Annotated in this window: 65 protein-coding genes, 2 tRNA genes, 2 pseudogenes and 1 other annotated feature (2 of these 70 cut by a window edge); of the genes and pseudogenes, 18 read left to right on the top strand and 51 right to left on the bottom strand. The window is 34.4% G+C overall.

The genetic code is table 11. The features are described from left to right. The 6 genes from tig to SH601_RS11425 all read right to left on the bottom strand — a co-directional run. Nucleotides 1-1,111, bottom strand: partial view of a trigger factor gene (tig, locus tag SH601_RS11400; protein ID WP_319958436.1) — the 5' portion only. It extends 176 nt beyond the left edge of the window; 1,111 of the gene's 1,287 nt are visible here — the first part of the coding sequence; its start codon is at nucleotides 1,109-1,111; the stop codon falls past the left edge of the window. A gap of 163 nt (nucleotides 1,112-1,274) precedes the next feature. After that, nucleotides 1,275-2,261, bottom strand: coding sequence for a hypothetical protein (locus SH601_RS11405; RefSeq protein WP_319958437.1), 987 nt, complete (start codon nucleotides 2,259-2,261; stop codon nucleotides 1,275-1,277). An 80-nt stretch (nucleotides 2,262-2,341) separates the two neighbouring features. Then, nucleotides 2,342-3,010, bottom strand: a complete 669-nt coding sequence (locus SH601_RS11410) for an HAD family hydrolase (protein ID WP_319958438.1) — start codon at nucleotides 3,008-3,010, stop codon at nucleotides 2,342-2,344. Nucleotides 3,011-3,220: 210 nt separating this feature from the next. Next, nucleotides 3,221-3,376 (bottom strand): hypothetical protein, encoded by a 156-nt coding sequence (locus tag SH601_RS11415; protein ID WP_319958439.1) that lies wholly within the window; start codon nucleotides 3,374-3,376, stop codon nucleotides 3,221-3,223. A gap of 200 nt (nucleotides 3,377-3,576) precedes the next feature. Further along, nucleotides 3,577-4,773, bottom strand: coding sequence for a serine hydrolase domain-containing protein (locus SH601_RS11420; protein WP_319958440.1), 1,197 nt, complete (start codon nucleotides 4,771-4,773; stop codon nucleotides 3,577-3,579). 53 nt (nucleotides 4,774-4,826) lie between these two features. Continuing rightward, on the bottom strand, nucleotides 4,827-5,261 hold the full coding sequence (locus SH601_RS11425) for a MarR family winged helix-turn-helix transcriptional regulator (protein WP_319958441.1): 435 nt from the start codon (nucleotides 5,259-5,261) through the stop codon (nucleotides 4,827-4,829). Between the two features lie 257 nt (nucleotides 5,262-5,518). Here SH601_RS11425 and SH601_RS11430 point away from each other — a divergent pair, with 257 nt between their 5' ends. Then, nucleotides 5,519-5,725 (top strand): tyrosine-type recombinase/integrase, encoded by a 207-nt coding sequence (locus SH601_RS11430; protein ID WP_319958442.1) that lies wholly within the window; start codon nucleotides 5,519-5,521, stop codon nucleotides 5,723-5,725. A 157-nt stretch (nucleotides 5,726-5,882) separates the two neighbouring features. Further along, the gene (locus SH601_RS11435) at nucleotides 5,883-6,485 is read left to right on the top strand and encodes a site-specific integrase (protein ID WP_319958580.1); all 603 of its coding nucleotides are present in this window, start codon (nucleotides 5,883-5,885) and stop codon (nucleotides 6,483-6,485) included. A gap of 136 nt (nucleotides 6,486-6,621) precedes the next feature. Here the strand turns inward: SH601_RS11435 and SH601_RS11440 are convergent. From SH601_RS11440 to SH601_RS11490, 11 genes are all read right to left on the bottom strand, one after another. After that, nucleotides 6,622-6,695: transfer RNA gene (locus tag SH601_RS11440), tRNA-Arg, on the bottom strand. A gap of 1 nt (nucleotide 6,696) precedes the next feature. Further along, nucleotides 6,697-6,770, bottom strand: a tRNA-Gly gene (locus SH601_RS11445). A 176-nt stretch (nucleotides 6,771-6,946) separates the two neighbouring features. After that, nucleotides 6,947-7,471 (bottom strand): isochorismatase family protein, encoded by a 525-nt coding sequence (locus SH601_RS11450; RefSeq protein ID WP_319958443.1) that lies wholly within the window; start codon nucleotides 7,469-7,471, stop codon nucleotides 6,947-6,949. A gap of 216 nt (nucleotides 7,472-7,687) precedes the next feature. Next, a complete protein-coding gene (locus SH601_RS11455; RefSeq protein WP_319958444.1) occupies nucleotides 7,688-8,209 on the bottom strand; it encodes a metallophosphoesterase family protein in 522 nt (173 codons plus the stop codon). Nucleotides 8,210-8,224: 15 nt separating this feature from the next. Continuing rightward, the gene (locus SH601_RS11460) at nucleotides 8,225-8,818 is read right to left on the bottom strand and encodes an XTP/dITP diphosphatase (protein WP_319958445.1); all 594 of its coding nucleotides are present in this window, start codon (nucleotides 8,816-8,818) and stop codon (nucleotides 8,225-8,227) included. A 14-nt stretch (nucleotides 8,819-8,832) separates the two neighbouring features. After that, nucleotides 8,833-9,576, bottom strand: coding sequence for a ribonuclease PH (gene rph / locus SH601_RS11465; protein ID WP_319958446.1), 744 nt, complete (start codon nucleotides 9,574-9,576; stop codon nucleotides 8,833-8,835). A 233-nt stretch (nucleotides 9,577-9,809) separates the two neighbouring features. Then, the gene (locus SH601_RS11470; protein ID WP_319958447.1) at nucleotides 9,810-10,952 is read right to left on the bottom strand and encodes a GerMN domain-containing protein; all 1,143 of its coding nucleotides are present in this window, start codon (nucleotides 10,950-10,952) and stop codon (nucleotides 9,810-9,812) included. 117 nt (nucleotides 10,953-11,069) lie between these two features. Continuing rightward, a complete protein-coding gene (locus SH601_RS11475) occupies nucleotides 11,070-11,552 on the bottom strand; it encodes a DUF2798 domain-containing protein (RefSeq protein ID WP_319958448.1) in 483 nt (160 codons plus the stop codon). Between the two features lie 101 nt (nucleotides 11,553-11,653). Further along, a complete protein-coding gene (racE, locus tag SH601_RS11480; protein ID WP_319958449.1) occupies nucleotides 11,654-12,457 on the bottom strand; it encodes a glutamate racemase in 804 nt (267 codons plus the stop codon). A gap of 18 nt (nucleotides 12,458-12,475) precedes the next feature. Beyond that, nucleotides 12,476-12,931 (bottom strand): MarR family winged helix-turn-helix transcriptional regulator, encoded by a 456-nt coding sequence (locus tag SH601_RS11485; protein WP_319958450.1) that lies wholly within the window; start codon nucleotides 12,929-12,931, stop codon nucleotides 12,476-12,478. 450 nt (nucleotides 12,932-13,381) lie between these two features. Continuing rightward, nucleotides 13,382-13,753, bottom strand: coding sequence for a hypothetical protein (locus tag SH601_RS11490; protein WP_319958451.1), 372 nt, complete (start codon nucleotides 13,751-13,753; stop codon nucleotides 13,382-13,384). Between the two features lie 49 nt (nucleotides 13,754-13,802). Here SH601_RS11490 and SH601_RS11495 point away from each other — a divergent pair, with 49 nt between their 5' ends. Continuing rightward, the gene (locus tag SH601_RS11495; RefSeq protein ID WP_319958453.1) at nucleotides 13,803-14,570 is read left to right on the top strand and encodes an alpha/beta fold hydrolase; all 768 of its coding nucleotides are present in this window, start codon (nucleotides 13,803-13,805) and stop codon (nucleotides 14,568-14,570) included. A 398-nt stretch (nucleotides 14,571-14,968) separates the two neighbouring features. Here the strand turns inward: SH601_RS11495 and SH601_RS11500 are convergent, their stop codons facing one another. Both SH601_RS11500 and SH601_RS11505 read right to left on the bottom strand, forming a co-directional pair. After that, entirely contained in the window at nucleotides 14,969-15,442 is a 474-nt protein-coding gene (locus tag SH601_RS11500; protein WP_319958454.1) for an 8-oxo-dGTP diphosphatase, read from the bottom strand. Nucleotides 15,443-16,132: 690 nt separating this feature from the next. Further along, entirely contained in the window at nucleotides 16,133-16,936 is an 804-nt protein-coding gene (locus tag SH601_RS11505) for a BMQ_0737 family morphogenetic spore coat protein (RefSeq protein WP_319958455.1), read from the bottom strand. A 139-nt stretch (nucleotides 16,937-17,075) separates the two neighbouring features. Between SH601_RS11505 and SH601_RS11510 the strand changes: the two genes are divergently transcribed. Further along, nucleotides 17,076-17,204 carry a hypothetical protein gene (locus SH601_RS11510; RefSeq protein ID WP_319958456.1) on the top strand — a complete coding sequence of 43 codons (129 nt, stop codon included), beginning with the start codon at nucleotides 17,076-17,078 and terminating at the stop codon, nucleotides 17,202-17,204. A gap of 399 nt (nucleotides 17,205-17,603) precedes the next feature. On the opposite strand, the gene SH601_RS11515 is transcribed toward SH601_RS11510, so the two are convergent. From SH601_RS11515 to SH601_RS11525, 3 genes are all read right to left on the bottom strand, one after another. Next, nucleotides 17,604-17,927: a hypothetical protein gene (locus tag SH601_RS11515; RefSeq protein ID WP_319958457.1), complete on the bottom strand. Its 324-nt coding sequence runs from the start codon at nucleotides 17,925-17,927 to the stop codon at nucleotides 17,604-17,606. Then, nucleotides 17,914-18,501, bottom strand: a complete 588-nt coding sequence (locus tag SH601_RS11520; protein WP_319958458.1) for a hypothetical protein — start codon at nucleotides 18,499-18,501, stop codon at nucleotides 17,914-17,916. Before SH601_RS11520 ends, SH601_RS11515 begins: the two co-directional genes overlap by 14 nt. An 89-nt stretch (nucleotides 18,502-18,590) precedes the next feature. Continuing rightward, a complete protein-coding gene (locus SH601_RS11525; protein ID WP_319958459.1) occupies nucleotides 18,591-19,265 on the bottom strand; it encodes a BMQ_0737 family morphogenetic spore coat protein in 675 nt (224 codons plus the stop codon). 358 nt (nucleotides 19,266-19,623) lie between these two features. Between SH601_RS11525 and SH601_RS11530 the strand changes: the two genes are divergently transcribed. Both SH601_RS11530 and SH601_RS11535 read left to right on the top strand, forming a co-directional pair. After that, nucleotides 19,624-20,679, top strand: coding sequence for a hypothetical protein (locus SH601_RS11530; RefSeq protein WP_319958460.1), 1,056 nt, complete (start codon nucleotides 19,624-19,626; stop codon nucleotides 20,677-20,679). Continuing rightward, nucleotides 20,667-21,071 carry a M67 family metallopeptidase gene (locus tag SH601_RS11535; protein ID WP_319958461.1) on the top strand — a complete coding sequence of 135 codons (405 nt, stop codon included), beginning with the start codon at nucleotides 20,667-20,669 and terminating at the stop codon, nucleotides 21,069-21,071. Before SH601_RS11530 ends, SH601_RS11535 begins: the two co-directional genes overlap by 13 nt. A gap of 1 nt (nucleotide 21,072) precedes the next feature. On the opposite strand, the gene SH601_RS11540 is transcribed toward SH601_RS11535, so the two are convergent. The 3 genes from SH601_RS11540 to SH601_RS11550 are packed head-to-tail and all read right to left on the bottom strand — an operon-like array spanning nucleotide 21,073 to nucleotide 22,136. Further along, nucleotides 21,073-21,240 (bottom strand): hypothetical protein, encoded by a 168-nt coding sequence (locus SH601_RS11540; protein ID WP_319958462.1) that lies wholly within the window; start codon nucleotides 21,238-21,240, stop codon nucleotides 21,073-21,075. A 21-nt stretch (nucleotides 21,241-21,261) separates the two neighbouring features. Then, nucleotides 21,262-21,681, bottom strand: a complete 420-nt coding sequence (fosB, locus tag SH601_RS11545) for a metallothiol transferase FosB (protein ID WP_319958463.1) — start codon at nucleotides 21,679-21,681, stop codon at nucleotides 21,262-21,264. 26 nt (nucleotides 21,682-21,707) lie between these two features. Beyond that, entirely contained in the window at nucleotides 21,708-22,136 is a 429-nt protein-coding gene (locus tag SH601_RS11550) for a hypothetical protein (protein WP_319958464.1), read from the bottom strand. Between the two features lie 157 nt (nucleotides 22,137-22,293). On the opposite strand from SH601_RS11550, the gene SH601_RS11555 reads away from it, so the two are divergent. Then, nucleotides 22,294-23,358 (top strand): C45 family peptidase, encoded by a 1,065-nt coding sequence (locus SH601_RS11555; protein ID WP_319958465.1) that lies wholly within the window; start codon nucleotides 22,294-22,296, stop codon nucleotides 23,356-23,358. A 47-nt stretch (nucleotides 23,359-23,405) separates the two neighbouring features. Here the strand turns inward: SH601_RS11555 and SH601_RS17645 are convergent, their stop codons facing one another. Continuing rightward, nucleotides 23,406-23,594, bottom strand: a complete 189-nt coding sequence (locus SH601_RS17645) for a superinfection immunity protein (RefSeq protein WP_413775121.1) — start codon at nucleotides 23,592-23,594, stop codon at nucleotides 23,406-23,408. A 299-nt stretch (nucleotides 23,595-23,893) separates the two neighbouring features. On the opposite strand from SH601_RS17645, the gene SH601_RS11560 reads away from it, so the two are divergent. Both SH601_RS11560 and SH601_RS11565 read left to right on the top strand, forming a co-directional pair. Further along, on the top strand, nucleotides 23,894-24,268 hold the full coding sequence (locus SH601_RS11560) for a hypothetical protein (protein WP_319958467.1): 375 nt from the start codon (nucleotides 23,894-23,896) through the stop codon (nucleotides 24,266-24,268). Between the two features lie 60 nt (nucleotides 24,269-24,328). Further along, complete coding sequence (locus SH601_RS11565) at nucleotides 24,329-24,823, top strand: hypothetical protein (RefSeq protein WP_319958468.1); 495 nt, start codon at nucleotides 24,329-24,331, stop codon at nucleotides 24,821-24,823. 95 nt (nucleotides 24,824-24,918) lie between these two features. Here SH601_RS11565 and gerE read toward each other — a convergent pair. The 11 genes and pseudogenes from gerE to SH601_RS11620 form a co-directional block, all read right to left on the bottom strand. After that, nucleotides 24,919-25,008: pseudogene (gene gerE, locus SH601_RS11570) on the bottom strand (spore germination transcription factor GerE); the annotation flags it as partial. A gap of 36 nt (nucleotides 25,009-25,044) precedes the next feature. Next, nucleotides 25,045-25,884: an HNH endonuclease gene (locus SH601_RS11575; RefSeq protein ID WP_319958469.1), complete on the bottom strand. Its 840-nt coding sequence runs from the start codon at nucleotides 25,882-25,884 to the stop codon at nucleotides 25,045-25,047. Further along, nucleotides 25,885-27,456 carry an AAA family ATPase gene (locus tag SH601_RS11580; protein WP_319958470.1) on the bottom strand — a complete coding sequence of 524 codons (1,572 nt, stop codon included), beginning with the start codon at nucleotides 27,454-27,456 and terminating at the stop codon, nucleotides 25,885-25,887. Nucleotides 27,457-27,736: 280 nt separating this feature from the next. Next, nucleotides 27,737-29,251: a recombinase family protein gene (locus tag SH601_RS11585; protein ID WP_319958471.1), complete on the bottom strand. Its 1,515-nt coding sequence runs from the start codon at nucleotides 29,249-29,251 to the stop codon at nucleotides 27,737-27,739. Between the two features lie 124 nt (nucleotides 29,252-29,375). Further along, nucleotides 29,376-29,903 carry a hypothetical protein gene (locus SH601_RS11590; protein WP_319958472.1) on the bottom strand — a complete coding sequence of 176 codons (528 nt, stop codon included), beginning with the start codon at nucleotides 29,901-29,903 and terminating at the stop codon, nucleotides 29,376-29,378. Nucleotides 29,904-29,918: 15 nt separating this feature from the next. Continuing rightward, nucleotides 29,919-30,776, bottom strand: coding sequence for a DUF4747 family protein (locus SH601_RS11595; protein ID WP_319958473.1), 858 nt, complete (start codon nucleotides 30,774-30,776; stop codon nucleotides 29,919-29,921). Nucleotides 30,777-30,922: 146 nt separating this feature from the next. Continuing rightward, nucleotides 30,923-31,411: pseudogene (locus SH601_RS11600) on the bottom strand (recombinase family protein). Between the two features lie 746 nt (nucleotides 31,412-32,157). Further along, nucleotides 32,158-32,289 carry a hypothetical protein gene (locus SH601_RS11605; RefSeq protein WP_319958474.1) on the bottom strand — a complete coding sequence of 44 codons (132 nt, stop codon included), beginning with the start codon at nucleotides 32,287-32,289 and terminating at the stop codon, nucleotides 32,158-32,160. Between the two features lie 476 nt (nucleotides 32,290-32,765). Further along, complete coding sequence (locus SH601_RS11610; RefSeq protein ID WP_319958475.1) at nucleotides 32,766-32,939, bottom strand: hypothetical protein; 174 nt, start codon at nucleotides 32,937-32,939, stop codon at nucleotides 32,766-32,768. Next, entirely contained in the window at nucleotides 32,933-33,097 is a 165-nt protein-coding gene (locus tag SH601_RS11615; RefSeq protein WP_319958476.1) for a hypothetical protein, read from the bottom strand. The genes SH601_RS11610 and SH601_RS11615 overlap by 7 nt, the downstream gene beginning before the upstream one ends. A 129-nt stretch (nucleotides 33,098-33,226) precedes the next feature. Continuing rightward, complete coding sequence (locus SH601_RS11620) at nucleotides 33,227-33,373, bottom strand: helix-turn-helix transcriptional regulator (protein ID WP_319958477.1); 147 nt, start codon at nucleotides 33,371-33,373, stop codon at nucleotides 33,227-33,229. A gap of 201 nt (nucleotides 33,374-33,574) precedes the next feature. On the opposite strand from SH601_RS11620, the gene SH601_RS11625 reads away from it, so the two are divergent. The 6 genes from SH601_RS11625 to SH601_RS11650 all read left to right on the top strand — a co-directional run bounded on the left by SH601_RS11625 (nucleotide 33,575) and on the right by SH601_RS11650 (nucleotide 38,155). Continuing rightward, complete coding sequence (locus SH601_RS11625) at nucleotides 33,575-33,931, top strand: helix-turn-helix domain-containing protein (protein WP_319958478.1); 357 nt, start codon at nucleotides 33,575-33,577, stop codon at nucleotides 33,929-33,931. 2 nt (nucleotides 33,932-33,933) lie between these two features. Further along, the gene (locus SH601_RS11630; protein ID WP_319958479.1) at nucleotides 33,934-34,605 is read left to right on the top strand and encodes a restriction endonuclease; all 672 of its coding nucleotides are present in this window, start codon (nucleotides 33,934-33,936) and stop codon (nucleotides 34,603-34,605) included. A gap of 118 nt (nucleotides 34,606-34,723) precedes the next feature. Further along, nucleotides 34,724-35,212: an ImmA/IrrE family metallo-endopeptidase gene (locus SH601_RS11635; RefSeq protein ID WP_319958480.1), complete on the top strand. Its 489-nt coding sequence runs from the start codon at nucleotides 34,724-34,726 to the stop codon at nucleotides 35,210-35,212. Between the two features lie 75 nt (nucleotides 35,213-35,287). Further along, entirely contained in the window at nucleotides 35,288-36,133 is an 846-nt protein-coding gene (locus SH601_RS11640) for a sce7726 family protein (RefSeq protein WP_319958481.1), read from the top strand. Between the two features lies 1 nt (nucleotide 36,134). Then, nucleotides 36,135-37,061, top strand: coding sequence for a sce7725 family protein (locus SH601_RS11645; RefSeq protein WP_319958482.1), 927 nt, complete (start codon nucleotides 36,135-36,137; stop codon nucleotides 37,059-37,061). Further along, complete coding sequence (locus SH601_RS11650; RefSeq protein WP_319958483.1) at nucleotides 37,058-38,155, top strand: RES family NAD+ phosphorylase; 1,098 nt, start codon at nucleotides 37,058-37,060, stop codon at nucleotides 38,153-38,155. Before SH601_RS11645 ends, SH601_RS11650 begins: the two co-directional genes overlap by 4 nt. Nucleotides 38,156-38,183: 28 nt before the next feature. On the opposite strand, the gene SH601_RS11655 is transcribed toward SH601_RS11650, so the two are convergent. Continuing rightward, the gene (locus tag SH601_RS11655; RefSeq protein WP_319958484.1) at nucleotides 38,184-38,354 is read right to left on the bottom strand and encodes a helix-turn-helix domain-containing protein; all 171 of its coding nucleotides are present in this window, start codon (nucleotides 38,352-38,354) and stop codon (nucleotides 38,184-38,186) included. A 293-nt stretch (nucleotides 38,355-38,647) separates the two neighbouring features. On the opposite strand from SH601_RS11655, the gene SH601_RS11660 reads away from it, so the two are divergent. Then, entirely contained in the window at nucleotides 38,648-39,883 is a 1,236-nt protein-coding gene (locus SH601_RS11660) for an MFS transporter (protein WP_319958485.1), read from the top strand. A gap of 289 nt (nucleotides 39,884-40,172) precedes the next feature. Here SH601_RS11660 and sdhB read toward each other — a convergent pair whose 3' ends face one another. The 3 genes from sdhB to SH601_RS11675 are packed head-to-tail and all read right to left on the bottom strand — an operon-like array spanning nucleotide 40,173 to nucleotide 43,344. Further along, on the bottom strand, nucleotides 40,173-40,934 hold the full coding sequence (sdhB, locus tag SH601_RS11665; protein WP_319958486.1) for a succinate dehydrogenase iron-sulfur subunit: 762 nt from the start codon (nucleotides 40,932-40,934) through the stop codon (nucleotides 40,173-40,175). A 17-nt stretch (nucleotides 40,935-40,951) separates the two neighbouring features. Continuing rightward, a complete protein-coding gene (gene sdhA / locus SH601_RS11670) occupies nucleotides 40,952-42,703 on the bottom strand; it encodes a succinate dehydrogenase flavoprotein subunit (RefSeq protein ID WP_319958487.1) in 1,752 nt (583 codons plus the stop codon). A 32-nt stretch (nucleotides 42,704-42,735) separates the two neighbouring features. Next, entirely contained in the window at nucleotides 42,736-43,344 is a 609-nt protein-coding gene (locus tag SH601_RS11675; RefSeq protein WP_319958488.1) for a succinate dehydrogenase cytochrome b558 subunit, read from the bottom strand. 383 nt (nucleotides 43,345-43,727) lie between these two features. On the opposite strand from SH601_RS11675, the gene SH601_RS11680 reads away from it, so the two are divergent. Continuing rightward, a complete protein-coding gene (locus SH601_RS11680) occupies nucleotides 43,728-44,153 on the top strand; it encodes a YslB family protein (protein ID WP_319958489.1) in 426 nt (141 codons plus the stop codon). A gap of 43 nt (nucleotides 44,154-44,196) precedes the next feature. Here the strand turns inward: SH601_RS11680 and uvrC are convergent, their stop codons facing one another. The 7 genes from uvrC to zapA all read right to left on the bottom strand — a co-directional run bounded on the left by uvrC (nucleotide 44,197) and on the right by zapA (nucleotide 52,312). Beyond that, nucleotides 44,197-45,978, bottom strand: coding sequence for an excinuclease ABC subunit UvrC (gene uvrC, locus SH601_RS11685; RefSeq protein WP_319958490.1), 1,782 nt, complete (start codon nucleotides 45,976-45,978; stop codon nucleotides 44,197-44,199). Nucleotides 45,979-46,085: 107 nt separating this feature from the next. Continuing rightward, nucleotides 46,086-46,400: a thioredoxin gene (trxA, locus tag SH601_RS11690; RefSeq protein ID WP_319958491.1), complete on the bottom strand. Its 315-nt coding sequence runs from the start codon at nucleotides 46,398-46,400 to the stop codon at nucleotides 46,086-46,088. A 493-nt stretch (nucleotides 46,401-46,893) separates the two neighbouring features. After that, the gene (locus SH601_RS11695; RefSeq protein WP_319958492.1) at nucleotides 46,894-47,307 is read right to left on the bottom strand and encodes a DUF350 domain-containing protein; all 414 of its coding nucleotides are present in this window, start codon (nucleotides 47,305-47,307) and stop codon (nucleotides 46,894-46,896) included. A gap of 15 nt (nucleotides 47,308-47,322) precedes the next feature. Further along, nucleotides 47,323-49,671: an endonuclease MutS2 gene (locus SH601_RS11700; protein WP_319958493.1), complete on the bottom strand. Its 2,349-nt coding sequence runs from the start codon at nucleotides 49,669-49,671 to the stop codon at nucleotides 47,323-47,325. 19 nt (nucleotides 49,672-49,690) lie between these two features. Further along, entirely contained in the window at nucleotides 49,691-51,403 is a 1,713-nt protein-coding gene (gene polX, locus SH601_RS11705; protein WP_319958494.1) for a DNA polymerase/3'-5' exonuclease PolX, read from the bottom strand. 89 nt (nucleotides 51,404-51,492) lie between these two features. Then, nucleotides 51,493-52,044 carry a CvpA family protein gene (locus SH601_RS11710; protein ID WP_319958495.1) on the bottom strand — a complete coding sequence of 184 codons (552 nt, stop codon included), beginning with the start codon at nucleotides 52,042-52,044 and terminating at the stop codon, nucleotides 51,493-51,495. 7 nt (nucleotides 52,045-52,051) lie between these two features. Next, nucleotides 52,052-52,312 (bottom strand): cell division protein ZapA, encoded by a 261-nt coding sequence (zapA, locus tag SH601_RS11715; RefSeq protein WP_319958496.1) that lies wholly within the window; start codon nucleotides 52,310-52,312, stop codon nucleotides 52,052-52,054. A gap of 175 nt (nucleotides 52,313-52,487) precedes the next feature. Between zapA and rnhC the strand changes: the two genes are divergently transcribed. Further along, nucleotides 52,488-53,426: a ribonuclease HIII gene (rnhC, locus tag SH601_RS11720; protein ID WP_319958497.1), complete on the top strand. Its 939-nt coding sequence runs from the start codon at nucleotides 52,488-52,490 to the stop codon at nucleotides 53,424-53,426. Nucleotides 53,427-53,607: 181 nt separating this feature from the next. Here rnhC and pheT read toward each other — a convergent pair whose 3' ends face one another. From pheT to SH601_RS11735, 3 genes are all read right to left on the bottom strand, one after another. Then, nucleotides 53,608-56,034, bottom strand: coding sequence for a phenylalanine--tRNA ligase subunit beta (gene pheT / locus SH601_RS11725; protein WP_319958498.1), 2,427 nt, complete (start codon nucleotides 56,032-56,034; stop codon nucleotides 53,608-53,610). Between the two features lie 15 nt (nucleotides 56,035-56,049). Then, on the bottom strand, nucleotides 56,050-57,084 hold the full coding sequence (gene pheS / locus SH601_RS11730) for a phenylalanine--tRNA ligase subunit alpha (protein WP_319958499.1): 1,035 nt from the start codon (nucleotides 57,082-57,084) through the stop codon (nucleotides 56,050-56,052). A gap of 54 nt (nucleotides 57,085-57,138) precedes the next feature. Further along, nucleotides 57,139-57,381: a binding site (T-box leader), on the bottom strand. 58 nt (nucleotides 57,382-57,439) lie between these two features. Further along, nucleotides 57,440-57,671, bottom strand: the 3' portion of a protein-coding gene (locus tag SH601_RS11735; protein ID WP_319958500.1) for a TrmH family RNA methyltransferase. 524 nt of this gene lie beyond the right edge of the window; 232 of the gene's 756 nt are visible here — the last part of the coding sequence; its start codon lies off the right edge, out of view — the gene reads right to left on this strand; it ends in the stop codon at nucleotides 57,440-57,442.

Below are 57,671 nucleotides of genomic sequence, written 5' to 3' on the forward strand. Positions count from 1 at the left end.
TTTCAGCATTAGCAATAGCTTCTAAAGTCAAGTTTGTTTTCACACGTTTAGCCGCATCTTCTTTCATTTGCTCTTTTAACGCGTCTTCGTCTTGACCAGAGAATTGTGTGTACATTTCTAAAGTCATACCTTGCATTTGTAATCTTTGTTCAAATTCTTGAACCATGCGGTCTAATTCAGATTGTACCATTGCTTCTGGAATATCTACTTCTGCATTATCAGATGCTTGTTGAATTAGGTCTTCACGTTTTGTAGCATCTGCTTCATTTTCTTTTTGGTCTTTCAAACGTTTCATTGTTTTTTCTTTTAATTCAGCAAGTGTTTCCACTTCTTCATCTACATCTTTAGCAAATTCATCATCTAATTCAGGTAATTCTTTTGCTTTGATTTCATGAATTTTCACTTTGAATGTAGCTTCTTTACCAGCTAATTCTTCTGCGTGATATTCTTCAGGGAATGTAACGCCAACTTCTACATCTTCTCCTGCTTTCTTACCAACTAATTGCTCTTCGAAACCAGGAATGAATGAACCAGAACCGATTTCTAATGAATGATTTTCTGCTTTTCCACCATCGAAAGCTTCTCCATCTACGAAACCTTCGAAGTCGATAACAGCAGTATCACCATTTTCGATTTCGCCTTCTTCTTTTACAACTAGTTCAGCTTGTTGTTCTTGTTGTTTTTTAATTTCTTCTTCTACATCTTCATCCGTTACTTCTGTAGAGATTTCTTCTACTTCAAGTCCTTTGTATTCACCAAGTGTAACTTCTGGTTTTACCGTTACTTTAGCAGTGAAGATAAGTGTTTTACCTTTTTCGATTTGTTCGATATCTACTTCAGGCTGGTCTACTGGCTCAATACCAGTTTCATTAATAGCATTAGAGTATGCTTCTGGAAGAATAATATCTACTGCATCTTGGTATAATGATTCTACACCAAAACGTTTTTCGAACATTCCTCGTGGCATTTTCCCTTTACGGAAACCAGGTACTTGTACATCTTTAACAACCTTAGTAAACGCTTGGTCTAATGCACTATCAAATTTGTCTGCATCTACTTCTATAGTTAAGACACCAACATTGCCTTCTTGCTTTTCCCATTTTGCTGTCATAATTATTTCCCTCCAACATAAATAAATCTGTATATTTGACGTTCATTCAATATACCATCCTATACTATTCCGAACGCAAATTGCAACCATTTTATTATAACATAATTGCACTTGCTTTCAATAATAATATGTATATGTAGCATTATTTTTCAATCGATTGAAGCTAAACATCTAAAATTGTGCCATATAATGTTTCCGAAACATCGATCATTTTAATGTAATGTTCTTTCATAATAGATGATTGACGATCATCTTCTTCGTTTATATATTGAAGACTTTGGTTCACGTAATACATTAACGACTGTGCTAATAATGGATAATTTTCCTCTTGCGGTAAAAAAGGAGTATATACATATGCAAATCGTTCTAAAATGAATTGCATCATTTGAAACTTAGTTGGATCTTGCTGTTGCACCTCATCTAAGCAACTTGTTACACCGCGAATAAAAGCTGTAGACAGTACTTCCGTTAACTCTTCTGCTTCTATTTTATCTTTCAATTGGAATTTCTCAATATGTATCGGTCGTTCAAGTTCAAGTTTCTGGTAATATTCCAATAATGCAGTCTTTACGACAGGATGAATTTCCGGATTTTCTAACATACTTCTATACAATTCAGTGTCTTCGTATATCTCCAGATTCAAAAGACGCTTGATCATATACCACTGTTTTCGATCATTTCCCTGTTCAATTGCTTCTTCTAACTGTTTCTTCACTTCTATGTAAGATTGCTTATCTTCCTGTTCCTTTAATTCTTCGCTTAACTGGTACATATGTCGTAATTGCTCATTAATATGGGAGGGTATGGTCGTTTCGGTTAAGGCTTCTTCTATGAGCAACATAACCTCATTATACTTACTTGATTGAAATAACAAGGTGGCATAGATATGTACATAAGAAGTAAAGTAAGAATCTCTTTTGGCAATTAGCTCCTCACATAGCTCTTCTGCCTCTTCTTCCATATTGAGTTCCATCATACAGATTAATTTACCTGTCATTACTTCATGTGACTTTACACCATTTTCGGTTAATTGATGAAAATATTCATAGGCTTCACTGAAATGATTTTCTTGCATAGCTGTTTTCGCTTTTTCCTCAAGATTATCTTTCCACTTTGGAAAAATAATAAGGTTTTCCCGCTCTTCTTCCATTTTTTCACCTGCCTTTATACTACGCTTGTACATACTATTATAAAGTTATTTACAATATTACTCAAGCAGCACCCAAAAACTCAGCTACTATATTCATATGCTCGAACAATAGAAGGAATTTCACTCAGACTATCTACAACATGGTTAGCATTTTCACACTTTTCCCCTTCTACTTTCTTCCAAATCGTCTTCATCCCTACCGATTGGGCAGCTTGAATATCATTTTTCGGATGGTCTCCCACATAAAATGCTTCAAATGGTTCCACTTGTAAAGATTGTAATGCACGTCTAAAAATAATTGGATTTGGCTTTTTAACCCCTTCCTTTTCAGAAATGAAGACCTTCGAAAAGTAATCACCTAACCCTAATGCGTTTACACTGCTCTGTTGAAGTTTCTCTTTACCATTTGTGATCATTCCAAGCTTTACATTCATTGCTAGCAATTCCTTTAACATTTGATACAAATAATCAAAAGGTACACAGCTTTTGCAGAAATATTCGATATAATCATTTAATAATTGCTCGGAAGTCAATCCAGTTATTTGATATTCCGTGATCAGTTGTTGGTATACTCGATCTTTCCACACTAATCCTTTATTATCTAACTCAATGAATCTCGAAACAAATTGTTCTTGACCGATATGTTCTACATACGGATAAAACCTCGCATACTGATTTAGCGCGAAATGGTATATAGAAGATTCTCGATCAAGTAACGTACCATCCAGGTCGAATATAACCGCTTTCATTTAATAACACCTCTTGGATAAACTGTATATGACGATCAGTTAATTACTAATTATTATAGCAATTGTAGATAGTAGTTTCCATGTATTTTGTAAAAGAAGAATTTATCATAAAAAAATGTCCACATTTCCTTTCAAAAGCATACTCTTTTGAACATTCTAAATACGCCACACCTAACTTTACCCTAGGAGTATGGAATCTTTTGATTAGCACTACATTTCATCATCTAACGGACAAACTAACCCCTTCTTTTTGGCAAGGCGAACAATCTCTGTTACCTTTTGACGAGAGTTCCCGGTACTTGCGGAGATGCCTTTTAAACTGATCCCTTCATCATGTAATTCCAATATCTTTCGATAATGGATCATAAAAAAATACCTCCTATCAGTATAAAATATGGGGCGATCAAAAATAGTGAATGAACTGCATTTTACGATAAATAAAAGAAGCCATTTTGAAAAGGGGTTAATCAAAATGGTTCTTTATAAAATATCCATTGTTAAATTTGTTTAAAGGCTCTATTACATGGTCTTATTGGATGTTCATACAGGTACAACTTTTCTGAATATCAATTGACTTTTTGATAAGGTATTTCAACACCTTCATCGATAAATAATTGATTCTCAACATCTACATAGATCATCGTATTGCGTACCCAATAATACGACTCATTTATTTTATAAAGTGGCACTAACAACTGATGTTCAAATGAAATCATAAATTGTTTATCCTTTATGATCGTAAATCTTGTGCTAAGTTCATCTGCTAATTCATATCGACCTGTAATATCATCCATATTAGAGAGCGATAAAATTTCTATATGTTTTGGTGCTTCTACAGAATATTGTATTCCCATTAAGTAATTCATAACTTCTTGTTCATATTGCGGAAACACTTCTTGATTCGTTGCTAAAACAACAATATCCTTTGTGGATGTATTGATAAAAGCTTGAGCTGAACAACCGATCCATCCACCTGTATGACCAACCCAGTCATCTTGAATGATAAAACCATAACTATAATTCTTAGCGGCTTCTGTTGGTGTTAATATGGGTCGCACAAACTCTTTGCTAATGAACCGATCTTGCAAAAATGCTTTTAAAAATTTTGCAACCTCTGCAACTGTTGCATAAATACCACCGTCACCAAATACATTATTGTATTTTTCAATTTTATTTAAATACAGGTCATTATTCGCCTTTTGATATCTTTGCTCCTCATAATCATACGTATGATTTTGCGCTTCGTATTGTTTTGTAGGCTGTGTTGTTGTATTAGTGAGATTTAATGGTCTTGCAATATATTGTTGTAAATATATTTCATACGATAAGCCGCTTACTTCTTCAATAATTTTTGCAAGTAAAACATAATTTGTATTGCTATAAGACCAAAGCTCATTCGGAGTATGTTGTGGAAGTGTCATTTCGACAAATGTTTCAACACTTATTGTTAAATTTTCTGCAATATACTCTGGAATACCAGATGTGTGTGTAAGTAAGTGTGCAACTGTCACATTTGTAAAATGAGGTACGTTAAACCAATTAGTAATTTTATCTTCTAATTGTAGCTGTCCTTTTTCAATTAGCTGAAATGTCATTACCGCTGTATACATTTTACTTAACGACGCAAGATTAAATTGTGTATTTTCATTAATAAGGTGTTGCTCTGAGATATCTTGATAACCATGATAATACTGCTTTATTTGTCCATGTTTCTCATAATACACTGCACCATTAAACGAGATATTTTTAAGTAAATCCCTCACCTGTTAACCTCCTAAATAAATTAGACATCTAACATTTTAGACATAGAGAAATATCATAATTCCTTCATCGCAATCCTTCTTAATTTTTCAACAATGCGCTCTAATTCGTCTAACTCATTTGATGAAAGTTTGCTATAAATTTTATCTGCGATTTGCTGTTCAACATAATCTTGCTTAGAAAAATACTCCAATCCATTTTGATCTAACGTTATTACTACTTCACGTCGATTTTGTAGATTAATTTCCCGTTTAATATATCTATTCTTTTCTAACTTTGCTATTAATTGGCTAACTGCACTAGAGCTAATATTCATTTCAATCGCAATTTCACCAACCGTAATACGTTTTGATAAGTATACAATATCTAAAACAACCGCTTGTTGTGTTGTAATGCTGCTATTTAAATATTGCTTATAATGTTTATATATCAAACGGTTTATGGTATATTCTGCTTCATTAATGCGCTTAACCTGTTCATATAATGACAAAAGATCACCTACTAATATGTTAGATATCTAATATATTAGCAAGTGATTTGTCAAACGTCAATATTATATAAAAATGTCATAAGCACCTGTATGTTCGCTAATCATACAGGTGGTAAAAAGGCGGTCATTCATTGGTAAATATCTTGTCACTTATTGGTACAAATTATGTCATTGCTGGTACATTTGAATGGCGGTAATCAGGCAGTTTTAGGACTAAAAAGAAAGCTAAAACTGCAGCTACAGAAAGAGAAAATAAATTGAATAAAGGATTAGTGCTAAATCTACAGAGAATGTTATTTACTGATTACTTTAATCTATGGTTAGAAACATATAAAACAACTATTAAAGGAAATACGCTAGAACGTTACTATACAACCTCTAATACGATAGAAGAGGAGTTCGAGGGTATTTACATTCAAGACATCACAAAAACGCTCTTATCAGAAGTTTTTAAACGAATATAGCAAAGATCATGCAAAGGCATCTGTTAAGAAATTAAATACACATATTCGAGCGTGTGTTAAAGATGCGATTGATGAAGGCTTAATTCATGTAGATTTCACACGGAAAGTTACTATCGGTGGAAAACCAGGTAAGAAAACAGATGAAAAATATTTGAATGTGGAACAATCCAATCAACTCTTAACAGAACTTCGTAATAATTTAGATAAGTCGCCGATATATTATTTATTATTATTAGGTCTGGTTACTGGATTGCGCTTTGGTGAATTAGTTGGATTGCAAAGAGATGACTTTGATTTTCAGAGTAACACACTGCGAGTAAATAAAACATGGGGATACACTAAAAAAATGCATAAAGGTCATGGTCCGATAAAAAACGAAGAAAACCGGATTATTACTGTTGACCAAAACACTATGCAATTATTTTATAAGTGGTTTAATACACTTCCTGAGAATATTGAACGATTGGTGTTTTACAGCCCTATCTCTAAGTATAAAGTCTTTTCGAATGGATCAGCCAACAAGGTATTAAAAGCATTACTAGATAACTTAGCAATAAAACCACAAATTAGTGTGCATGGATTAAGACATACACACGCAAGTGTATTATTGTATCAAGACGTATCTATTTATTATGTTTCAAAAAGACTCGGACATAAAGATGTGAACACAACTATTGGAGTTTATACGCATTTAGTGAAAGAATTAGAAGCAAGAAATACACAAGTTACAAACGAGATTTTCGAGAGGATGTATGTGTAGAAAATGTGTAGAAAAAATCTCGTTTTTATCTTTTTGTACTGCAACGTCCGAAAACAAAAAAAACGCACAAACGTTGATATAACAACATTCGTACGATTTTCTCGGTCAATCATCTTAACCTACATTTTCTTAAATACGTCCCAGGAGAGATTCGAACTCCCGACCTACAGATTAGAAGTCTGTTGCTCTATCCTGCTGAGCTACTGGGACATGGAGCGGGTGAAGGGAATCGAACCCTCAACATCAGCTTGGAAGGCTGGGGTTTTGCCATTAAACTACACCCGCATTTGTCTTTATTTTTTTATGTATCTCGCTAACGGACAAGTAATATTATATAAAGATATGAGATAAAAGTCAACAGATATTTTAAAATTTATTTATATTTTTTTCTTTCACTAATAAAACGCTTGATGTAACAACCCTCACGCTTAAATTTTATCTTTGTGTGAGAGCATTTTTTATTATGATAGATGCTGATATTCGTCAAAATCTTGTACTTCTATTACATCTGACCAATGCAATACTGTACCAACAAAATCTCTAATATCTAATCCTTTCATTTCATAAGTAGTATCCGTATTAACCGTTCCTGTTGCATCTTCAATTAATGTCACTTTATATCCTCTATCAAAAGCCGCTATTGCGGTAAACATGCAACAAAATTCTGTGTTGAAACCAATAATAAATAGATGTTCTACTTCCATTTTCGTTAATATAGCCTCTAGTTTTGTTTGAAAAAATGAACTTGGTGTCTGCTTTTCCATTACATGATCAGCATAATTCCTTAATGACGGATGTAATGCAACACCGTCCGTATTTTTTTGAAGAGGACTTCCTTCTACTTCATCAACATGTTGCATAAAAATAACTGGATTGTTGCTTTTTTTAAAATCTTTTATTAGGTGTTCCATTTTTGTTAGTTCATCGGTGAAATCACCATTATTAACAATTCCATTCTGTACATCTATTACCAAAAGAGCTTGCATAATATTAATACCTCCTTATTAACAGATCTTCGAGCATAACCAATTTAAGTATCTGTAATCATCTCATTAAATTGCACTAATGTTTTTTCAACTTATTTACTCCGTCAATACCTCTTTCACAATCATTATACAATACACACCTTAAAAGGTAAATTCTTCTATAATATACATATAAAAACTCTGATCAACTTCAGTCAATCAGAGTTTTTTATGTAATTACGTTAAAGATGTTTGATAATGAAGACTTGTAATTTCTTGATAATCTTTTGTATAAAAACGAACATCAACATGTTCCAATTGATCATTTGTCGAAAGAATGGCATAAGAACCTGGATGAACGCTTCTCGGTTGACGGATACTTCCTGGGTTAATAATCAATTGATTCTTTACTTTCTCAGCACCAGCTATATGAGAATGTCCGAAACAAATAATATTTGCTCCTACCTCCTCAGCACGATAAGAAACTGGCATTAGTGTGGACTTAATCTGGTATAAGTGTCCATGTGTCACAAAAAAGTGTAATTGCCCTACTCGAAAATCAACTTCTTCTGGTAATTGATAGTCCATATCCATATTACCTTGAACAACATGAAACCCGGCAAGTTCATCACTATCAGCTGAAAGCTCTGAATCTCCACAATGGATCATCGCATCTACATCCTGTTTATGCCTTGCCTTAATCTCCGTTACTTCTTTCGTCCAACCATGACTATCACTAATGATCAAAATTTTTGGCATGTGTACCCACTCCTTTTACAACTCTTTTACCCATCTTTCGATTTTATCTAACGCTTTTCTGCGATGGCTAATACGATTTTTTTCTACTGGAGTTAGTTGTGCCATTGATTTTTCACTTGCTTCTGGATAAAAGATCGGATCATAGCCAAAACCATGCTCACCAACTGGTTCACGTGCGATCATGCCTTCACATTCTCCACGCTCAAAAATGGTTTGCTTATTTGGTCGAGCCAATGCTAGTACGCACACAAATCTTCCGGTACGCTCCGCATCAGCAACATTGCTCATTTCTGCTAACACTTTCTCATAATTAGCTTGATCATCTTTATCTTCTCCAGCATACCTTGCAGAATAAACACCTGGTGCGCCATTCAATGCATCAATCTCTATACCAGAATCATCTGCAATAACTGGCACATTGAATTTTGCACAAATTGCTTCCGCTTTAATAGCTGCATTCTCTTCAAATGTTGTACCAGTTTCCTCAATATCTTCAATTGGTTCTGCGACATCTAACAAAGAAGATACTTTAATCCCTAAAGGTTCAAATAAACTTTTGAAGTCTTTCATTTTCCCACTGTTTTTCGTTGCAATGATCAATTCCTTCATATCAAAAAGCTCCCCTATGCTTGTTCGAGTTTATCTTTATAAGCTTGAATTGCTTCTACTTGAATGTCGAAAATTTCTTTTAAACCTTTGTTAGCAAGTGCAAGCATCTTTGTTAATTGTGTGCTTGTAAATGTCGCTTCTTCTCCTGTACCTTGTAGCTCAACAAATTCACCTTTACCAGTCATCACGACATTCATATCTACATGTGCTTGTGCATCTTCTGAATATTCTAGATCAAGAATTTCTGTACCATCTGGTAACACACCAACAGAAATAGCTGCTAAATAATCGGTAATAGGAAATGTTTTAATTTTTTCCTCTTCTAATAACTTGCCTACTGCATGAACAACCGCAACAAATGCTCCAGTGATCGATGCTGTTCTCGTACCACCATCAGCCTGGATAACATCACAGTCTACCCAAATTGTACGCTCACCAATAGCATCCAAGTCAACAACCGCACGTAAGGAACGACCGATTAGACGTTGGATTTCCATTGTACGTCCTGATACTTTCCCTTTCGATGATTCACGAATATTTCGTGTTTCTGTTGCACGAGGTAACATCGAGTATTCTGCTGTAATCCAGCCTTTACCGGAACCTCTCATAAACGGTGGAACACGATCCTCAATACTAGCTGTACAAATCACCTTTGTATCACCAACTGTAATTAAGACAGATCCTTCCGCATGTTTTGTAAAATTACTTTCAATATGAATTGATCGAAGTTGATCTACTTCTCTCCCTGTTTCGCGCATTCTATTTCCTCCTTACATACTGTTCTATCTTAACATATTTTCTCTGAAGATGGGCTTTTCATACACGAGAAAAATTACTAAAAAACACAAATCCACTAATCAAGTAAGGCTTTATGTCAAAGGTTGGTGTTCACCGCTCTCCAATATAATCATCTCAATAAAAAATCACCCGCTCCAACAAACGAAGCGGGTGTAAGGCATCTATATAATAGTTCGAAATGATCGAACTGGACTTAAATACTTTCTGACGGACTAATCATTTCTTTGGAAACTGGTTCTGTATATGTTTGTCCATCTTCACTTATTACTTCTTCGTGGTTCTCTACTGATACCTCTACAGCATCCACACCTTCTTGTTCTGTTAATGTAAGTACAATTGACTGCATCACCTCATCAGCAATCATACTTTTAGCACTATTTGATAAAATATTTTCATTGAAGTTAACGGATAAAACTCCGTCTTCTAAGTTCGGTTCAGAAACCAATTGTGCTCCCGTATTAATATAATGTTCTAATGGTAATTCAAATGAAGGACCTTCCATTAATGCTTGTACAACTGATTGAAGTTTATTTTCCTCATTCATTGGTACATGCTGTGTAACTGGAACGAAATAAACCATTTCATTCCCTTGCATTGGAAAGTAAAGCGTAGCCGCTTCACTTTCCATTAGATCAACACCGTGGACCTGATGAATATTGATACCATTCGCACGAGAATAACCTTCAGAAATTGGTGTACCATTAACAGGCATTGTATTTTGCTCTTCCCCGTCAATCCATAGCTTCATACGTTCTACATTATCAAACTGTGTTAATGTATGAGTCATTGACTCTAAAATCTTTTGTTCATTTTCAGGTTGATAAGACGCAAATTCTTCGGATACATTGACGACTAATGTGCCATCAGCTTCTAAATTCAAATCAATAATTTCTGTTCCTGCTGGTAATACCGCTTGAAAACCACTTGGTAACATAGCAGTGACTGGTCCGTCTTGTACAAGGTATTCTAATACTTGCTTCGCTACCGCATTTGACTGTGGTGATGGAATTTGTAATTCTTGTGGTACTACTAAACCATTTTGATCTAGTAAATATAATGTTCTCGTAACAATTTCTGATGTAGCCGATTCTTCCTCTTCTATCGATTCTGTCGATTCTTCATCTATTTCTGTACCTTCTTCTTCTGGATCTCTTTCTACATCTTCTGATCCATCAGGAATGTTGTCTAGATCATCTGTTAACTCTGTTTCCTCTGGCGGTGCATCTATTTGATCCAATGTCTGTTCCCCTTTAAAAACACCACACCCAGCTAACAACAACAAAAGTATACATAGTGATACAGCAAGCACATATTTTTTGGCAAAATCGATTTTCATAACCGATACCTCCTACGATGGTTTGTACTACTATGTATACGAGCCTATAAGAAAAATAGACCATTAAAAAAACAGCTAAGACAACAAATTTTGTCTTAGCTGTTTTACTTCTACCTATCAATTTGTTTGGAGGTTATTCTTTTGAATAAAGTTTGTAAAGATATATCTTACAAGTGGCCCCATTACAATCAGTTGTAACGGTAATGCAACGATAAAGTTTTTCACATAAATCGCTCCGTACAATACTAACCAAGTTTCTCCGCTTAATCCGTGAGCAAAATAAGTCATCGCTAACCCAAATAAAGACATAAAGAATACCATGCCAACAATCATCATTGATGACAAGACTAATACGACTTTTATTTTTTTATCTTTCTTAAATGGTAAAGCAAATGTAATTTTTTTTGCTAACGGCCCAACGATAAACAAATCTAGTACTAATGCGACGATAAAACCTAGCCCAAATTCTGTAAGAACTGTTTGCATGGATAAATGTTCCATATCACCATTTAATAATAAGTTATAGCTAGCCATTACAGCGACCATACCAAAACACATAATAACACCAAAAATAAGACTTTCTTGTTTGTTTTTTGGCAAACTAATCTCTCCCTTGTATTGTTTTATGAGTGATCAGTATACCAATTTGAAAAATTCTTCATAAGTGAACATTTTGTGAACTTTTTTTAAACAAGAGAGAGTTAACCTCCCAATACAACCTGTTCCACTTCATCAATCGCTCTATTTAACCATTGTGATGCAATACGACGAAAGACTTCTACATCCCCAGTAGCATAAAATTGATATTCGGGTGATTCATTGCCCTGATATAGTTTATCTTGATATTCCAAGATCGTACTTACTTCTCGTGCTGTTTCCTCACCGGATGAGATGACCGTTACGTTCCCTCCCATTGCTTCTTGAATTAATTCTTTAATCATTGGATAATGGGTACATCCTAAAATAAGGGTATCCATTTCATTAAATTGTTTTAATGGCTGTAACGTTTCATTAACTGCTTGATACGCTTCCTCTCCGCTTACAATTCCTTTTTCTACCAATGGAACAAATCTTGGACATGCGAGATCATACACTTCGATCGCTGTATTAATTTGTTTCAATGTATCTACATAAGCGCCACTACTAATGGTTCCTTCCGTTCCAATCACACCAATTTCAGCAGTATGTGAATTCGTAATTGCCGCACGTGCACCAGGTTGAATAACACCTACAACAGGAATTTCTAGTTTTTCACGAAGCTCGTCTAATGTAAAAGCTGTAGCTGTATTACAAGCTACGACAAGCATCTTAATATTTCTTTCTAATAAAAAGTAAACCATTTCCCACGTGTATTGGATCACCTCTTCTTTTGGACGTGGTCCGTATGGGCATCTTTTTGTATCACCTACATATATCACAGATTCCTTCGGCAATTGTCTGATCAACTCACTCGCAACAGTAAGTCCGCCAACTCCAGAATCTATCACTCCAATTGCTTGCTTCATTTTGTATCTCCTTTACCGTTATGCATTTTCTGTTTGTTGTCTCATTTGTTGATGAAGGAGGTGTAAAAGTCTTGATAGCTGTTCCATATCTTCCACTTCTACATTTGTTAATACTTCACCTAAATATTCTCGTCGCTTTTCTAATACTTCATGGATAATCTTTCTCCCTTTATCCAATAAATGAATTCGTACAACGCGACGATCTTTTGTATCTCTTACACGTTCAACTATTTCGATTTTTTCCATCCGGTCAACCAAATCCGTCGTCGTACTAAATGCTAGATTTATATGTTTCGATAACTCACCAAGTGTTAAATCACCACGCTCTAATAAGTGCTGCAAGGCGATAAACTGCGGGGTCGTAATCGGATAATTATGTAGTATTTCTCGTCCTTTTTGTTTAATAATGCTAGCTATATATCTTAATTCTTTCTCGATATCAACAATTTGTTCTTTCTCATTACTATTTGCCAAACTAAGCGCTCCTTCATACAATTAATTGCATACAATTAATATAACATTGTTTCTCATGAATTTCTCCACTTTCGCTTTCTAAAAAACAAGAGAAATAGTATTTAAGTTGACGAACCGTATTTTTGAGATAATGAATACTATATCGATAATGATTGTTTTCGATGTTTGACAAATGTAGCAGTAACGAATAAGTTCGTAAAAGATGCTACAAATGAAACAATAATTAGTAACATTATCCCTAACCCTTTCATAAAGCGAGACTTCAATCAGTGAGAGTTCTTGACTCCCGCTGATTGTCAGCAAAACTTATCAGGGAGTTAGCGTCCGTTTATCCCACACTTAGCTTCCTCGTTTTCACTCGAACCTTGAAGTGGGGGTTTTACGGACGTTTGCACCGTGATAAATAAATCTTCCCCTGAATAAGAAGCGTCTAATGTTATATACCAAGCACTAAAAGTGATGAATAGCAAAAAAATAAAAGCTACTTCCTATTAAAGAGACTTTCCATCTATCCGAAGAACTTCCATGCCATGACCTTGCAAATACTAGCCAGACAAGGATACTAACGCTCACCGCCCCAATCATAACAAATAGATGTATATACGGAATCATGACGAAACGTAAACCAAACAATATTAAAAACGTAAGGGAAAAGAGCAGCGCATTAATACCAAATAAAACGATTCCTGTTTGCCAATAACTCCTTAACCAACGATGTTTCTCACGCTCAAGTTGTAATGTACCTACTAATGCTAATTTTTGTACAATTAGTTTACGACAGAATAAAAATAAGAAAATGACAAAAACTCCAATTAACAGCAAGCTACTAAATGAATACTTCCTCCTACACTTATTTTTTGGAGATGATCACATGCCTTTTACAAAAGAAAGACCTGCAATTTATTATCAAAAAGGTGGCAATGGCAACGCGATTATTTTCATTGCTCCACCTGCAATGGGACACCTAACCTTCCGTTATCAACGGTTACTTGAAAAAAACTTCACCATTATAACATTCGATAACAGAGGAGATTGTCGCAGTGAACATAATGATCCTTTATGCTTTGAGCAATTAACTTACGATATCAAAAAAATCCTAGATGAAAATAATATAACCAAAGCGATTATTTGTGGTTATTCAAACGGTGGATTAATTGCACAACAATTTGCTATTTCCTATCCTGAATATACGTCGGCACTTATTTTAATGGGCGGTTATCACGCACCTAAAAATCTACTACTTCGTACGGAATATAAAATAGGGATTGCAATTGCAAAAAAACAGTGGATTCCATTACTAGCAAAAGCTCTTTCTTTTAATCACTTTTCTAATAAAAATGATGCAAAAGAAATGGAACAAGAAATTAAACGAACAAATCCAGAAATGTTAGCAAAGCAATATCAATTAGGCTTGGATTATGACAATGAACATGAACTACATCACATTACAGTACCACTATTAATTATCTATGGAGCGAATGATCATTATGTCCATCCTTACCAACATATTTTTCGCAAAAAGATAGAAGACGTAGATGTTGCTTATATTCACCATTCTAAACACCAAGTACCTACTAAATTTTTTCATGAATGTAACGCCATCATCTACGAATGGACAAAAAGAAAAAAATTAATATAAAGCAAGACTTCAATCAGGGAGTTAGCGTCCGTTTACCCCACTTAGCTTCCTCATTTTCACTTGAACCTTGAAGTGGGGTATTACGGACTCATGCACCGTGATAAAGCAACAATTAACCTAATTACAATTGTACCAATTTATTCATATTGAAAAAAGAGCAAATTAATAGGCTGTCTTCATAGCGAAAGGTGCTACAGACAGCCATATAAGTAAATTTTTGAGCAGAGCTATTCATAATGGTATACCTTCTTTATACCCTTTTACCTGCTCCCCTTATGAAACAAACATTACCTATTGTCAACCTCCTCTTCTATTAGTTATTCTGTCACATAAAGTGAGACTTCAATTTCTGTCAGCGCGCAATGTCTTTCCATTGCTTGCCCAACTCGGATTTATTCTTATGTTCTTCTAATATACACTTCGTCAGGCTCATTTTTTTCTTCGTTCCACACAGTTTGAATTTCGAATGTACCCGGTTCAAAAAATAAATCAAACCTTATTTTAATATCTTTCTGCATAGGTAAATTTTTAGCTTCCTCAATCTTAATCCAATGAAGTTCTCCTTCAGGTGGATTTTCTAATAAATCACCTATAAAATCCTTTGTCCAATAATTCATCATAATATACCGTTCAAAAACTGTAGGATTAACAAACTCCGAAATACCTTTGAACACTAAATTATTCACCTTAAGGCCGGTCTCTTCTTTGACTTCTCGAATAGCTCCTTCCACAAAACTCTCTGGAAAATCAATTTTTCCACCAGGTGGGATAAAACCTTTAAAATCATCATGTTGCCTATTTAACAGTAAAACTTTATCCTCTCGTTGAATCATAACTACAGTCCAAATTTTATAAGTAATCGGATTCGTCACATTAAACAACCTCCAGAACAGACGAAATATCTAACCATAATACTACATCTCAGTTAAATTATAACACAATAAATTCGGGCAAAAGTTATCTGTGTTGAACTACTCATCTCTTAACAGCTTTATAAGTTGTTAAGTTGGAGAGTCTTGGGAACAGAATATAGTTATTGACGCATTTCTTTCCCAATAGTAGGACAATCAAGATAGCTAAAGCAATCCCTTGTCCGAAGGTGATGGCACCGTGACTTTAATTGAAACTTTGTGACTTTTTAGATAGCAAGAAAAATCAGTTAAAACAGTAAACTTTAAAAAAGGGGTTCATCTTCATTTTCTAACTGTATAGGGATTTGATTTTTGACTCGATAAAACAAGCATTTACTCCACTTGTTTTTCAAATAAAAAATGCCTGTCTATGTCTATTTCGAGCCATCTAAACCAATATAGATAATCGTCAAGATCTTTATTTACAACTACTGTGAAAATTGTTTGCGTTTTGAACGTGGAAAATCTCCTTGAAATATTTACGTGCCGATACAAGAAAACATTTAAATTGATGAATTAAGTAAATGTTATATTACTTCATTTTATTAATACTAAGATATGTAACAGTGAAAGTAGAGCACTTAAAACATAAAAAGAGGATAGATGCTCATTGATTGAACATATCCCCTTTGAAAATTATTACTATTCCGTTTATCCTTCTTCATACGGTGTTTCTATGTTCGTTATTTGTTCCGTAACATTTTCTTCTACATTAGTTGTCATTGTTTGAGCAAGTGGTGCTTGTGCAAACGATTTCGCACTACATGAAGACTTTTTCTTTTTCGCTGCACCGTCTCTATCCATTGCTGGAAAAACAACTGGGCATTGGGCTGGCATTGCTGGTGCTGGACATGGTGGTACAGGTAAAATATCACGTGGCTGACAGAAATCTGCTTCTACTTCAATTGTCACACAAAATGTTGATTGAATACTTTGACATACTCTGACTGTTAACGTTACGTCTAGCTCATCAATTTCTGTTACTGGGTTTGTATCACAGTCAACAGAGCAAACGAAACAATCTAAATCAGTAAAGGAAATATCAATATCCGTTCCTTCTGGCGCACATAAAATCACTTGCTCACATCTGTTGAATGTTGCTGTTCCAACTTCGATTTGTCCTCCGCCAAGTTCAGGAATTAACTCCGCATATACTACTACATCGAAGCATTTACGAATATGAACAACTTGTAATGTCACTTCCGCTCCATCTACAACAAACAATTGGTCTTCTCGGTCTAGAATAACAAATGGCTCTTCGGCAGGAATGACTTCACACGTAACATTATTTAAGTCAATGTCATCGCATGTTAATTGTGCACCAGTTACCGTGTTAATAGGTAAAACAAGCCCATCTATGTCTAAGTCAAACGTTGCCTCATTCAATACCCAATCATATACTTTTTCGGTATTGATACAAAGTACTTCTTGCCCGCCAGTTAAGTGATTCAACATTCCTCACACTCCTCCATACTCGTCATTTCCATACTAGAGTATGTCATTCCTAGGCAAAGTGTTACGAAAATTCACCAATTCATTTAAAGGCTCATATATTACACCAGAAAGTTGAAAATATCGGGAAGGAGATGAAGAAATGAAAGCAAAAGATACAGCTAAAAAAACAGTCCGAGAATCAGGTAATAAAAACGAACCAGTTGTCATTACATCAAAGATTAAAAAAAGAGGTATTAGACGACGAAAAGGTGGCTGCTGTCTGAAATAATTCCTCTATCTGAACAGCAAGGCACAGTCAATTTTACTTGGATTCTATTAATGGATGCACAGTCTGACAAGGTGGTGATGACAAAGAAACATCTATACATACAGCGAGACTTCAAGCAGTAGGGGTTTTTGAACTCCTGCTGCTTGTTAGCGAAATTTATCAGGAAATTAGCGTTCGTTTATCACCGACTTTCGCTTCCTGATTTTAATCCGAACCTTAAAGTGGAGTTCTACAGACTTTTGCACCCGTAATAAAGTGAGACTTCGATCCGTGTGATATTACAATCATGATTCTTTAACGATACAAAAAGTGCTTTTATCTCTTGGACAAAGACCGTCTCTTTTTTCCGTTTGCTGCATTATATAAAGTAAGACTTAAATCAGTAAAAATCACAATAAGCTATTCATTTTGCTGGCTACTTTCTGTTTGTTCTTTTATTAGTTGAATTAACTCTTGATATAATTGCCGGTTGTCATCCATATAAAGCTCTAATTGTTCATGTAAGGATGAAAGGTTCCCACTTGTTGATGTTACTGATAAATGGTCTTGGTTACTCGTTAATAAATATAACAAGAGCATATGTAATGTTTCATTTTCTAGATAGATAAAGCTATTATTTTTCTTTGTATCATTCTTATCCATGTTATTCATTAGATCTTTCACATAATCTGTCATGAGCTGATTCATATCTATTGATGTCTGGTCTCTTCTATTTTTTTTCATGATGGTCGTCCTCCTGTTGTCGATCTTTGATGGAGCCATTGACGCTTATTTGGTTCACTGCATGCAAACCATTAGGAAGTTCGTTGCCATAAGTAAATCCTCGAACTATTCCTGAGTATGTACTTGTAGGTGTCCATTTAATTTGAAAATTAGAAAATACAAGTGTTTCACCTGGATTCACTCTATCCTGCTGAATTGGTTTTAGCCAGAATTCCTTTTTATCCGAGCGATCATTAATTCGTTCCCACGCATTCGACGGTCTTAATGTTTGTTTTGCATTAGGATATAAGTACTTACCAGAAAATTGGAATTCTGTATTGGATGAGATCGTTAAACCGATATGAGGGTTTGTCAATGGTTTTGTTCCTACATTTTGAACATGAAAGGAACCAATCACATAATTATCAAGATTGATTTCATGATTCAGCTGCAAAGAGTAAGTAAAATAACAGATAATCTGGATCTTTTCTGGCATCGTTAATTGTTGTACTAACTCTTTGATCTCTTCTATATAAGACTTTTGCTCTTCCTGCCAGTCCTTTAACTTTTGGCTTAAATCATTTTGTTCTTTCATATCGTCACCTCGTAGAAGTAAAGTAAATAAAAAAAGAAAGAAAGAAAGAAAGAGAGGGAGGTTCCTCTCTTTATCCCTATGATATTTCATTAGTCATTATTCGCATTGCTAGGGAAAACAACTGGACACTGAGCAGGAATTGCTGGCGCTGGGCAAGCCGGGAATGCTAAAATATCACGCGGTTCACAGAAATCTGCCACTACTTCTAATGTAACATCAAACGTAGATTGAATACTTTGACAAAGACGTACTGTTACCATCACATCTAATTCATCTGTACCTGTTGTTGGATTAGTATCACATGTAGCACTACATACAAAGCATTCTAAATCAGTAAACGACACATCAATATCTGTTCCTTCTGGTGCACAAAGAATCACTTGCTCACAACGAGTAAATTCTGCTGTTCCAACTTCTACTAGACTACCACCAAATTCAGCTACTAAGTTTACACAAATCGTTACATCAAAATTTTTGCGAATGTTTACAAGTTGTAGTTCTACCTCTTCACCATCTACAATAAACACTTGATCTTCACGACTCAATACAACGATTGGGTCTGTTTCAGCAGGAGTAACTGTACATGTTACAGTATCTAGATCAATATCATCACATCCTAATTGCTCACCAGTTACAGGGTTAATTGGTAGGTCTAAATCCGGTAAGTTTAAATCAAATGTTGCTTCATTTAAGATCCAGTCATATACCTTTTCTGTATTGATACACAGAAGCTCCTGCCCTCCTGTTAATTTATCCATTTGCATCGAGCAAACACCTCCAAGTAAGATTACTGTCCATATAACCTATGACATCACACCAAAAAATGTTTTAGTAAATTTGCGGAAATATCATGATATTTAGGAAGTTAGGCGAATATCATATGAACAAGTGAGACTTCAATCAGTGGGGGATTTTTACACCCACTGATTGTTAGCGAAATTTATCAGGAAGTTAGCGTCCATTTATCCCTCACTTACATCTTGAAGCGGAGTATTACAGACTTATACAACTTGATAAAGTGAAACTTCCCTATTACTAGTTCAAATGAAAAATAAGCACATTTGTCACGGATTGGTGTTTCAACAATAGTATATTAATGTGCCGAAAAAAGGGTGAATCCATATGTATCAATACAAACTTTATAATAATGAAGAAATTGAAAAGATGAATCGTGATCTTAATAGATATAAAAAAGCATTACAAGATTGGCAAAACACAGATACTAATCATTACCTTAAAGCTCGTGAAGAAGTAGAGGAAATAAATAGAGAATTTGTTAAATATAAAGGAGAAATGAAAGTTATGGAAGATACCTATCAGAAGAAAATCGAGAATTATGAACAAAAGGAACAGAAAATTGCTACACAGATTCACGCGATTAACCATTCCATCCAACAATTAAAAAAGGATGTCCATTCGATACAAGAGGAGGTAAAAGAATTACGGATAACAGAACTTCTAGAAAAGATGGAACAACTCGTTGAACACACAGATACGGAGACACAAGCTGTTAAAAAAGAAATCGTCAATCAACAAGAAAACTATACTCAGATGAAAGAACAGCCCAAAACAGAAGTAGCACAACAACCAACCTCCAGAAGAATGAGTGAATATCGAAGATTACAAAACATGCTAAAAACAGCAACACCGAAAAACCAGCAAATGCCTCCAGCTACTAACACAACAATCAACAGGCAAACTATAAATAATCACCAAGCTAACCCTAATATGGTAACTATGCAAAATGGAAAAAAAACCTATCACAACCCGAAATATGAATTAAATAAAAATATTATCGTACGAAAAAAAACAGGAAAAGACCTTCAAGAATCACAGACACAGATAGAACAAACAGCTACTAAATCAACGGAACCAGTTAATAACGAAAAAAAAAATGAACCAATGAACCCTATCGAATCTGTTGAACCGGTAGCACCGAAAGAACCGATTACTTCCCAACCAAGCAACCAATCAGAAACAAAAGATGTTACAGCTAAAGCAGAGCAATCACCTGCCACTCCAGCAAAACAGCCAGTAACTAATGCAACACCTGTTAATCAACCAAAATCAACGGAAATCACAAAAAAAGTGGAAAATCAACCAACACCGGAAGATAGCCAACCACAAAACGGTATTAAAAAAACTTGGTTATTAGCAAAGTCACTATGGAAAAAGTAATTATCATTCCCGAATATATATATGAACAAATTATTACAGAAGGTAATAAGCGGTTACCATATGAGGCATGTGGATTATTAGCAGGTAATAAAAATCAAGTGCATTCTTTTTGGCCCTTGAACAATCACTTACAGTCAAGCAGACGTTTTTTCGTACCGAAAGAAGAAGTGAGAGCCGCAGAACGTCAAATAATCAATAAGAAGGAACAAGTTTTAGCTGTTTTTCATACACATCCTTCAACTAAAGCTGTTCCTTCTTATTATGATCTACAAAACCATCCTACAGTAGATGTAGCAATGGTGATTGTTTCCTTTAAACACGATGACCCAGTGATGAAATGGTATGCTGTTCGTCACAATGATTACCATGAAGTCAAGTGGTCGATTGTGTAAGTTATTCTTGCTTCTGTTTGTGAACTTCTAACAGTTCCTTCAGTGTATGAAGAATATTTTGAAGCGCTATTAATATAAAACCTAGCATAATGAATGTTACAATTTCACCCGTTATAAAAGACAAAATTCCTAATAACACTGCATATAGAGAATATAAGAAATATTGCATTGGTTATCACATTCCTTTTCATTAATAAAATATCATATGTGGCTTGTCTTGCTGATAATAATCAAGTCGATCATTTAATGTACCCGTATGGAACTCGAATTTATGCCCATCCGGATCCGTAAAATAGATCGATCGCCTGTCCTGCTCGTCCCTTACCCTTCCATGCAAGATGTTTACACGTAGTTGTTTGAGTTTCTCAACCGCCTGATTAAATTCACTTTCATCAATGGAAAACGCCATATGTGTATAGGAATGCTGAATCTCATTACGTGGAATATCTTTTTCTACATTAAGCGCAAACCAGTATCCAGCTAAGTCAAAGTATGCTGTGCTTTTTCCCTTCACCAATACCTTCGCATCAAATACATCTTGATAAAACTTGAGGGACTTTTCTAAATCAGAAACAGAAAAGCACACATGATTGATTCCTTTAATGTTCATCTTATCAAGCTCCTTTGGCTTACTTGTTACTTATCATCACTCGTGTTATTCAACACTTCCATTAGCTTTGCTACATCTTCCTTCGTTAACCAGTTTTTCTCAATAGGCCATTCTTTGTAATTTTCTGTTAGTAAAATAACTTGCTCATTGCTATTTACAACGTGTTTAATTTCAGTTAATGGTATTTCCTTTTTTCCAAATAAATTACCTCTGTACATCGATAGATAGCCTTGAGCAATCTTTACATATACTTTATTAGATATATCAAAATAGAATGCAAGCCTGTTGATGCCAACGATTATCGCAATCAATGATGAAAAAAGAATGATATACATGCCTATCACATCCATCGTCATGCTTGAACTCACTAATGTTATGAATACACTGAGAATATACAGTGACCACTTCACCTTATATTTTCCCCATTCAAACGACGGGTTAAAGCTCCACTCCATAAGATCACTCCTATAGTGTTAAATCTGTCTTTACTAAACCAATATCTGTTAATACTGCCTTCCTCCATTATTATATAAATCTTCCTCTTTTTCAATATATTCAGAATAGATTATAATGAAAACTATTGAACAAAATATACATAGTTGAGGTGGAAACATGAAACAGATTTATTCAGATATCATTCAATTCCGTGGTTCACATTACCAATTTGGTTATATGCAAGGGAAACAGTTAAAAGACTCTTATCTCGTACATAATCGAAACAGGCAATGGAAAGTTCGGATTCCACGTTTTCGGATTGATATGGAGGAAACAAAAGCTATCTTTCAACAGTTCGATTCCGCTGTTTGGGAAGAATTAGAAGGTTTGCGTGATGGACTAGACTGGCCAATGGAGCGTGTATTACTTGAATTCGGAGGCTATCGATTGCAATTACAGCGTTCGGGTTGTTCCATTTTTGTCGGCAAAGATTATATGATTCGTAACTATGATTATCATCCTAAAACATATGATGGTCGTTATGTCATCTATCAACCTACAGACAAAGGGTATGCGACTATCGGTGTCAGTCAACGTGTCACAGGGCGATGTGACGGTATGAATGAAAAAGGACTTGCTTTAGGTTATACCTTTATTAATCGAAAACGACCAGGAGCAGGGTTTGTCTGCCATATGGTCGGAAGACTTATCTTAGAATTGTGTGCAAATGTAGAAGAAGCTGTCACCTTATTAAAAGAAATGCCACATCGCGGTTCATTCAGTTATGTACTATTTGATGCGAATAGTGATGTTGCGACAATTGTTGAAACATCACCTCGTGGTATAGAAGTAAGACAAGGCAATACTTGTACTAATCATTTTGAAATCATGAACAAAGAAAATAAACACCATTTAGTTGATTCAAATAAACGCTTGACTGTGATGAATAATCAAATAGACGCTGAATTAACTGGTGAAAAAGCATTCCGCATGCTCAACGATTCTAATCAAGACCTCTTTTCTAAACAATATCGTAATTGGGCTGGTACCATTCATACATCTGCCTATTTCCCAAATGAATTAGCTGCTTGGATGGCGTTAGGTGGAGACACACAACCGACTGTATTCGATTTTGAAGAATGGGTAGGTGGGAAAGATTTTGAGATGAAACAAATTAAAGGAGAAATTGATACAGATATTCCATTTTTACATATGGAACGAGCGGATTGGTTTATGAATTAAGAAATCATACACCCGCTAGCCTTTATTGGTTAGACGGGTGTATTAGTTTAAATTTTAGTAATCTTTCCTACAGGCTTTTTCATAGCTAAATATAGCGCCGCTACCCAACCTATAAAAATCCATCCTAAGAAAAAATTTATTGCATATATCGTTATTTTATTGGATTTTTTTTCTGAGTCGCTACAATACTTGGTAAGAAATAAATAAAAATAATTCCTATATTTAGTGGTACATATTGCATTTTATCCCCTCTAGCTTCCATTATAAATAGTCATGTTCTAACTCATCATATATTATGTAAATCAATTAAGTAATAATATATTAGCATATGGTTCAACTTTGTAATACAGTAAAATATAACCATTTATTATTCGATATGGAGCTAAATAGGATAAAACACCAATAACTCATTTAGAAATTAATTCCTATTCATCCTCGTTGTTGGAACTCGAATTTTAAAGTGGGGGTATTACGGACTGATACACCGTGATAAAATGAAATAGTCATCGTTATTTTTATAAGGAGTTTATTTTATATGAAATTACTATCACCTCTAATTATTTTAGTGCTTACAGCAATGTTAGTTTTTGATTATTTCCCTGCATTATCAGATATCGTGCCTATTCCGATTGGCGTATTTATTTTTATTGTCATTGCATTAATTGTCATAAATGTGATCTTCAATAAAAATATCGAACATACATATAATGAGAAGAAATCGTTAAAATCTAATTTGTTACTAACAGGCTATTTTATAGTGCTGATGGTTGTATTAACACTTTTAGGTGGCAAATCTGTTACAGGTATCTCTTTAGATAACGGTATTCTCTGGATGTTGATCCTTTTTTCTGTTGTTAATACAATCCTAAGATGGCGGAGAGCAACGAGAGAATCTACTTCTGCAAACTAAGTGCATGTAACTTGCTTTTGTTATATGTACTTCCATCAAACCAAGAAAGGAAAATCACTTATGCGTAACTATTTTATTACAGCATTAGAATTTCTTCTTGTATTTTTAGTTTCACCGATAGTCGGTATCATCGTTGTATTTATTTCCTCCATCCTTCATTTATCAATTGATGTGGAAAATATGCTCATGTATATAGCTGCTTTCATATTATTGGGTGTCTTCTTATATCGTCTAACCAAAAGACATCAATTAAATCAAATTATTTTCGCCACTGCTATACCGATTGTTTTTATTTTATCGTCACTCATACCAGACAAAGCACCTTCAACGATTCACACAGCCAAATATGAATACACATTTGGTGTACCGCTCCCTTTTATCACTGTGCATAGTGAAAGCAATGCCAGTTTTCTTCTACAACATGTATCTTTTCATCATTCATTTGGCATTAACGCTTTTCCATTTTTATTAAATGTTATTATTGTTTATTTCGTTATGATGTATATTCGGAAGGTTTTTGTTAGGCGACATAAGCCCATTTCTATCTCTTCATGATTAAGTGAGACTTCAAGCAGTAGGGATTTTACGGATTCATGCACCATGATAAACTAAAAACCAGTTATCCTGTCTATAGAATAACTGGTTTTTATCTAAAGCTTTAACTCGCCCATTCGCAATAACTCCACTACAGCTTGTGAGCGCCCCTTTACACCCAGCTTCTGCATGGCATTTGAGATGTGGTATGATTGCAAACTTAATTTTGACTTCAAGAAATTTTACACTGGGAAATTTGCTATGCCCTCATTACAGAACCAATTACTTTCTGCTAAAGCCTCGTACATAGCAGACTTCCAGTTGTTTACATAATGTCTTTCTGAGCTCTTTTTAAAATCTAGCAGTGTATCTTTCAGTATTTCTGAACCACTCTCTATATACAACTTCTTTAAAAAATGAGCTTGATCATTAAATTCTTGACTAGCAATAATGCTATATAACTCTGAAAGTTTCAAAGCATTAAAATGGTTATGCAGTTTTTGGAATTTTCTGTCAGTCCAGTTTTCAGGCTTTTGAACAAAGAAACTAAAACCAATTTCTTTTTTATAATCAATTTCTGCAAACAACCATTTTCCTTGTTCAACATTATCATAATAAGGGTGTAGAGTTTCCTCTTCATTACTAGGCATATTGGTTAGTTTTGCTGAATTACAATCTCTACAACAAGGAATTAAGTTAAGTGGATTAACCGAAAATTCCGGGAAACGCGCCTTAGGTAAATAATGATCTAAGGTTCCAGATATTCTATATCCACAAAAAGGACAAATTTTCGAAGCATGTAAGAGTATATCGTAATATTTTCTTGCTGGCTCCCCTTTAGAACTTAGCTTTTTATATAAAAACAGCATTTCCTCTTTTGATATTGCATCGTTTACAGTGTCACTACTTTGAATTTGCGATAGTTTACCTAAATCGCCAATATTGTTATATTTTTCTGTACTATCATTAAAATAATTCAACTCTTCTTCAACACGTTGTTTTAAATCTTGGTTACGTATATTACTTGTACAAGCTTTTAAAATATCTTCATGGATAATAGATGGTTTTTCAACTACTCTCATTTAACGACCATCCTTTTTAAAGAAAAGAGAGCGAATTATTGTTTTAGCTTCTAAACCTAATCTCTCATCAAATTGAGATACTACTTCATCATAATCATTGGATTGACCTACAATATCTCTCAAAAGTGAATGAAAGCCCGAGTTCGTTACTTCTAATCCAAATATCTCTCTTGTTAAAGTACCAATATTTTCACCAAATGTTTCTATTTCAGGTCTTTCAAAGGAAACCAAATCATTTGTTCTATTCATAATCCACACACAATTTTTTGGGACTTCTTGTACTATAACTGGCGAATGAGTAGCTATTAGTGCGACAGCATTTCTATAAATCAACAAATCCGAAAGAGCTCTTGTAAAAGCAGATAGCAACGGAGGGTGTAAGTGAATTTCAGGTTCATCTAAAATAACTAAACTTCTTTCCTCTACTGTTTCAACCAATTTTGTTATTGTCAATAAAACTATTTTATGTCCAGAACTTAGCTTATTAAAAATTTTATCAATTCTATCTTTATACTTTGGTTTGATTAAATGTTCAATTCCAAGTCCATTAAATATTGGATCACTCTCTAAGGTTTTTATAGCTTTTTTCCAGCGTTTGGTTTTAGAACTGTTACTTAAAAATAATAGAGAATCTTTAAATTCGTTTTGTAGATCTATTAATGTTTTGGGAGTATAGACAGTTTTCTCAATTAACTCTTCATCAACTTCTTGTTTTTGTACCTCATCTTTTTCATTTATTTTTTCTTTTTTCAATAGTCCAATATTATAATATCTAATTAAATCTTCACTTTCTAACTCCATTAATTCATCTGTCCCAGGGTCAAAAGAGCTAAAAGATACAGAAACCAAATTAGCAAATAAATCTTCTTGATTTGACTCATTAATATTCTTAATTATTTCTCCATATTCGCTTCTATTAGTTCTAAGATTATTAATTAAATTCTTAAGTAGTCTAGTCTTACCTACTCCATTTCTACCAATAATTACATGAAGGTTAGATGGAGGGCGTGAATTAGGCTGCACTTCAACTTCAAATGATGAACTAGTTTCATTATTCGGAAGCTTATATGAAAAAAAATATTCAGTTAATTTAGCATTCCCATTAGCGAGCCTTCTAAATTGGCCTTTTACAGAAGTACTAGATATAGAACGTAACAAGGATCTTCTTGTTATGTGCTCGTTTTTTACTTCCTCATAAAGCTTTTCATCTTGCGCTATATCGTTAAGTCCTTTTAAAATATGGTACCTTATTTCATCACCTAGATTATATAAAGTACTATAATAGGTAACATCTTGACCAACTGAAAAAAAATCTGGAGGTATCTGATCAAAGTATGGAGGAACAGCAGGGGAGAGTTCTTCTTTCTCATAAACTAATCCTTTTTGACCAATTTTTATTGTACCTAAAGTTTCTAAAGAATTCTTTATTTGGCACTGCACATCAAATACAGTCTGATATTGCCACCAATCATTCCAACTATCCTTCACCAAATAAACATAAATAAAATCTTCACTGTAATTAGGATTTGAAGGGACTTCTGAAGAATCTATTACAAAAAATTTCGTTTCCATTTTATCACCTAACTATAATTTTTTGTTACTGTAACACTATAAATATTTACTAAAATACTTTTCATCTTTACTTCACTTTTTTTATTAAATAAATGTAATAAACTCATTCCAATAACATTGTTCTACAGGTGGTCTTGTGACTATTTTCTCCCTCCTTAATTGAAATAAAGAGTGATTATTTATAGTATATAATATACCAATAATAAATTATTCTGTAAATTTGTTGAGTAAAATTACATGATCAATGAATTTATTACCACTAAATAAGAACTATTTTACTTTAAATCTTTCCAAACTTGAATTTTAAATCAATTGAACCATCTTCATATATTGTTCCACATTTTAACAATTTATTAAAAACATTATATAAATCTTGATCAGTATCATTCAATTGTTCTAGTGCTTCCTTTATTGTCTCAATATTCAAATCTCTTTTATCAGCATTATTTAATATAAATAACTCATCCTCCAGTTGTTGTCCTTTTTTAACTAATTCTTCTTTTTTTCTTTCATAATCATATTTATTCAACATTCCTTCTAAATAAATATCTAGTAACCTATCAATTTTTTGCTTTATGCCATCAAGTTCTTTTTCTAATTTTCTTATTCGAACTTGATCGTTCATTGTAAGATTAAATTCTAGATTAAAACTTGCTTTTTCTGTTTCCTCTTTCAACTTCTGGAGTAATAATTCACGGAAACTATCATACGTGATTGGAGGATGATTCACGCATTTATTTGATCGCCTGTATTTACTGCATTTTAAATAATTCCAATGTGTTTTAGATCCATCTTTTTTCTTTTTCCAACTTTGCATTATCACCATATTGCTACCACAATGACCACATTTAAGAAGCCCTCTAAATTCGTTCCAGGGTGTTACTTTTCGTCTATTATTAACTACTTCTTTATTATTAGCCTTTTCAAACTCTTCTCTAGAAACGATAGCTGGATGATGATTTTTAATTATCGTCCATTTTGATTCAGGGTTTTTAATTTGTTTTTTTCTTCCGTCTACTTTTATGTTAGTATATTGATTTAAGATAAAATCGCCACAAAATGTACGATTTTTCAAAACTCGTTGAACTGTAGTTAGCTGCCAAACACCTCCTGATTTAGGTGGTAATATAGAAGCATTCTCTACACCCTCATTCAGCTTATTTGTGATAGTTTTTTGTCCGTATCCTTTGTTATTGTACCAGTCAAAGATTTTCCTAATAACTGCTGCTTCATCTTCTTTGATAACTAACTTTTGATCTACTCGATCATATCCGTATGGAATTTTTCCAATATGATGGCCTTTTCTAACTTTGGCAGCTAAAGCAGCACTGATCGATACTGATTGGGTTTTAGGATATTGTGCTGCAAACATAGAGAACATTTCAAATTTCATATCGTTTTTGCCTTCAAATTCGCTATCATAGCCTTCTTCAATAGTTACAACACGTACACCATGACCTAATAGTACCTCTTTAATTTCTAGTGCATCTTTTAGATCTCTGGCAAGTCTATGTATTGATTTAAACACAACCATTTTAATTTCTCTGTTACGTGCTTTTTTTAGTATTAGTTGCATGGCCGTACGTTCAAGAAACATTGTACCTGACTTTGCTTTATCCTCTAAAATGGATTTGTCATTCCATTCATAATTATTTTGTTCTAACCAGTAACGACATATATCAACTTGATTCGTTAAAGAATCCTTTTGTTCATCTTTATCTGTAGATACCCTTGCATATACTAAATATGGATAATTTTTATATAACTTTGGTTTTTCATCCCTTTTTTCAATCACTTTATCACCTCTGTTCCAAAATCTTTATTTAATATTATTACACAATATCTCGTTTTATTATAGAACATATGTTTTATTTTTGTGTATAAAACAGCTTGGAGTTTTCTAAGCTAAGATCAACATTTTATTTCTTTAATTGTGCTAGATAAACCATTATTCTTATTGTATTTCCTATTAATTTAATTGTACTAACCAGAGCATAATTAAGTATAAAAATAATAAAAACAATCAAATAGTATATTATGTGTACTTCAAGAAATTTTTGGATAAGTCCTAAAGAGATTACTGAAAAAGTAGTAATTGCCCACAATGCGGCAACATACCAAAATGGAAATAATAATTTTTGCAAAGTTCTATTTTTTAACAGCTTATTATAAATATCCTCAGTTGATAACGCTACAATGATTGCTAAACCAGCAATAATGATACCTAATAATGCTGCTGCAACAGAAGGTATTACACCAGTAATATATTCAGCTAAATCAATTAACTCCTTTTCATTAAAATCTTCTGTAATAAAAAGGAAGATAAAGGCAATCACTAAACCAAAATAAAAACCAAAATTTTTATAGGTTAATGTTCCCAACCTTACAATCTTTAACATTCCAAAAAAGGATGTATTTTCGAAATTTACTCGTTCATCTCGCTTCAAAATTTTCACACCTCTCTAGAGGATTATATCTCTCATTTCTATTGCGAACTTCTTTAACTTTCCAAAAAATTTGTCAGAATCGTTCTCATCTTGAAATGTTCTCATATGTACTAAGTCTCTAGAATTAAATTTAGTATGACTTCTTTTGGTTTTATGTCTTTTACTTCTGCTTGGAATATTGTTATATCCATAAGCTTTAACGTCACCGTATGCATTTGATACTTTTTCTACACCACTTTTTATAAATACTCCATCTTTATTTAACCCATCTTTATTTTCAAAAGTAGCCTTCATCCTAGTTGCGTTTTCTTCATGTATAATATCATCTAAAGATGCAAATGTATCCTTACTGTGCATATTTGGAGGAATAAGGTCAAATTCTATCTTGGTTAAGACATCCATATTAGTGATTCTATTGTATATTTCCTCTTTTTTAGGAATAACTTTAATTATTACTTCTCCAATTTCGATTTTTGATTTAAATATCAAGTCTTGAAATCTTTCCATAAATTCATCTCTATCAATTTGCCCGGTTTCCTCAAAAATTAATACTTCACTTACTGGATCATATATAAATCGACTAAAGTATGCTACAGGTTTTGGAATTTTATAATTATTAATTTTATCACCATCAACAACATTTACACTTTCATAGCGCGACTTTACCAGATTCCCATATATAAATTCAACACCATAACCTGATATCGTTTTAGTTTCAGTTATCTTCCAAGTCCATGTATTTTTTTCTAATGTTGGTTTTCCTAAAATAGCATCAGGTATTAGCTTTACTAGATTTTCCTTGTTAAGACTAAAAATATTGCTATTAATATTGATTTTGGAAGCAATGAATTTTGTCTTTTTACTTCTTCCCATAATAAACGCTCCTTCCAACTCACTAACTTCTACTAATAATTATATTATTAGGTATATATTACCACGAGCGGGTAGTTAAGTCACACCTTTTATTTTCATTTATTTCTAAACAAAGTACTCTTACTTATCCCGGTCATTTCCTCTACTTATTTATACGAATGATTTTTCTTCAACAATAACGCATGTTCAATTTGTTTTTTAGTATATTTTTTTGGACGACCTTCCCGAAAATCATCACACTGCTTTGCAACCTGTTTTCCTTCTTAAGTACGTTCTACAATCATATCCCTCTCAAACTCTGCAAAAGCACTCATCACATTAAAAATAAGCCTTCCTGTTGAGGTATCTTCTACTAATTCCATATTTAATACGTGCACCTTTACCCCTTTTTCAAACAACTGTTTAATCATGCTGATTCCATCTACTGTAGACCTGGAAAAACGATCTAATTTTAGTAATAACTAATGTATCACCTCGATCTAATACCTGGAGCAATTTGCTAAATGCTGGACGATCTCTTTTAGTTCCAGTAAATTTATCCTTATATATTTTCTCGCAACCTTCTTCTTTTAATTTTGGATCTGACCTTCTAAATCTTGATGAACTGTAGATACTTTCGCATATCCGTATTCCATTTTTATCCCTCACTTATGACACTAAGTTTTGTTACCCTTCAAAATACTAATCTATTAACCTCTTTAAAATTGATTCAATTCTTGTAAGTTATGACACCACTAATAAAAAAGAAAAGGCTAATTTTAGCCCTATTTAAATAATCTTTTTGCTGCAAACTTCCCAACCATTCTATTTTTGATACGCTCCGTGTAGATCCATTCCAGATCAACAATTCTGATAAACTAGCCGTTCAGCATTTCCCATTTCCGTTAGATTAAATTGTGGCTTATTATCATTAGTAGCGGCCTGTAATAGAAAGTTTTTTGTGTTGCTTCATAGTTTTATAGTTCGTTCCGGATGGTTCAAATTGAAATGCGCTACGTAACGTATTTGCAAATTCTGATTGATCGATAGATGGTATGAAGAAATATCGATTTTAAAAAAGAACAATGTATAATACATCTTTTTGTGAATACACAAACTCAATCCATCAGCTACAATGACTATAAAGTATGTTATCACGTGGTCCCTCATTCACTGGCAAATAGAATGGACGATCGTTTTCATTATTTAACATTTTTAATCGTTCAAAAAAACGGGCATTTCGTCTAACTCACTACCTTCTGTATTTTCACTAGGTAAAACGACTTGTACCCTTACTAGAAAGACGATAATCACCTACAAAGCCACCTGCCATTAGTACCTTTGCATCTTGACCTCTCACTTTATCTGTAGACTAAAAAAAGAACTGATAACCTCGAACAGTTTAAATTGCATGCAATTTAAACTCAGCTGCATAAAGTGCTTCAAAAATGACTTGTTCTTCCTGTTGATCGTCTATATCAAAAACATCATAGCCATCTGGAATTACTAAGCTTGTCCATCCTATTTGATTCAACCATTATGTTATTTCATGTTAATCTAAACTTAGAAAATCCAAATATTCCCATCACTTCACAAACGGACGCTTTTCAACGCTATATTCTTGTTCTTTATTTGTATAGGAATAGCCAATCAGTTTAATTACTTTGAATGGTTTTTCTGCTGTGGGAAAGAGACTTGATAGAATTGTTAGATTCGATGGTACAATTGCCAAACTCATATTTTCTTCTTTATTTGTAAAAAACTAGTAAAAAGACTTTAAAAAATAGGAGAAGAATGATAAAGTTAAGATGAATTAAATTTCCCTTGTAGTAAGTGTGTGGTCGCACTTGCTACTTTTTTATACCTTTATCATTCAACCCTCTCACCTACTTTTCTATAAACTTCACTGCAAAACCGATCTTTACTCCTTGCTTCTTTAGATCTTTCACTAAATTTATTAAGCTTTGTTTTTCTGACAGTTTTCTAATTTCATAGTTTTCACCGCTTTAATTAAATTGTTTTCATTTTATAGCCGATTAACTTTGCATTTATGCCAAATAATTCAAAACCTCTTTTTGCAACTTCATTTTTTGGTAAGGTAACATCTGATTCAATAGTTTTATCTAACGTCCATCCATCAACTTCAGCAACAACCGTATATAAATATTTTTGAAACCCTAGCAATAAGCATTCATCACCTTTTCACGTGGATTATCTGGAATAACTTCTGGTGTAAAATACGGCTTTAAAGCTTTTTCAAATGCTTCCTCTCTTGGCATATCGCCATAATCAACCTTTCTGATCTTATAAGTGACTTTTCTCTTGGTTGTTTGCTTTGCCATTTGCATCACCCCTGTTCTTAACATATGCAGCAGTAATATGTGGACTAACCATATTTTTGTTATTGGTAAAGATGGAAACTTGCAGTAAATTCATATTAATTACATTTAGTGGAGTATATAATTTACTAATTAGACTAATACTTCTCTACAAGGAAACACTTTGTTTCTTTTTTGTTCAAAAAAAAGTTCGTCTATAGTTAAGTTATAATAATCAGCTACTTTTTTTGCTAATTCTAGTGAAGGTGTTCTGTCTCCTCTTTCTATTGCTCCTAACATTTGAGGAGTTATATCAAGATCTTTAGCTACTTTTGAACGTCAGAGTGCTCCTCTACAGTCGACTAATTTGTTTCTCATTTTTTCACCTCACTTCTCAAGGAAACATTTTGTTTCTGTTAATGGTTTTTCAGAAACTTTTTGTGTCATTTATAGAATGGAAACTAAACGTTTCTTATAATAAGTATAGGAGGTTAATAATATATGTTAAAAAAACGATTGGTTTCACTTAGAAAGGAAAAAGGTTTAAGTCAATATGATGCAGCTGAAAGACTAGGTTTTTCCCGTGGCAAATTAGCAAATTATGAGCAAGGAACTCGTCAACCCGATTATGAAACATTAATAAAGATTGCTGATTTTTATGACGTTAGCCTAGATTATTTGTTAGGGAAAAGCGATAAAAAGGAAACAGATCGAGATAGTAAAAATGACGCAGATAATACCGAAGATGCTAACTTATTTTTCTTCGATATTGAAGGTTTAACAGAAGAGGAAATTGACGATATTAAGCGTCATATAGACTATGTAAAGTGGAAAGCAAAGCAAGAAAGAGGAGAATGACATTGGGTAAAAACCAAAGAAAAGCTATACTACAGTTAATTTATTTATTACTGTTCTGTATAGGCATATCCATAGTATTGTTACATCGTCTGGACTTTATTTATTTAATAATAGCCTTAATTTTACCGGCTATTATTACTGGCATTCTTTCAATTTTTATTCCTATCAAAAAATCCAAAAACAAAAAGAAATCAACTAAAAATGTATCTAAAGTAAAGAATAAAGATAACAATAACATACCTCCTACTAGACTTTTATCTGATAAAGAAATTATAAAAATGCCTTTAGAAAAAATGTCTGGATTAGAATTTGAGCGATTATGTTATTTGTATTACAAAGCAAAGGGATATAAGCCTAAAGAAACGAAAAAAGGTGCTGATGGCGGTGTAGATCTTCTTATTTATCAGCGTTATCATCAGCAATATGAAGCTGTTCAAATTAAGCATTATTTTAACTCAGGAAACCAAATTACGGTACGTGAGATAAGAGAATTAAATTCATCAAAACAAAATCATGATTGTGTTTTAGCGAGATTTATTACAACATCTACATATTCTAAAGAAGCCATGCTGCAAGCCGATAAATGGCGGATGAAAACTCATAGTATTGATTGGGTTCGTAACAAAATTGAACCTTGGAAAGAAGAGGAAGCTAAAAAAGCTAGATACGCGTAACATATTATTATCATCCGATCTTGCTATACAAAAATTATAGAAACAGTAAATGACACTGTTTCTTTTTTATCTTGATAAAAAGAACGTTTGTTCGTATAATGTGATTGAGGTGATGAAAATGTCCTACATATATAAGCCATTCGACTTAGAAAAATGGATAGCAAATCATTATCTAAAGAAAGGCATTACTACCCCTTCACTTATGGATATTCGCAAAATAGCTATATCATTTGATATTCAATTAGGATTTAGAGAAAAACGTTCATATTCTTTTACATACGGTAAAAGCAAAATTATAAGCATTGATTCTAGATTAACTCTTGAAGAACAGCGTGAACAGTTTTTTCACGAACTTTGTCACATTCTAAGACACTGTGGATCACAACTAGTTATGCCTAAAGCATTTCACGACCTACAAGAATGGGATGCTAAACGATTTACACGTTATGCTGCTATTCCATTTAATATGTTAAAATTATTTGACTTAAAAAGTGAATATATTGTTGATGATATGGCACAATCATTCAATGTTGGCACTAAAGTAGTAAAAGAAAGGCTAGATGGCATTCATCGTAACATACTATATTATTATAACTGCAATAGGTAGTTACTGTTGTACTGTGTTATTTTAATAAAAGTTATGATATTATAAAAATAAATATGATAAGGACAGGTGTTTATTATGAGTAATAATAATATCTTGAATAGGGTCTTTACTCAAAGCATATTTCAAGAGTTAATAAACCAGAATGAAAACTCTTTATTTGACACTTGTGTAAGAAAATATTTGACTATAGGTAATTATATCCAATACAATGATCTTATTAAAGAAATGTATAACTATTTAAGTAAACAATATAGGAATGAATATTTCTATAAAAATACCCTTCTTAATAAGCTTTTATTAGGTAGACATAGTATTAATACTACAACTGCTTTAACAGAAATTCCAATAAGTAAATCAAAAGCAGATTTTATTTTAATTAATGGAAAAGCAGTAGTTTACGAAATCAAAACAGAATTAGATACCTTCGATCGCTTAGATTCACAAATTACTGATTATTTTAAAGCTTTCGATCATGTTTGTGTTGTTACTTCAGAATCTCAATATAATAAAGTTCAAAAAATCTTAAATGGATCCAAAGTGGGCATATGTGTTCTAACAAAAAGAAATACAATTAGTACACGAAAAGAACCTATCACTGACACATCTCAACTAGATCACGTAACAATGTTTAAAATTCTCAGAAAACAAGAATATGAGCGTATAATACTTGAATACTATGGAGAGCTTCCAAGGACTGTACCGGTTAAATATTATAAAGAGTGTTTAAATATGTTTTCAAATATAGAAATAAATACTGCATATAAGTATTTTATAAACATATTAAAAGAGCGTAGTAAGCTAGTAAAAGAAGAATATGAAAAAGTCCCTTATGAATTAAAATTCTTAATGTATTTTTCGAATTATAACAAAAACGATTATGCTAAACTATTTAGTGTTTTAAATAAAAATTGGGGGAATTAATATGTATTTTCCATATTTAAGGGGAAGACAGTTTGAATTACTTGCAATACGAGAATTGGTTGAGAACAAGTTAATTGGTTCAAAAATAATACCTATTGTTGAACCAATTAAACCTACTTCAACTTTACTGAAAACTTTGAATTGTTTTTCTGAAGAGGATCATCACATTGCTCTAATACACAATCCAAAAGTTGGGAACTATAAAAAGGCTTTGGACAACCTGAAAGATGAAACATTAAAAGATAAGTTAACAAATTCTTTACATAAGCACGAAGTAATTCCAGCTCATATACTCAATAATAATAGCGTATCAGAATTAAAATATATCGAGAACAAAGAGAATTTAATAGTCATCTTAAATGATACAGACCATATAAATAATTATCTAAATATCTTTAACACTGAGAAGCCAATATATACACTCACACCTGACGAAAGTTCTTTTAGAAGAAAAATTAAAAACAGTAGAGTATTGTTAGCTGATAGGTTTTCTAAACAGTTAAGAAACGCCGACTATGTTAATATTGAAGATGAATCCTTTTCTGAAGATCATTTATATTATAGAGATGATAATTATAGTGGATTTTCAGATTTTTCTATTGTTGGTGCAGAATTTTCTGAAACAGGATTTGCTCCCTATGCTGTAGTAATTCATATTGTCTACTTCGATGATCAAATGAGTCTTCGTATTAAACATTTTGTGTCCGATACTAATGATGATATCACCGACCCAGCTGGAAAATTTTATGAGGCTTTAGAAAAATTGATCAATTGGAATTATTCAAAAAATATAGATACTCTAGGAATTAGAGAGTTTCAAAAACATTATAAAAATGGAACTTATCCTGGCTTAGGTACTGTTAAGAAAATCGCGATAATGCACCACATTGAATTAATAAATAATTTCTTAGAGGAACGATTAAAATGATTTGTTGTGTTAATTGTTTTGTTGATTCAGAGATTAAAGGAATAATTGAAAGTTTAAATAACAAGGGTAAATGTGACATTTGCAATTCAAACAATGTATTTATATATAATACTAATATAAATAATAACCTCGTTGATAGTTTTAATGAATTATTATCAATTTACACTCCTAAGACAAGTCTACCAAGTGATTTTCCTATCGAAAAACTAAGCCTATTAAAAGATGAGTTATATAACAATTGGAATATATTCAGTAAGAGTATTGAAAATGAAAATATTTATCATATTATTGTTGAAATTTGTTCCGAAAAGTACCAAGAATCACCTGAATTATTTTATGAACCAATAGGTATTCTAGATGCTAATGATACACAATATTTAGAAAAGGAATCCATCCTAAAAAACAATAAATGGGAAGATTTCGTAACAGAGATAAAAACAAAAAACCGGTTCCACACGCATTACATAAATACTGATGCCTTAAAAAAATTACTTAGATATATAGAAAGACCTTTTAAAAAAGGATCCAAATTCTACAGAGCTAGAATATCTAATAAAAACGAATTTTCCTCAAAGGATATGTATGCACCTCCACCCGAAAAAGCAACTGCTGGTAGAGTGAACCCATTAGGAATAAATTATTTATATCTGGCTACAAATCAAATTACAAGTATACATGAAATAAGGGCTGGAGCATATGACTACTTAACAATCGGAGAATTTGAATTAATAGAAGATATTCGCATAGTAGATTTTACATTGATAGAAAAAATTAGTCCTTTTTATCCAACTATAGATGCGCAACTTCTAGCTATAAATAAAAAGCACTTACAAAAAATAAGTAATGAAATGGCTAAACCTGTTCGAAAAAGTGACGGCCCTCTAGATTATTTACCAACTCAGTATATAGCAGATTTTATAAAAAGTATTGAAGACAATGACAATCAGGCATACCATGGTATTAAATATAAGAGTACACTTTATAAAAAAGGGGAGAATATAGCTCTTTTTAACCAAAAGGTTTGTAAATGTGCTGATGTGACTCATTATGATATAGAAAGTATCGATTATAAGACTGATCCAATTTTAACATGATGGAAATGTAAAATTTACATTTCCATTTTTACTTGCAATTACACCGCATAGCATTTGAGATGTGATTTCTGACAGTTTTTTGCGAGATAAATAACTCTTCGGCGATTTCCTTGGTCGTTTTATCCTGTACTAGTAGCTCAAAGACTTCTCTTTCGCGCTTCGTTAATAGTTGCTTCGGCTTGTAGTCATTATCCTTCAAATGTGAACCCCTCCTTGCTAACTTTAGGGCGTTGAAAATAAGAGGGTAATTACTTAGTCAATCTTATAATATGTTTACTACAGAAAAGGTGTGCTCTACAAACACCTATTTTGGCGCAGGTTTTAAGGGGCGAATGGTACTCATTTTATTTTTTTATAAAAAACTGACATTCCATCATTGACTGATGACAATTATGTGTTAGATATTTTGAGATAAATACACACAAAGATATGGATAATCATGTTATAATAGTAAAAATATTCAGAATAATGTTGTTGGCTTGGGGGCTAAGTATGAGTCTGGCAAAGAACAACCATTTCAAAACAATACTCACCATAAGATTATTAACTAATATTGGGGACAGTGTATTTTTTATCGTGTCTATGTGGTATATTGCCAATCATGCAGATTTAGCAATATACGCCGGGATTGCTGTTTTTTTATTTACACTACCAGAGACGTTACTCATTTTTATGGGACCTTTAGTCGATAGAATAAATCCTAGAAAACTATTAATGCTATCAACTGGAGGGCAAATAATCGTTCATGGATTGATTGTTTTTTTATTTCTCATTAATGCGATAACAATACCCTTTTTGTTAGTTTTATTAATGTTTTCAGCCTTTTTTTCGGCAATCACCTATCCGATTGAAGAGACAATGCTCCCTCAAATTGTACAAGGGCATGAATTAGTCAAAGCAAATTCAATATTTACAATCGCTTATAAAATTGTTGACTCCCTGTTTGATGGTTTATCGGGGATTTTATTGGTAGTCGGAACAGCATCACTGCTATATGAAATAAACCTTTTCATATTTGTTATACCTTTAATCATTCTAAAAGTAATCAAATTCAATATAAAGTCAGAAGAAGAGGAGAAATTTGATTTTGCTTCTTACAAATCTGACCTGAAAGAAGGATTAATGTTCGTCCTAACTTCTAATATAAAATTAATGCTAATCCCATTAGTTTTTGTGAATTTCTTTACTGCTATTAATACCGTTGCCCTTCTCTTCTTCTCTAATACTTTAACAGAGACAGCTTCTACCTATGGTATTTTACTTGCTGTAAGTGGGGTGGGAAGTATGTTAGGAGCAATCCTTGTTAATAAACTGGAACAGAATATACTACCTGGAAGGATTCTTACCTTTGGCTTGCTATTGAATGGATTAATGTGGTTGTGTATGACATTCAGTTCTGCAGAATATTTGGCATACTTATTTCTATTTTTAGCTAGCTTTTGCCAGGGCGCTTATAATATTATATTTGCTTCACTATTTCAAGTTATGACACCCGTAAATTTATTAGGAAGAGTTAATACATGTGTTGAATCCGTCATATCCTTCGCTATGCCTATCGGTGCTATTATAGGTGGGATTTTAATTGACATAATACCGTTACAGCTAGTAATGAGCTTTAATACCATATCACTAGTAATTACTAGCATTATTTTCTTTCTTAATAAAAACATATATGATTTAGATAAAATTGATAGAATACACGCCGAATCTACAGCAACACACCCATAACAATGAATTCGTTATGGGTGTGTATACATGCTTACTATCACGACATATTAATTTTCTATTTTAGTAATAATGGATCTGCTGATTTATTATCAACTTTTTTAAATTACTATCAACTTCAACTACTTTATTATCAACTTTTCCATTTTACTATCAACTTCTGCTACTTTACTATCAACTTTCCCATTTTACTATCAACTTCAACTACTTTACTATCAACTCTCCGCTAGCTCTACTCTTCTCACCTAGATAAACCAAAAACAGAACCCTACAACGAGGGTTCTGTTTTTGATTAATGCGCGTGATCACTTCCAAAGAAGTTCTTGAATGATTGAATGTTTGTATCACGGTTAAGTGCTGCGATAGATGTTGTTAATGGGATACCTTTCGGGCAAACTTGCACACAGTTTTGGGAGTTCCCGCATCCTGAAATGCCACCGTCTTCCATTAGCGCTTCTAGACGTTCACCTTTATTCATTTCACCTGTTGGGTGTGCGTTGAATAGGCGCACTTGTGATAATGGTGCAGGTCCGATAAAGTCAGAGCTGCTATTAACGTTTGGACATGCTTCAAGACATACACCACATGTCATACATTTAGATAATTCATATGCCCATTGACGTTTTTTCTCGGCCATTCTTGGACCAGGTCCGAGGTCGTGTGTTCCATCGATTGGAATCCAGGCTTTCACTTTTTTTAATGAATCAAACATGCGACTACGGTCCACTACTAAGTCGCGTACGACAGGAAATGTAGACATCGGCTGTAAACGAATAGGATGTTCTAATTTATCTACAAGTGTTGAACACGCCTGACGTGGCACATCATTTATTACCATAGAGCATGCTCCACAAACTTCTTCTAAACAGTTTGATTCCCATTGTATAGGTGCTACCTTTTCTCCTTTTGCATTAACGGGATTTTGTTGTGTCTCCATTAATGCGGAGATAATATTCATATTTTTGCGGTATTTGACCTTGAATGTCTCCTCATAGGAGGAAGAATCAGGGCTATCTTGACGAGTCACAATCAATGTAATAGTGTCTTGTGCCATTTCTTCGTTACCCCCTCTTATTTTTTCTTACTGTAATCACGTTTTCGCGGTTCAATTAGTGAAACATCTACATCTTCGTATTCAAATTTTGGTGCATTTGTTGCTGTGTCAAAGGATGCTTTCGTTGTTTTTAACCATTCTTCATCATTACGATCCGGGAATTCTGGTTTATAATGTGCCCCACGACTCTCGTTACGATTATAAGCACCTTGTGTAATAACACGTGCTAAGTGAATCATATTCTTCAATTGGCGTGTAAACATGACACCAGAATTATTCCAACGAGATGTATCATCCATATTGATGTTTTCCCAACGTTCTAATAATTCTTGCAATTTTTCATCTGTTTTTAGTAGTTTTTCATTATCACGTACAACCGTTACGTTATCTGTCATCCATTCACCCAATTCTTTATGGATTTGATAAGCGTTTTCTGTTCCACGCATATTTAATAGTGCTTCAAATTTTTCTTCTTCTTGTTTTAATTGCTCATCAAAAATAGTAGATGATACATCTTCCACTGTTTTTTCTAGACCATCTAAATATTTGATCGCATTAGGCCCAGCTACCATACCACCATAGATAGAAGATAATAATGAGTTGGCACCTAAACGGTTTGCGCCGTGTTGTGAATAATCACATTCACCAGCAGCGAAAATTCCAGGGATATTCGTCATTTGTTCATAGTCAACCCATAAGCCACCCATTGAATAGTGTACAGCTGGGAAAATCTTCATTGGTACTTTTCGTGGATCTTCACCTACGAATTTTTCATAGATTTCTATAATACCACCTAGCTTCACATCTAGTTCTTTTGGATCTTTATGAGAAAGATCTAGATACACCATGTTTTCCCCATTGATACCTAGTTTCTGATTAACACAGACATCAAATATCTCTCGTGTCGCGATATCTCGAGGAACAAGGTTACCGTATGCAGGATATTTCTCTTCAAGGAAATACCATGGCTCACCATCTTTATATGTCCAAACTCGTCCACCTTCTCCACGAGCAGATTCACTCATTAGACGAAGCTTATCATCACCAGGAATCGCTGTTGGGTGAATTTGAATGAACTCACCATTCGCATAAATAGCACCTTGTAAATATAGAGCCGCTGCTGCTGAACCAGTGTTAATAACTGAATTAGTAGATTTACCAAAAATAATACCTGGTCCACCTGAAGCAAAAATTGTTGCGTCTCCCTTAAATACTTTTAATTCATGTGATTTAATATGTTGACCAATAATACCACGACCAACACCTTCATCATCAATAACAGCTGAAACAAATTCCCAGCCTTCATATTTCGTTACAAGACCTTGCACTTCATAACGTCGAACTTGTTCGTCAAGCGCGTAAAGTAATTGTTGCCCTGTTGTTGCACCAGCATATGCTGTACGGTGATGCTGTGTACCTCCGAAACGACGGAAGTCTAATAACCCCTCGGGCGTTCGGTTAAACATAACTCCCATTCGGTCAAGCATATGTATAATTCCAGGCGCTGCTTCACACATTGCTTTAACAGGTGGTTGATTTGCTAAAAAGTCTCCACCATATACAGTGTCATCAAAATGCTCCCACGGAGAATCTCCTTCCCCTTTTGTATTTACGGCACCATTGATTCCACCTTGTGCACATACAGAGTGAGACCTTTTCACAGGCACAATGGAAAGAAGGTCAACATGTACGCCTGCTTCTGCTGCTTTAATTGTGGCCATTAAACCTGCAAGACCACCACCAACAATAACGATATTGCGATCACTCATTTATACTCACTCCCTTTACTCCCTACTACTGATTAAACGAACGCGAACAATGCGCGCACACCGATATATGTTACTGCTAAGAAAACTAGAAGTGTTGCATATGTAGCAATTTTTTGCGAACGTGGTGTAACGGTAATTCCCCAACTTACCAAAAAGCTCCATAAACCATTCGCGAAATGGAATGTCGTAGAAACTACACCAATTACATAAAACCAGAACATAAATGGATTAGCTAAAATATTTTCCATTAAGCTATAATCCAATTCTTCTGAACCCATTCCAATTTGTACACGTGTTTCCCATACGTGCCACACGATAAATACTAGTGTGATGATACCTGTGATTCGTTGTAAAAAGAACATCCAATTGCGGAAAAAACCGAAACGTTTCACATTGTTCTTTGCAACAAAGACAATATACACACCTAATACTGCGTGGAACAAAATAGGAAGAAAAATAATAAAGATTTCTAGTACAATACGAAATGGTAAATCATGCATGAAATACGCCGCTTTATTAAAGCTTTCCGGTCCATAAACGGCAAAATGGTTGACAACCAAGTGCTGAATCAAAAAGATCCCAATTGGCACAACCCCAAGTAATGAATGTAGTCTTCGGTAAAAAAATTCCCTATTCTCCACCTTTTGTGTACCCCCCTCTAGTTCTAGTCAAATTCAACATACGAGTCTTTTTTCTAGCACTCTATCAATTTGAAGCGCTTAACATCTCGGTATATAGACATATGTCTCTTTCGTCTTATCCCTCTTACACGAGATATCCCATCCAAAAAAATTCGTATATTGGTAACACTTTTATTGTACTTCTAACTGGAAAAAGCGTCAAGAAAACGATATCTTTTTTATTAATGTGAAAATTTCAATAATTGAGTATTCTTGACTACATTCTCCCTAAGAAAGATTAATTTAATAAAGTTACTTATGAACGATTGCAGAATAAGGGAAAAAAAGAGATAATAGTGTATAGATTGTTAGTTTTTTAGCGTGGTAAGAGAGGGGACAATTTCGTGGTAGACAAAAAAACAAATATTGCTACTGTACTTGCTAACTTGCAAACAACTAGTAGTGGTTATGATTTAATACGATATATTGGATTACCTGATATGCTTGGACAGGAATCGGATCTGATTTTATATGTAATGGGTAAAAACATTGCTAGACAAGCAGAATGTGGCTCACTAGAAGAAATTAAAGAATTTTTCCAGCATGTTGGTTGGGGAGACCTGTTAATTGTTAAGGAAAAGCGTAATGGCTATATTTATGAAATAAGCGGTGAATTAGTCCAAGCACGTAAAGAAACACTTGGTGAAATAGACTTTCAGCTAGAAGCTGGCTTTCTAGCTGAAGCAATCTATCATATAACGGAAAAAGAATGCGAATGTGTCGCTGAAGTGAAAAAAGGCCAAGTACTATTGCATGTATTACATAATTAAAGCCCCTATTCCGAATGATCTACAGATCTTCGGAGCGGGGCTTTTATTCTTCCTCACGAAGAGAGGCTAAAATATTTTCGGCCACTGGTTTTGGGATACCGAGTTTGACAATAGATTCAACTGATGCCTGTTCTATTTCTTTTACCGATTTGAAATGAGTTAATAATACTTTTTTACGTTGTGCACCCACTCCATCAATTTCGTCCAATTTAGAATGGAACGCACTTTTTCCTCTAAGCTGGCGATGAAATGTAATAGCGAAGCGGTGTACCTCATCTTGGATTCGCTGCACTAAATAAAATTCCTGTGAACGTCGGTCAAGCTGGACAACTTCCGGTGGATCACCATACAACAGTTCACTTGTACGGTGCTTATCATCTTTTGCTAAACCACATAATGGAATGCTTACACCTAATTCATTCTCTAATACATCAAGTGCTGCTGACATTTGTCCTTTTGCCCCATCAACGACAATTAAGTCTGGCAGTGGTGCATTTTCCTTTAACAATCTTGAATATCGCCTTCGGATAACTTCCCGCATCGTATCATAATCATCAGGACCTTCTACATCTTTAATTTTATATTTACGATATTCTTTCTTCGCTGGTTTACCATCAATAAATACGACCATCGCCGATACTGGGTCTGCACCTTGAATATTAGAATTATCAAATGCTTCTATACGATGTGGTGTCTCAATATGCAATTTTTCCCCTAATGTCTCGACAGCACGAATAGTACGCTCTTCATTCCGCTCAATTAAGCTGAATTTCTCTTGAAGCGCAATTTCTGCATTTTTCTTCGCTAGTTCCACTAATTCTTTCTTACGCCCACGCATCGGAATATGAACATCCACTTCTAACAATTGTTTGATCAGCTCCACATTCGTTGCTATGGGTACTAGAATTTGTTTTGGTTTCGGATGGTGATGATGCATGTAGAAACTACCAATAAAGCTTAAGAATGTCTCTTCTGCTTCATCATAGAAAGGGAATAATGAAATATCACGTTCAATTAATTTTCCTTGACGGATAAAGAAGACTTGAACACACATCCAACCTTTATCATAACTATAATTAAAGATATCTCGGTCAACTTGGTCTTGCATTGTCATCTTCTGCTGTTCCATGACCGATTCGATATGTTGAATTAAGTCACGAATTTCTTTCGCACGTTCAAAGTTTAATTCCTCAGAAGCTGCTAACATCTTTTCTTTTAATTCTGCTTTTATTTTGCCATGTCCACCATTTAAGAAGCTTGCAATTTCTTGTGTAATTTGTTGGTATTCTTCTCCAGAAGGTGGTGTCTCTGCACACGCTAAGCATTGTCCCATATGGTAATAAAGGCAATGGCGTCCTCTTGGGTTATTACATTTTCTTAATGGATATAATCGATCTAATAGTTTTTTTGTTTCTCTTGCTGCTAACACATTGGGATACGGACCAAAATATTTTGCTTTGTCCTTTTTCACTTTTCGCGTAATAATTAAGCGTGGGTGACGTTCATTCGTAATTTTCAAAAATGGATAAGACTTATCATCTTTGAGTAACACATTATATTTAGGATCATATTTTTTAATTAAATTCATCTCTAAAATTAATGCTTCAATTTCTGAACTAGTCACAATATATTCAAAATCTTTAATCTCACGAACGAGCCGTTGTGTTTTTTGATCATTTGCACCAATAAAATAGGAGCGAACTCTATTTCGGAGAACTTTTGACTTTCCGACATAGATAACTGTCCCATTCTTATCTTTCATTAAATAACAACCAGGTTGTGCTGGTAATACCGCCAGCTTTTCTTTAATGTGATCGTTATCCATTCTAGGTTTCCCCCTTTCTTTTACATTATCTCTATGTACCCCTCTTGCGAAAATAATCCCTTATTATAGGATTCAATCACTATAATAAGGGATTATACTGTGAGTTATTATGCGTGTTTGTTGATTAATTCAACAAGCGCTTCTTTTGGTTGGTAACCTACAACTTGTTCTACAATTTCACCATCTTTGAAAAGTAGAAGCGTTGGGATACTCATTACACCAAATTTTCCAGCTGTTTCTTGGTTTTCATCCACATCAAGTTTTACGATTTTTACTGTATCGCTCATTTCACCATCTATTTCTTCAAGTACTGGTGCAATCATTTTACAAGGTCCACACCAAGTAGCCCAAAAATCAGCTAATACTAATCCCTCACTAGTTTCGTTGCCAAAAGTGCTATCATTTGCTGCTACAATTGCCATTAAGAATTCCTCCTTTATACCGATTTCTTACCAAGTATAACATCATAAAAAAAAACATCCTAATAGTTTGCTTATAACTATTACTTACGTCATCTGCAAGTGAAAATAAGCGTTGCTCCATGTTGAATACTCCATAAAATGCGCTCACTCATTCTACTTCTAGTGAGTGGTAGGCAATCGCTACGACAGAACGCTTGCTTTCCGCAGGAGTCTGCGCATTCTGCCTTCGCTTTGGTTATTTTCTCAAGTGGAAGAGAGAGGAATACTTATATTACATGTCCTTTGACAAAGCGTATCTTTGTCGGAGCTATATAGCAGCACTCACCACCATTAGGATAGAAGAAAACTTATCCTGTATAATGGATTTTCACTTGTAGACAGTGCAACGAGTTACACTGTCATCACATAATATATTCCTACTGCCACAAAAATAACGGCGATTATTAGTAAAACATATGCTAAAGTTTTCATATTGCCACTCCTTCGCGGGTCATTAGCTTGCTTGAATGCTTGAGCCGATGACGTAGGATAATCCAACTGAAATAACTAAGGAAATGAAGCCGACAGCTCGATTATCTTTTGCTATTTCTTCATCAATTTTATATGTTGGTGTTAAAAATTCAAAGATAAAATAGCCGAAGAGCAATAATATAAAACCATATCCACCCCATGCTATACTTTCCAAAATAGTATCGTTATGTTCAATGGAGTAACGAATAATATTGGCAATCCCAAATATTTTACCACCAGTTGCCATCGCAACACTCATGTTTCCACGCTTTATTTCTTCCCAATTCCGATACGAAGTGACAAGCTCGAAAATAACGAGAAAGATAATTAAGCAAAGAACAGCAACACTATACCTTGCAGCAGTTTCAACGAATATATTCCCCCAAAAATCAGACATAACGTACCATCCTCTCTATTTTAATTCTAATACAGTGACTCCAAGGCCACCTTCCCCCATATCTCCATCGCGCGCACTTGTTATTTTTGAATGTTTACGGGCAAAATCTTTTACGCCTTTTCTAAGTGCCCCTGTCCCTTTACCATGGATGATGGATACTTTGTTATAACCTGCTAATAATGCATCATCAATATATTTCTCTAATTGCTGCAATGCATCCTCGAATCGCTCTCCACGCAAGTCTAATTCAGGTTTAACATGGTAAGCTGATCCTCTTACTGTTGCAAGAGGCTTTTCCATCTTCGGTTCATCTCTTCTTATAAACAACAGGTCTTTTCGTTTCGCTTTCATCTTCATGATACCAACTTGAACTTGGAATTCATTTTTACCTGTTTGTTCTATTATCGTACCTTTTTGATCTAACGTTAATAATTTTACTTCATCACCAGATTTTAATACTTTTGCTTTATCTTCATCAATTGCTGGTGCTTGCTTTTCTTGTTTTTTCGTTAATTCTGGACGAGCTTCATTTAATAATTTCTTCGCTTCGATCCATTCATGCTCTTTCAATTCTGCTTCTGTTTGCATATTACGAAGCTCAGAAACAATTAGTTCTGCTTCTTCGCGCGCTTTTGTTACTGCTTTTTCTGCTTTTTCTTCCGCTTTCTTATATAGAGTTTCTCGTTCATTCTCGAATTGCTGCCACTGTTTTTCCAATTCACGTTTCAATTGATTCGCTTCTTCCAATAGGTCATGAGCATCCTCATAATCTGTTTCAGCCTTACGACGAGAGTCTTCAAGCGAAGCAATCATATTCTCCACACTTTTTGAATCTGTTCCAATGTGCCCTTTCGCATCATTAATAACAGCCTCACTTAAACCGAGACGTTTTGAGATCTCAAATGCATTACTACGCCCTGGTACACCGATCAATAAGCGGTAAGTAGGCTTCAATGTTTGAATATCAAACTCAACAGATGCATTCGTAACATTTTGACGGTTGAATCCATATGCTTTCAGTTCTGGGTAATGTGTCGTCGCAATGACACGTGCCCCTTTGCTCAAGACTTGGTCAAGAATGGACATCGCAAGTGCAGCACCTTCTTGTGGATCTGTACCAGCACCAAGCTCATCAAATAACAGTAATGATTGATCATCAAAGTTTTCTAAAATATCAACAATGTTCGTCATATGGGATGAAAAAGTACTTAAGCTCTGCTCAATCGACTGTTCATCACCGATATCTGCGAAAACATTCGAGAATACAGCAAGTTCACAGCCATCAAGTGCAGGTACCTGTAAACCTGACTGTGCCATCAATGTACACAACCCGACCATTTTTAATGTGACAGTTTTACCACCAGTATTCGGACCCGTAATAACAATTGCGGAGAAGTCTTCCCCTAATTCTACGTCATTAGCAACCACTTCATCACTAGAGATTAAAGGGTGTCTGGCTTGTTTCATTTTAATGATCCCTTGGTTATTCATTTTCGGTCTACTAGCTTTCATTTGATGGCTTAGCTTAGCTCTTGCAAAAATAAAATCAATTGCTCCTAGAGCTTCGACATTTTGTAGTAAAAATCCTTCATCTGCTGCAATTTTTTCAGATAATGCTTTTAAAATACGATCTATTTCTGTTTTTTCTTCCACTCGTGCCGCTTGCAATTGGTTATTCAGTTCTACTACAGATTGTGGTTCCATAAACAATGTTTGTCCTGATGCTGATTGATCATGAACAATCCCACCAATTGCTGAACGATATTCTTGTTTAACTGGTAGCACATAACGGTCATTACGAATCGTAATAATCGCATCAGATAACATTTTTGCTTTTGTTTTCGTGTAATTATCTAGTCGGTCACGGATTTTATTTTCATTTGTTCTGATTTTCGAACGTAACCCTCTTAGTTTATCAGATGCACCATCCATCATATGACCATGGTCATCTATACAATGCTTAATTTCTCGTTCTAATTCATTTAATGGAACAATTTGGTCTGCTAACTCTTGAATAATAGGTAATTCGATATCCTCTAATTTATCAATAAAAAGTTTTAACTGCTTTCCACCGTAAATCGTGCTAGCGACGTCCAAACATTCATGTGTAGATAAAATCCCACCAATGACTGCTCTTTTCACGCTTGGCTTAATATCGACGATTCCACCAAGAGGCACATTACCTTTTAAACGAATAACATGATACGCTTCATCTGTTTCATCCTGTAATTTCACCACTTGGTCAAAATCCGCACTTGGTTTTAACTGACGGATTTTTTCTATCCCTAGTGAGGAAGCAGCTTTTTCCGTTAATTGTTCCATTATTTTATGAAATTCTAAAACGCGTAAAATGCGTGTATTCATAAACGGATCTCTCCCTACTTTACTTTGCTAAATAGTTTAATAATTGTTCTTTTGTCCATGTATTAACGACTGTTTGTTTCGTTAATTTTCCTCTTCTAGCGGTTCCTACACCTGATTTCATATCTTCTAGCATCTCATAGTTGTGCGCATCAGTATTTATTGCGATATGCACGCCTTTTTCTTGTGCTTTCTCCACCCATTCAGCTGCTAGATCAAGACGATTAGGATTTGCATTTAGCTCCAAAATCGTATTCGTTTCACGAGCTTTGTCAATCAACCATTCTACATCCACAGAATAGCCATCACGTCTTCCTAATAATCGCCCTGTTGGATGGGCAATCATGTTCACATGTGGGTTTTCAAGAGCTGTTGTTAAGCGCTCATGAATCGTTTCTTGTGGTTGCTGGAAGCTTGAGTGGATCGATGCAATAACAAAATCAAGCTCCTGTAAGAAATCATCATCAAAATCCAAACTACCATCAGGCAATATATCCATTTCTATTCCAGCTAAAATATGAATATCTGGGTGCTTCGCTTGGACTTCTTCGATTTCTTTACGTTGCACTCTTAGTCGTTCTTCATTCAATCCATTTGCAACTCGCAAATATTTTGAATGGTCCGTTATCGCGATAAATTGATATCCTTTCTCTTTTGCACGAACAACCATTTCCTCGACGGATTGTGCCCCATCACTCCATGTTGTGTGCATATGAAGATCACCGTGGATATCTGCTAGCTCTACTAATTGAAGCTCTTTATTCGCTTGTTCTATTTCATCTTGTCCTTCACGAATTTCTGGTGGAATATAATGCAACCCGAAGCTTTCGTAAAAGGCTGCCTCTGTCGTAAATGTTTCTACTTCACCAGTTTCTACATCTTCTACTCCGTATTCACTAATTTTTTTCCCTTGTGCTTTAGCTAGTTGTCTCATCAACACATTGTGGTCTTTAGATCCTGTAAAATGGTGTAGTGTGGTCGCAAATTCTTTTTCCGTTACTAAACGAAAATCAACACTGACATCGTATTTTCCTTTTACTACAATCGATACTTTCGTATCACCTGCTGCAATGGTATCAACTCGATCTTCAAAAAGTAATAACTTATCTCGAACAACTTCTGGTTTATCAGTTGCAATGATAAAGTCTAAATCTTTCACAGTCTCACGGAAACGTCGCATACTACCTGCAATAGAATAACGATCAATCTCTTCAACGGTTTCTAAATATGCTTCAATTTTATCCACTATTCCTACTACTAATGGAACAGGCAAACGTTCAGGTCGAGTACCAGCATTATTTAACGCTTCTAATATTTTTTCTTCGGTTTTTTTCCCAAATCCTTTTAATACTTGAATTTGGCCATTCTCACATGCTTCTCTTAATGTAGCCTCATCAACAATATCAAGTTCTTGATAAAGTTTCGCTAGCTTTTTACCGCCTAGTCCTTGTAAATTCAACAGCGGAATTAACCCTTCAGGCACTTCCTGTTCTAACTGTTTTAATGTATCTGACTCACCACTCTCAATAAAGTCCGTGATGACAGTTGCTGTCCCTTTACCGACACCTTGTATCTTCGTAAAATCCTCTATTTCTGATAAGGAACGATCGTCACGCTCTAGTGCTTGTGCAGCCTTTCGATAAGCAGATATCTTAAAAGGATTTTCTCCTTTTAATTCCAAGTATGTCGCAATCTTTTCTAATAGCTTGATGACATCTTTTTTGTTAACAGACATCTAATCTCCCTCACTTTTACTATTATAATATGTGTTCCCATTACATGTGAAAATACCCTTGCTTACCAAAAGTGCAAGGGTATCCTACATTAACCATGATTGAATGGATCATTCTCGAACACAAACGTCGTTAATTTCTCGGATAAAATTGGCGTATGCTCAATAATAGTTGTGGCAATCGAAGAACCCTCAATATATTCTTGGATATTTGCAATAGGTGCAAGTGCGAAAATATACAATACAATAAAGATAAGCAAGTATACTTCAACAAAGCCTAAAACAGCACCTAGCCAACTATTTACTACCCGTAATATTGGTAAATCTGCAACAAAATCAAGCATTGTCGCAACAATTTGTAAAACTATTTTCGTTACAAAGAATAGTATACCAAATGCAATCACATTATAATAAGCAGCCTCTAACGGTAAAGTTTCTAAAAAGACCGCCCATGATGCATCTGTCATCATTTCTGGATATGGTATCCATAACTCTAATTTAGAAGCAACATCTGCATAGTATGCCGATGCTACTATAAACGCGATAATAAATCCCGTTAAATGAAGTACTTGTAGGATAAATCCCCTTCTAAGTCCTATAAATACTCCCATAATTAATAAAAAAATCAATATTAAATTCACCATGACAAAATTAATCCTCTTTCTCCTCAAGTAATTTTTGCAATACGTCAAATTCTTCTTTTAGCTTTATATAATCATTCACCGTATTAACTGCTGTCAGTACAGCCAAGCTAGTGGAATCCAATGATTTATTCAAAGTATGTATTTCATTCATTTTTTCATCAACTAAATTTGCTACTTTTCGAATATGCTCCTCTTTCTCTTTTCCAACAATGTTATACGATCTTCCGTATATATCTACAGTAGTTCGTGATTTTCCTGACTGGGACACATTGCTTCCCCCCTCTTGACAAATAACCTTAAAATTAATATTAACATATGAAGCAGTGAAATATAAAACTATTCCTTAAACATCTGTTATACTTAATAGGTAATGCTAATATTTACACTTAATTTTGAAAAAGCTACTAGTTACATAGCTAGTATTAATGAAAGGACGTATACCATTGTCTAATGTTGTTTTACAATTTCCAAAGAATGAATTAGCAAAAGTGAAAAGTTACTATGAACAATATATTACCAAAATTCCAGCGAATAGTCTTTTCTTAGCTAAAGTTAATAATGTTACTGTTACCGCCTATAAATCAGGTAAAGTAATGTTTCAAGGTGACAGGGCACAGCAAGAAGCTGCGAAATGGAATAAAAAGGCTACGAATAACCCAAATAGTAATCGCTCTAACAATACCGTAAATGCGCATGATTATCAACCACCAAAAACTATATTTACACAAGCACATATTGGTACAGACGAAGCTGGGACTGGTGATTACTTTGGACCAATCACCGTTAGTGCCGTATTTGTTCCAGATGACAAGCTAGATGCACTGAAAGCGTTAGGTATCGCAGACTCGAAAACATTAACAGATACTGATATTACGAGACTGGCGAAGGATCTAGTAAAAGAAAAAATTCCTTATACGTTATTAACATTAGATAACAGCAAATATAATCGCCTGCAAAAAAAAGGCTGGAATCAAGGTAAAATGAAAGCAATGCTTCACCAGCATGCCATTCAAAAATTATTAGCCAAAATCGAGAATGTCCCTAACAATGGTATCTTAATTGATCAATTTTGTCAGCCATCTTCTTTCATTAAACACATTGGTCAAGAAGGATTGAAGTTGGAACGAAATACTTATTTCATGACAAAGGCTGAAAGTTACTCTATCCCTGTTGCAGCAGCTTCAATCATTGCTCGAGCAAAATTCGTAAAAGAAATGGATAAATTGTCTGCTCAATATGGTTTCACTGTACCAAAAGGAGCATCTGCCAAAGTAGATGAAGCTGCTGCTTATTTTATTAAAAAGAACGGGCTTGACGAATTAGATAAAGTAGCAAAAATGCATTTTGCTAACACAGATAAAGCACTTCGGTTGGTTAAATAATTTGTGCTTCACTCTTATCAATCATTAGGAGTGACTGAAATTTTGTGCTTGCTCGGGTTCGGGCGTTCATCACCTTGATGAGTGACCGAATTCTTTCCTCCTCTTGAGATTCGGTCACTCATAACAAACACATACCCTAAAAAAAGACTGTAACGGTTCTGTCCGCTACAGTCTTTTATCTTTATCCTCTTAATTCTGCTTGGTGTTCTTCTGCTACTGCTGTTAAAATCGCTTGATAAGATGCTTCTACTTCTTCATCTGTCAGTGTTTGCTCAGGGTTTTGGTAGAATACACTAAATGCGATTGATTTCTTCCCTTGTTCTAAGTGTTCTCCTTGATATACGTCAAACACTTGAATACTTTTCACTAATTCTCCACCAGCTTTTGTGATTGTTGCTTGTAATTCACCTGCTGGAATAGACTCATCCACAACTAATGCAATATCTCTTGTCACACTTGGGTAACGTGGAATTTGTGTAAAGCTCGGTTCGTTTTCGTGATTTGCAAGAATGTAATCGAAGTCTACATCAAATACATATGTTTCTTTCAAATCATATTTTTTCTGTAATGCTGGATGCACTTGACCGACAAATCCAATCGAACGACCAGAAACAAATAATTGTGCTGTTCTACCAGGATGCATGCCATCTACTTTTGCCTGTGTAAAGGTAACATCAAGATTTAATGATTCGAACAGTGCTTCTAAAATACCTTTTGCAACAAAGAAGTCTACTGCTTTCTTCTCTTGTTGCCATGGATGTGTTGTCCATTCACCAGTTAATGCACCTGCTAAACGCAATGTTTCTTTTGGTTGTTCTGTTACGTTCTCTTCTTTAGAAAGGAAGACACTACCAATTTCATAATAAGCAATATTGTCTTGCTTTCTTGCAAGGTTATAAGCAACAGATGATAGCATTTCTGGCAAGATGCTTAATCGTAATGTACTGTGCTCTTCACTCATTGGCATTGCTAATGAAACAGTTGAAACCATTTCTTCTGCAACCTCTGGGCTAACAAGTTCTACCGCTCGTTCCTTGCTTGTTAATGAATAAGTTACTGTTTCAGATAAACCTGCGCCTTCCATGAATTGTTTTACATGGCGTTTTAATTCTTGTTGTTTCGTTAAACCACCAGCTTGTGAGCCACCACTAGGTAGTGTAAAAGGTAAGTTATCATAACCGTAGATACGAGCAACTTCTTCTAACATATCTTCAAAAATAACGATATCTTGACGACGAGTTGGAGCAGAAACAATAAATGTCTCACCATCTTGCTCATAGTTAAAGTTTAATTTACGCAAGATGTTGGCAATATCCTCATTAGACATTGCTGTTCCTAACCGATCGTTAATAACAGAAGTCCAAATGGTAACTTGTTTTTCTGTTAAGTCTAATTCGCCAGTTTCCGCTACGCCATCTAGTACTGTTGCTCCTGCATATTGCTGCAACAATTGAACTGCCCGTTCACCCGCTTGCTTCACACGAGCAGGGTCTACGCCTTTTTCAAAACGAGTACTTGCATCACTACGTAGATCAAAATCTTTTGAAGCTTTACGAACTGTCTGACCATCAAAGTATGCTGCTTCTAATAAAACAGTTGTCGTATCATCAGACACTTCTGAATTAGCACCGCCCATAACTCCTGCAAGCGCTACTGGTTCTTTACCATTTGTAATAACTAAATGTTCATTTGTTAATGTACGTTCTTGTTCATCTATTGTCACAAGCTTCTCATCTTGCTCAGCCATTCTAACAACTACTTCATTTGAACCGAATGTATCGAAATCAAATGCATGTAATGGCTGACCATATTCTAATAGCACATAGTTCGTAATATCTACCACATTGTTAATCGGACGAATGCCTTCTGCCGATAGATAATTACGCATCCATAATGGTGATGGACCGATTTTTACGTCTTTTAATAAGAATGCGCCATAATATGGATTTTGTTCTGTTGCTTCAACGGAAACAGAGACATGCTCTTTTGTTTTCTCTTCGACTGTTTGATAAATTGTTCCTGGTAGACGAATCGGTACATCTAATAGTGCTGCCACTTCATAGGCAACACCTAACATACTTAATGCATCTGAACGGTTAGGTGTTAAACCTAGTTCTAAAATAATATCATCTAGATTCAATAATTCCGTAACATCCGCGCCGATTTCTGTATCTTCTGGAAAAACAAAAATACCACTAGCAAATTCTTTCGGTACAAATTTTTCTTCTACACCTAATTCTTGTAAAGAGCAAATCATACCAAAGGATTCAACACCACGTAATTTTGCTTTTTTAATTTTAAAGTTTCCAGGTAATACTGCACCAGGTTTTGCAACAGCTACTTTTTGTCCTTGTGCAATATTGGGAGCACCACAAATGATTTGTAATGTCTCATCCCCTACATTTACTTTACATAAATTTAATTTATCTGCATCAGGATGTTGTTCACAACTTTCTACGTAACCGACAACTACATTCGTTGATTCACTTGCGAAACGTTCTAATCCCTCTACTTCAATTCCGGATTTAGTAATTTTTTCTGCTAAATCTTTTGGAGATAGCTGATCGATGTCTACATAATTTTTTAACCAATTTAATGATACGAACATTTTATAGCCTCCTTCTTATGCCTGGTGATATTGCTTCAAGAATCGTTTATCATTCGTGTAGAAATGACGAATGTCATCCACACCATATTTCAACATCGCAATTCGTTCAGGGCCCATTCCGAATGCGAAACCACTATATACTTTCGGATCATAGCCTGCCATTTCCAGTACACGTGGGTGCACCATTCCAGCACCAAGAATTTCAATCCAACCAGTCTGCTTACATACACTACAACCATCTCCATGACACATCTTACAAGAGATATCCATCTCAACTGATGGCTCTGTAAAAGGGAAAAAGCTTGGACGCAAACGAATTTCACGATCTTCACCAAACATCTGCTTTGCGAATCGATCTAGTACACCTTTTAAATCACTCATTCTTACGTTTTTATCAACATAAAGTCCCTCGATTTGGGTAAACTGGTGTGAGTGTGTCGCATCATCTGTATCACGTCGATACACTTTACCTGGACAAATCATCTTGACAGGACGTTTATCTTCCATTGCATTCATTGTTCTTGCTTGTACTGGTGATGTATGTGTACGCATTAAGATATCCTCTGTAATATAGAATGAATCTTGCATATCACGAGCAGGGTGACCTTTCGGCAAGTTCAATGCTTCAAAGTTGTAATAATCTGTTTCTACTTCTGGACCTTCACGCACTTCGAATCCCATTCCGATAAATAAGTCTTCGATTTCTTCAACAATGCTTGTTAGAAGGTGTGGGCCACCAGTTGGCGCAGGTCTTCCTGGCAATGTGACATCAATTGTTTCTTCTTCTAATTGCTTTTCTAACTCTGCCGCTTCAATTGTTTCTTTTTTGCCATCAATTGCATCAGCAATATTACCACGAACAGTATTGGCAAGTTCACCGATTACAGGGCGTTCCTCTTTTGACAATTTACCCATTCCACGTAAAACTTCTGTGATAGGGCCTTTTTTTCCTAAGTAAGCAACACGAACATCTTGTAATTCTTTCAATGATGTTGCTTCAGCTACTTTTTGTAGTGCTTCTGTTTCTAATGCTTGTAACTGATCTTTCATTATATAGACCTCCTTTAGTTATGTAAGCAAATAAAAAAGTCCCATCCCTTAGAAAAAAGGGACGAGACTGTATATACCCGTGGTACCACCCTGGTTGACATAGCGATACACTATGCCCACTTAAGCTAACAGATAACGGTATGTGAACCGGAACACCTTTACTTGCACACTGCAAGGTCCAAGTGTCAGCTCCAGAGTGAAACTTCAACATGTGACCGTTAGAAGTACTTACAGTCTATGATACTTCTTCCCTTGAAACGGTTGTTACATATTTACTGGCTCTTTCAATGCTTTTATATTTACCTTTACTTCATATAGTATAAGCAAGCATTGCCAATGATGCAAGTCCAATTGGTCATTTTTTTGCAACTTGATACATTAAAATGCCCGCCGCAATACTTACATTAAGTGATTCTGCTTGTCCATAGATCGGAATTTTTATATTTTTATTTGCTTGCTCAATTAATGCAGGAACAACTCCAGACCCCTCATTGCCGACAATGATCGCTAATTTTTCAGGTGCGGTTACTTCGTGATAATAACTCGCGTTTTCCAGTGCTGTTGACCAAATCTCGATATCTTCTCGT

This window comes from Gracilibacillus pellucidus, from assembly GCF_033949965.1.
GTDB classification, from domain to species: Bacteria; Bacillota; Bacilli; order Bacillales; family Amphibacillaceae; genus Gracilibacillus; species Gracilibacillus pellucidus.

What these genes read in the sequence shown, in the direction of transcription:
- SH601_RS11695 (WP_319958492.1), bottom strand. Translation starts at nt 47,307, where the DNA reads ATGTCTGATTTTTGGGGGAATATATTCGTTGAAACTGCTGCAAGGTAT.
- SH601_RS11470 (WP_319958447.1), bottom strand. Translation starts at nt 10,952, where the DNA reads ATGAAAATCGATTTTGCCAAAAAATATGTGCTTGCTGTATCACTATGT.
- sdhB (WP_319958486.1), bottom strand. Translation starts at nt 40,934, where the DNA reads ATGGCACAAGACACTATTACATTGATTGTGACTCGTCAAGATAGCCCT.
- SH601_RS11540 (WP_319958462.1), bottom strand. Translation starts at nt 21,240, where the DNA reads ATGCAATATTTCTTATATTCTCTATATGCAGTGTTATTAGGAATTTTG.
- SH601_RS11645 (WP_319958482.1), top strand. Translation starts at nt 36,135, where the DNA reads ATGTATTTTCCATATTTAAGGGGAAGACAGTTTGAATTACTTGCAATA.
- SH601_RS11410 (WP_319958438.1), bottom strand. Translation starts at nt 3,010, where the DNA reads ATGAAAGCGGTTATATTCGACCTGGATGGTACGTTACTTGATCGAGAA.
- SH601_RS11405 (WP_319958437.1), bottom strand. Translation starts at nt 2,261, where the DNA reads ATGGAAGAAGAGCGGGAAAACCTTATTATTTTTCCAAAGTGGAAAGAT.
- SH601_RS11550 (WP_319958464.1), bottom strand. Translation starts at nt 22,136, where the DNA reads ATGGAGTGGAGCTTTAACCCGTCGTTTGAATGGGGAAAATATAAGGTG.
- SH601_RS11495 (WP_319958453.1), top strand. Translation starts at nt 13,803, where the DNA reads ATGCCTTTTACAAAAGAAAGACCTGCAATTTATTATCAAAAAGGTGGC.
- SH601_RS11450 (WP_319958443.1), bottom strand. Translation starts at nt 7,471, where the DNA reads ATGCAAGCTCTTTTGGTAATAGATGTACAGAATGGAATTGTTAATAAT.
- trxA (WP_319958491.1), bottom strand. Translation starts at nt 46,400, where the DNA reads ATGGCAATTGTAGCAGCAAATGATAGCACTTTTGGCAACGAAACTAGT.
- SH601_RS11710 (WP_319958495.1), bottom strand. Translation starts at nt 52,044, where the DNA reads ATGGTGAATTTAATATTGATTTTTTTATTAATTATGGGAGTATTTATA.
- SH601_RS11595 (WP_319958473.1), bottom strand. Translation starts at nt 30,776, where the DNA reads ATGGGAAGAAGTAAAAAGACAAAATTCATTGCTTCCAAAATCAATATT.
- SH601_RS11700 (WP_319958493.1), bottom strand. Translation starts at nt 49,671, where the DNA reads ATGAATACACGCATTTTACGCGTTTTAGAATTTCATAAAATAATGGAA.
- polX (WP_319958494.1), bottom strand. Translation starts at nt 51,403, where the DNA reads ATGTCTGTTAACAAAAAAGATGTCATCAAGCTATTAGAAAAGATTGCG.
- racE (WP_319958449.1), bottom strand. Translation starts at nt 12,457, where the DNA reads ATGAAGCAAGCAATTGGAGTGATAGATTCTGGAGTTGGCGGACTTACT.
- SH601_RS11560 (WP_319958467.1), top strand. Translation starts at nt 23,894, where the DNA reads ATGAAATTACTATCACCTCTAATTATTTTAGTGCTTACAGCAATGTTA.
- sdhA (WP_319958487.1), bottom strand. Translation starts at nt 42,703, where the DNA reads ATGAGTGATCGCAATATCGTTATTGTTGGTGGTGGTCTTGCAGGTTTA.
- SH601_RS11555 (WP_319958465.1), top strand. Translation starts at nt 22,294, where the DNA reads ATGAAACAGATTTATTCAGATATCATTCAATTCCGTGGTTCACATTAC.
- SH601_RS11510 (WP_319958456.1), top strand. Translation starts at nt 17,076, where the DNA reads ATGAAAGCAAAAGATACAGCTAAAAAAACAGTCCGAGAATCAGGTAAT.
- uvrC (WP_319958490.1), bottom strand. Translation starts at nt 45,978, where the DNA reads ATGGATAACGATCACATTAAAGAAAAGCTGGCGGTATTACCAGCACAA.
- SH601_RS11625 (WP_319958478.1), top strand. Translation starts at nt 33,575, where the DNA reads ATGTTAAAAAAACGATTGGTTTCACTTAGAAAGGAAAAAGGTTTAAGT.
- SH601_RS11460 (WP_319958445.1), bottom strand. Translation starts at nt 8,818, where the DNA reads ATGAAGGAATTGATCATTGCAACGAAAAACAGTGGGAAAATGAAAGAC.
- fosB (WP_319958463.1), bottom strand. Translation starts at nt 21,681, where the DNA reads ATGAACATTAAAGGAATCAATCATGTGTGCTTTTCTGTTTCTGATTTA.
- SH601_RS11525 (WP_319958459.1), bottom strand. Translation starts at nt 19,265, where the DNA reads ATGCAAATGGATAAATTAACAGGAGGGCAGGAGCTTCTGTGTATCAAT.
- rph (WP_319958446.1), bottom strand. Translation starts at nt 9,576, where the DNA reads ATGCGCGAAACAGGGAGAGAAGTAGATCAACTTCGATCAATTCATATT.
- SH601_RS11660 (WP_319958485.1), top strand. Translation starts at nt 38,648, where the DNA reads ATGAGTCTGGCAAAGAACAACCATTTCAAAACAATACTCACCATAAGA.
- SH601_RS11615 (WP_319958476.1), bottom strand. Translation starts at nt 33,097, where the DNA reads ATGGCAAAGCAAACAACCAAGAGAAAAGTCACTTATAAGATCAGAAAG.
- SH601_RS11530 (WP_319958460.1), top strand. Translation starts at nt 19,624, where the DNA reads ATGTATCAATACAAACTTTATAATAATGAAGAAATTGAAAAGATGAAT.
- SH601_RS11580 (WP_319958470.1), bottom strand. Translation starts at nt 27,456, where the DNA reads ATGGAAACGAAATTTTTTGTAATAGATTCTTCAGAAGTCCCTTCAAAT.
- SH601_RS11520 (WP_319958458.1), bottom strand. Translation starts at nt 18,501, where the DNA reads ATGAAAGAACAAAATGATTTAAGCCAAAAGTTAAAGGACTGGCAGGAA.
- SH601_RS11455 (WP_319958444.1), bottom strand. Translation starts at nt 8,209, where the DNA reads ATGCCAAAAATTTTGATCATTAGTGATAGTCATGGTTGGACGAAAGAA.
- SH601_RS11640 (WP_319958481.1), top strand. Translation starts at nt 35,288, where the DNA reads ATGAGTAATAATAATATCTTGAATAGGGTCTTTACTCAAAGCATATTT.
- SH601_RS11575 (WP_319958469.1), bottom strand. Translation starts at nt 25,884, where the DNA reads ATGAGAGTAGTTGAAAAACCATCTATTATCCATGAAGATATTTTAAAA.
- SH601_RS11415 (WP_319958439.1), bottom strand. Translation starts at nt 3,376, where the DNA reads ATGATCCATTATCGAAAGATATTGGAATTACATGATGAAGGGATCAGT.
- pheS (WP_319958499.1), bottom strand. Translation starts at nt 57,084, where the DNA reads ATGAAAGATCAGTTACAAGCATTAGAAACAGAAGCACTACAAAAAGTA.
- SH601_RS11620 (WP_319958477.1), bottom strand. Translation starts at nt 33,373, where the DNA reads ATGTTAGGAGCAATAGAAAGAGGAGACAGAACACCTTCACTAGAATTA.
- SH601_RS11650 (WP_319958483.1), top strand. Translation starts at nt 37,058, where the DNA reads ATGATTTGTTGTGTTAATTGTTTTGTTGATTCAGAGATTAAAGGAATA.
- pheT (WP_319958498.1), bottom strand. Translation starts at nt 56,034, where the DNA reads ATGTTCGTATCATTAAATTGGTTAAAAAATTATGTAGACATCGATCAG.
- SH601_RS11635 (WP_319958480.1), top strand. Translation starts at nt 34,724, where the DNA reads ATGTCCTACATATATAAGCCATTCGACTTAGAAAAATGGATAGCAAAT.
- SH601_RS11565 (WP_319958468.1), top strand. Translation starts at nt 24,329, where the DNA reads ATGCGTAACTATTTTATTACAGCATTAGAATTTCTTCTTGTATTTTTA.
- SH601_RS11535 (WP_319958461.1), top strand. Translation starts at nt 20,667, where the DNA reads ATGGAAAAAGTAATTATCATTCCCGAATATATATATGAACAAATTATT.
- SH601_RS11505 (WP_319958455.1), bottom strand. Translation starts at nt 16,936, where the DNA reads ATGTTGAATCACTTAACTGGCGGGCAAGAAGTACTTTGTATCAATACC.
- SH601_RS11515 (WP_319958457.1), bottom strand. Translation starts at nt 17,927, where the DNA reads ATGAAAAAAAATAGAAGAGACCAGACATCAATAGATATGAATCAGCTC.